This window comes from Synechococcus sp. 60AY4M2 (assembly GCF_002760375.1).
GTDB lineage: Bacteria > Cyanobacteriota > Cyanobacteriia > Thermostichales > Thermostichaceae > Thermostichus.
The window spans coordinates 1309746-1364716 of the sequence record NZ_AUMZ01000001.1 but is presented as its reverse complement, the minus strand read 5'-3'; the positions used below and the strand labels follow the sequence as shown (position 1 = coordinate 1364716).

54 protein-coding genes (1 of these 54 only partly in view) are annotated in these 54971 nt (G+C 60.6%); 31 read left to right on the top strand and 23 right to left on the bottom strand.

The window, feature by feature from the left end:
- The 4 genes from crtE to SYN60AY4M2_RS05970 all read left to right on the top strand — a co-directional run.
- Nucleotides 1-336, top strand: the final stretch of a protein-coding gene (gene crtE / locus SYN60AY4M2_RS05985; RefSeq protein ID WP_011429285.1) for a geranylgeranyl diphosphate synthase CrtE. It extends 558 nt beyond the left edge of the window; only the last 336 of its 894 coding nucleotides appear in the window; its start codon lies off the left edge, out of view; it ends in the stop codon at nt 334-336.
- Between the two features lie 80 nt (nt 337-416).
- A complete protein-coding gene (locus tag SYN60AY4M2_RS05980; RefSeq protein ID WP_041438070.1) occupies nt 417-878 on the top strand; it encodes a divergent PAP2 family protein in 462 nt (153 codons plus the stop codon).
- Between the two features lie 42 nt (nt 879-920).
- Nucleotides 921-1538: a hypothetical protein gene (locus SYN60AY4M2_RS05975; RefSeq protein WP_011429287.1), complete on the top strand. Its 618-nt coding sequence runs from the start codon at nt 921-923 to the stop codon at nt 1536-1538.
- A gap of 31 nt (nt 1539-1569) precedes the next feature.
- Nucleotides 1570-2406: a transglutaminase-like domain-containing protein gene (locus tag SYN60AY4M2_RS05970; RefSeq protein WP_099812501.1), complete on the top strand. Its 837-nt coding sequence runs from the start codon at nt 1570-1572 to the stop codon at nt 2404-2406.
- Between the two features lie 51 nt (nt 2407-2457).
- On the opposite strand, the gene SYN60AY4M2_RS05965 is transcribed toward SYN60AY4M2_RS05970, so the two are convergent.
- Nucleotides 2458-2700, bottom strand: coding sequence for a hypothetical protein (locus SYN60AY4M2_RS05965; RefSeq protein ID WP_041438072.1), 243 nt, complete (start codon nt 2698-2700; stop codon nt 2458-2460).
- Between the two features lie 437 nt (nt 2701-3137).
- Between SYN60AY4M2_RS05965 and SYN60AY4M2_RS05960 the strand changes: the two genes are divergently transcribed.
- Entirely contained in the window at nt 3138-3965 is an 828-nt protein-coding gene (locus tag SYN60AY4M2_RS05960) for a DUF1350 family protein (protein ID WP_011429290.1), read from the top strand.
- Here the strand turns inward: SYN60AY4M2_RS05960 and SYN60AY4M2_RS05955 are convergent.
- Nucleotides 3962-4201 (bottom strand): hypothetical protein, encoded by a 240-nt coding sequence (locus tag SYN60AY4M2_RS05955; RefSeq protein ID WP_011429291.1) that lies wholly within the window; start codon nt 4199-4201, stop codon nt 3962-3964. The two genes, SYN60AY4M2_RS05960 and SYN60AY4M2_RS05955, sit on opposite strands and share 4 nt — an antisense overlap.
- A 403-nt stretch (nt 4202-4604) precedes the next feature.
- Between SYN60AY4M2_RS05955 and SYN60AY4M2_RS05950 the strand changes: the two genes are divergently transcribed.
- Nucleotides 4605-4838, top strand: coding sequence for a hypothetical protein (locus SYN60AY4M2_RS05950; protein WP_099812500.1), 234 nt, complete (start codon nt 4605-4607; stop codon nt 4836-4838).
- Nucleotides 4839-5028: 190 nt separating this feature from the next.
- On the opposite strand, the gene SYN60AY4M2_RS05945 is transcribed toward SYN60AY4M2_RS05950, so the two are convergent.
- Both SYN60AY4M2_RS05945 and ribD read right to left on the bottom strand, forming a co-directional pair.
- Entirely contained in the window at nt 5029-6045 is a 1017-nt protein-coding gene (locus SYN60AY4M2_RS05945) for a hypothetical protein (RefSeq protein WP_240527749.1), read from the bottom strand.
- Between the two features lie 443 nt (nt 6046-6488).
- Nucleotides 6489-7598, bottom strand: a complete 1110-nt coding sequence (ribD, locus tag SYN60AY4M2_RS05940; protein ID WP_099812499.1) for a bifunctional diaminohydroxyphosphoribosylaminopyrimidine deaminase/5-amino-6-(5-phosphoribosylamino)uracil reductase RibD — start codon at nt 7596-7598, stop codon at nt 6489-6491.
- Nucleotides 7599-7783: 185 nt separating this feature from the next.
- Here ribD and SYN60AY4M2_RS05935 point away from each other — a divergent pair, with 185 nt between their 5' ends.
- Together SYN60AY4M2_RS05935 and SYN60AY4M2_RS05930 are read left to right on the top strand one after the other, a co-directional pair.
- Nucleotides 7784-9382 carry a glucose-6-phosphate isomerase gene (locus SYN60AY4M2_RS05935; RefSeq protein ID WP_099812498.1) on the top strand — a complete coding sequence of 533 codons (1599 nt, stop codon included), beginning with the start codon at nt 7784-7786 and terminating at the stop codon, nt 9380-9382.
- A 119-nt stretch (nt 9383-9501) separates the two neighbouring features.
- Nucleotides 9502-10653 (top strand): glucose-6-phosphate dehydrogenase assembly protein OpcA, encoded by a 1152-nt coding sequence (locus SYN60AY4M2_RS05930; RefSeq protein ID WP_099812497.1) that lies wholly within the window; start codon nt 9502-9504, stop codon nt 10651-10653.
- A gap of 177 nt (nt 10654-10830) precedes the next feature.
- On the opposite strand, the gene SYN60AY4M2_RS14220 is transcribed toward SYN60AY4M2_RS05930, so the two are convergent.
- Both SYN60AY4M2_RS14220 and SYN60AY4M2_RS05920 read right to left on the bottom strand, forming a co-directional pair.
- A complete protein-coding gene (locus SYN60AY4M2_RS14220; RefSeq protein WP_240527747.1) occupies nt 10831-11100 on the bottom strand; it encodes a chlorophyll a/b-binding protein in 270 nt (89 codons plus the stop codon).
- 149 nt (nt 11101-11249) lie between these two features.
- Nucleotides 11250-11468 (bottom strand): hypothetical protein, encoded by a 219-nt coding sequence (locus SYN60AY4M2_RS05920; protein WP_099812495.1) that lies wholly within the window; start codon nt 11466-11468, stop codon nt 11250-11252.
- Nucleotides 11469-11636: 168 nt separating this feature from the next.
- Here SYN60AY4M2_RS05920 and SYN60AY4M2_RS05915 point away from each other — a divergent pair, with 168 nt between their 5' ends.
- Together SYN60AY4M2_RS05915 and SYN60AY4M2_RS05910 are read left to right on the top strand one after the other, a co-directional pair.
- The gene (locus SYN60AY4M2_RS05915; protein WP_011429299.1) at nt 11637-12926 is read left to right on the top strand and encodes a cysteine desulfurase; all 1290 of its coding nucleotides are present in this window, start codon (nt 11637-11639) and stop codon (nt 12924-12926) included.
- 9 nt (nt 12927-12935) lie between these two features.
- Nucleotides 12936-14051: an aldo/keto reductase gene (locus tag SYN60AY4M2_RS05910; RefSeq protein WP_099812494.1), complete on the top strand. Its 1116-nt coding sequence runs from the start codon at nt 12936-12938 to the stop codon at nt 14049-14051.
- A 92-nt stretch (nt 14052-14143) separates the two neighbouring features.
- Here SYN60AY4M2_RS05910 and SYN60AY4M2_RS05905 read toward each other — a convergent pair whose 3' ends face one another.
- Nucleotides 14144-14527: a hypothetical protein gene (locus SYN60AY4M2_RS05905; protein ID WP_011429301.1), complete on the bottom strand. Its 384-nt coding sequence runs from the start codon at nt 14525-14527 to the stop codon at nt 14144-14146.
- A gap of 123 nt (nt 14528-14650) precedes the next feature.
- Here SYN60AY4M2_RS05905 and SYN60AY4M2_RS05900 point away from each other — a divergent pair, with 123 nt between their 5' ends.
- From SYN60AY4M2_RS05900 to tpiA, 3 genes are all read left to right on the top strand, one after another.
- A complete protein-coding gene (locus tag SYN60AY4M2_RS05900) occupies nt 14651-15328 on the top strand; it encodes a hypothetical protein (RefSeq protein WP_011429302.1) in 678 nt (225 codons plus the stop codon).
- 7 nt (nt 15329-15335) lie between these two features.
- Entirely contained in the window at nt 15336-16055 is a 720-nt protein-coding gene (locus SYN60AY4M2_RS05895) for a hypothetical protein (protein ID WP_099812493.1), read from the top strand.
- A gap of 92 nt (nt 16056-16147) precedes the next feature.
- The gene (gene tpiA, locus SYN60AY4M2_RS05890; RefSeq protein ID WP_011429306.1) at nt 16148-16915 is read left to right on the top strand and encodes a triose-phosphate isomerase; all 768 of its coding nucleotides are present in this window, start codon (nt 16148-16150) and stop codon (nt 16913-16915) included.
- Nucleotides 16916-16920: 5 nt separating this feature from the next.
- Here tpiA and treY read toward each other — a convergent pair whose 3' ends face one another.
- Nucleotides 16921-19722: a malto-oligosyltrehalose synthase gene (gene treY / locus SYN60AY4M2_RS05885; RefSeq protein ID WP_099812492.1), complete on the bottom strand. Its 2802-nt coding sequence runs from the start codon at nt 19720-19722 to the stop codon at nt 16921-16923.
- Nucleotides 19723-19914: 192 nt separating this feature from the next.
- Here treY and SYN60AY4M2_RS05880 point away from each other — a divergent pair, with 192 nt between their 5' ends.
- The 3 genes from SYN60AY4M2_RS05880 (at nt 19915) to SYN60AY4M2_RS05870 (ending at nt 22269) form a co-directional block, all read left to right on the top strand.
- Complete coding sequence (locus SYN60AY4M2_RS05880) at nt 19915-20286, top strand: hypothetical protein (RefSeq protein WP_143597300.1); 372 nt, start codon at nt 19915-19917, stop codon at nt 20284-20286.
- Between the two features lie 198 nt (nt 20287-20484).
- Nucleotides 20485-21348, top strand: a complete 864-nt coding sequence (locus SYN60AY4M2_RS05875; protein ID WP_011429309.1) for a M48 family metallopeptidase — start codon at nt 20485-20487, stop codon at nt 21346-21348.
- A gap of 9 nt (nt 21349-21357) precedes the next feature.
- A complete protein-coding gene (locus tag SYN60AY4M2_RS05870) occupies nt 21358-22269 on the top strand; it encodes a PfkB family carbohydrate kinase (RefSeq protein WP_041438075.1) in 912 nt (303 codons plus the stop codon).
- A gap of 3 nt (nt 22270-22272) precedes the next feature.
- Here SYN60AY4M2_RS05870 and SYN60AY4M2_RS05865 read toward each other — a convergent pair whose 3' ends face one another.
- The 4 genes from SYN60AY4M2_RS05865 to pyrR all read right to left on the bottom strand — a co-directional run bounded on the left by SYN60AY4M2_RS05865 (nt 22273) and on the right by pyrR (nt 26290).
- On the bottom strand, nt 22273-23997 hold the full coding sequence (locus tag SYN60AY4M2_RS05865; RefSeq protein ID WP_011429311.1) for an ABC transporter ATP-binding protein: 1725 nt from the start codon (nt 23995-23997) through the stop codon (nt 22273-22275).
- Nucleotides 23998-24101: 104 nt separating this feature from the next.
- The gene (locus SYN60AY4M2_RS05860) at nt 24102-24656 is read right to left on the bottom strand and encodes a metal-binding protein (RefSeq protein ID WP_011429312.1); all 555 of its coding nucleotides are present in this window, start codon (nt 24654-24656) and stop codon (nt 24102-24104) included.
- Nucleotides 24657-24718: 62 nt separating this feature from the next.
- Nucleotides 24719-25678 carry a putative 2-dehydropantoate 2-reductase gene (locus SYN60AY4M2_RS05855; RefSeq protein ID WP_011429313.1) on the bottom strand — a complete coding sequence of 320 codons (960 nt, stop codon included), beginning with the start codon at nt 25676-25678 and terminating at the stop codon, nt 24719-24721.
- 57 nt (nt 25679-25735) lie between these two features.
- Entirely contained in the window at nt 25736-26290 is a 555-nt protein-coding gene (gene pyrR / locus SYN60AY4M2_RS05850) for a bifunctional pyr operon transcriptional regulator/uracil phosphoribosyltransferase PyrR (RefSeq protein WP_011429314.1), read from the bottom strand.
- Between the two features lie 140 nt (nt 26291-26430).
- On the opposite strand from pyrR, the gene SYN60AY4M2_RS05845 reads away from it, so the two are divergent.
- The gene (locus SYN60AY4M2_RS05845) at nt 26431-26961 is read left to right on the top strand and encodes a pentapeptide repeat-containing protein (protein ID WP_099812490.1); all 531 of its coding nucleotides are present in this window, start codon (nt 26431-26433) and stop codon (nt 26959-26961) included.
- An 85-nt stretch (nt 26962-27046) separates the two neighbouring features.
- On the opposite strand, the gene SYN60AY4M2_RS05840 is transcribed toward SYN60AY4M2_RS05845, so the two are convergent.
- Entirely contained in the window at nt 27047-27799 is a 753-nt protein-coding gene (locus tag SYN60AY4M2_RS05840; protein WP_276307359.1) for a biliverdin-producing heme oxygenase, read from the bottom strand.
- Between the two features lie 488 nt (nt 27800-28287).
- On the opposite strand from SYN60AY4M2_RS05840, the gene rpoB reads away from it, so the two are divergent.
- The 4 genes from rpoB to SYN60AY4M2_RS05815 all read left to right on the top strand — a co-directional run bounded on the left by rpoB (nt 28288) and on the right by SYN60AY4M2_RS05815 (nt 38169).
- Entirely contained in the window at nt 28288-31689 is a 3402-nt protein-coding gene (gene rpoB / locus SYN60AY4M2_RS05830; RefSeq protein ID WP_099812488.1) for a DNA-directed RNA polymerase subunit beta, read from the top strand.
- A 99-nt stretch (nt 31690-31788) separates the two neighbouring features.
- A complete protein-coding gene (locus SYN60AY4M2_RS05825; RefSeq protein ID WP_011429318.1) occupies nt 31789-33672 on the top strand; it encodes a DNA-directed RNA polymerase subunit gamma in 1884 nt (627 codons plus the stop codon).
- Between the two features lie 89 nt (nt 33673-33761).
- Nucleotides 33762-37670: a DNA-directed RNA polymerase subunit beta' gene (locus tag SYN60AY4M2_RS05820; RefSeq protein WP_011429319.1), complete on the top strand. Its 3909-nt coding sequence runs from the start codon at nt 33762-33764 to the stop codon at nt 37668-37670.
- Entirely contained in the window at nt 37651-38169 is a 519-nt protein-coding gene (locus tag SYN60AY4M2_RS05815; protein WP_011429320.1) for a uracil-DNA glycosylase, read from the top strand. Before SYN60AY4M2_RS05820 ends, SYN60AY4M2_RS05815 begins: the two co-directional genes overlap by 20 nt.
- Nucleotides 38170-38201: 32 nt before the next feature.
- Here the strand turns inward: SYN60AY4M2_RS05815 and tenA are convergent, their stop codons facing one another.
- The 3 genes from tenA to SYN60AY4M2_RS05800 form a co-directional block, all read right to left on the bottom strand.
- Nucleotides 38202-38861, bottom strand: a complete 660-nt coding sequence (gene tenA, locus SYN60AY4M2_RS05810) for a thiaminase II (protein WP_011429321.1) — start codon at nt 38859-38861, stop codon at nt 38202-38204.
- A gap of 207 nt (nt 38862-39068) precedes the next feature.
- A complete protein-coding gene (locus SYN60AY4M2_RS05805) occupies nt 39069-40094 on the bottom strand; it encodes a long-chain acyl-[acyl-carrier-protein] reductase (RefSeq protein WP_011429322.1) in 1026 nt (341 codons plus the stop codon).
- A 133-nt stretch (nt 40095-40227) separates the two neighbouring features.
- Complete coding sequence (locus tag SYN60AY4M2_RS05800; protein ID WP_011429323.1) at nt 40228-40959, bottom strand: aldehyde oxygenase (deformylating); 732 nt, start codon at nt 40957-40959, stop codon at nt 40228-40230.
- Between the two features lie 195 nt (nt 40960-41154).
- Between SYN60AY4M2_RS05800 and SYN60AY4M2_RS05795 the strand changes: the two genes are divergently transcribed.
- Nucleotides 41155-41466: a hypothetical protein gene (locus tag SYN60AY4M2_RS05795; RefSeq protein WP_011429325.1), complete on the top strand. Its 312-nt coding sequence runs from the start codon at nt 41155-41157 to the stop codon at nt 41464-41466.
- Nucleotides 41467-41473: 7 nt separating this feature from the next.
- On the opposite strand, the gene SYN60AY4M2_RS05790 is transcribed toward SYN60AY4M2_RS05795, so the two are convergent.
- Entirely contained in the window at nt 41474-41968 is a 495-nt protein-coding gene (locus tag SYN60AY4M2_RS05790; protein ID WP_099812487.1) for a pentapeptide repeat-containing protein, read from the bottom strand.
- Nucleotides 41969-42162: 194 nt separating this feature from the next.
- Between SYN60AY4M2_RS05790 and SYN60AY4M2_RS05785 the strand changes: the two genes are divergently transcribed.
- Both SYN60AY4M2_RS05785 and atpD read left to right on the top strand, forming a co-directional pair.
- A complete protein-coding gene (locus tag SYN60AY4M2_RS05785; RefSeq protein ID WP_240527746.1) occupies nt 42163-42471 on the top strand; it encodes a gas vesicle protein GvpV in 309 nt (102 codons plus the stop codon).
- A gap of 374 nt (nt 42472-42845) precedes the next feature.
- The gene (atpD, locus tag SYN60AY4M2_RS05780) at nt 42846-44279 is read left to right on the top strand and encodes a F0F1 ATP synthase subunit beta (RefSeq protein ID WP_011429328.1); all 1434 of its coding nucleotides are present in this window, start codon (nt 42846-42848) and stop codon (nt 44277-44279) included.
- 10 nt (nt 44280-44289) lie between these two features.
- Here atpD and rppA read toward each other — a convergent pair whose 3' ends face one another.
- Nucleotides 44290-45030, bottom strand: a complete 741-nt coding sequence (rppA, locus tag SYN60AY4M2_RS05775; protein WP_011429329.1) for a two-component system response regulator RppA — start codon at nt 45028-45030, stop codon at nt 44290-44292.
- A 3-nt stretch (nt 45031-45033) separates the two neighbouring features.
- The gene (gene rsmI / locus SYN60AY4M2_RS05770) at nt 45034-45945 is read right to left on the bottom strand and encodes a 16S rRNA (cytidine(1402)-2'-O)-methyltransferase (RefSeq protein WP_099812486.1); all 912 of its coding nucleotides are present in this window, start codon (nt 45943-45945) and stop codon (nt 45034-45036) included.
- 88 nt (nt 45946-46033) lie between these two features.
- On the opposite strand from rsmI, the gene SYN60AY4M2_RS05765 reads away from it, so the two are divergent.
- Together SYN60AY4M2_RS05765 and cbiB are read left to right on the top strand one after the other, a co-directional pair.
- Entirely contained in the window at nt 46034-46486 is a 453-nt protein-coding gene (locus tag SYN60AY4M2_RS05765) for an Rrf2 family transcriptional regulator (protein WP_011429331.1), read from the top strand.
- A 22-nt stretch (nt 46487-46508) separates the two neighbouring features.
- Complete coding sequence (cbiB, locus tag SYN60AY4M2_RS05760) at nt 46509-47498, top strand: adenosylcobinamide-phosphate synthase CbiB (protein ID WP_099812485.1); 990 nt, start codon at nt 46509-46511, stop codon at nt 47496-47498.
- Nucleotides 47499-47780: 282 nt separating this feature from the next.
- Here the strand turns inward: cbiB and SYN60AY4M2_RS05755 are convergent, their stop codons facing one another.
- The 3 genes from SYN60AY4M2_RS05755 to SYN60AY4M2_RS05745 form a co-directional block, all read right to left on the bottom strand.
- The gene (locus tag SYN60AY4M2_RS05755; RefSeq protein WP_011429333.1) at nt 47781-48065 is read right to left on the bottom strand and encodes a hypothetical protein; all 285 of its coding nucleotides are present in this window, start codon (nt 48063-48065) and stop codon (nt 47781-47783) included.
- Nucleotides 48062-48577, bottom strand: a complete 516-nt coding sequence (locus SYN60AY4M2_RS05750; protein ID WP_228375408.1) for a thylakoid membrane photosystem I accumulation factor — start codon at nt 48575-48577, stop codon at nt 48062-48064. The genes SYN60AY4M2_RS05755 and SYN60AY4M2_RS05750 overlap by 4 nt, the downstream gene beginning before the upstream one ends.
- Before the next feature lie 126 nt (nt 48578-48703).
- Nucleotides 48704-49927, bottom strand: a complete 1224-nt coding sequence (locus SYN60AY4M2_RS05745; RefSeq protein ID WP_011429335.1) for a ribulose bisphosphate carboxylase small subunit — start codon at nt 49925-49927, stop codon at nt 48704-48706.
- A 336-nt stretch (nt 49928-50263) separates the two neighbouring features.
- Between SYN60AY4M2_RS05745 and SYN60AY4M2_RS05740 the strand changes: the two genes are divergently transcribed.
- Complete coding sequence (locus SYN60AY4M2_RS05740) at nt 50264-51718, top strand: cation:proton antiporter (protein WP_228375494.1); 1455 nt, start codon at nt 50264-50266, stop codon at nt 51716-51718.
- 1 nt (nt 51719) lies between these two features.
- Here SYN60AY4M2_RS05740 and SYN60AY4M2_RS05735 read toward each other — a convergent pair whose 3' ends face one another.
- Nucleotides 51720-52310, bottom strand: coding sequence for an FHA domain-containing protein (locus tag SYN60AY4M2_RS05735; RefSeq protein WP_011429337.1), 591 nt, complete (start codon nt 52308-52310; stop codon nt 51720-51722).
- Between the two features lie 105 nt (nt 52311-52415).
- On the opposite strand from SYN60AY4M2_RS05735, the gene SYN60AY4M2_RS05730 reads away from it, so the two are divergent.
- The 4 genes from SYN60AY4M2_RS05730 to SYN60AY4M2_RS05715 all read left to right on the top strand — a co-directional run bounded on the left by SYN60AY4M2_RS05730 (nt 52416) and on the right by SYN60AY4M2_RS05715 (nt 54728).
- Nucleotides 52416-52634, top strand: coding sequence for an NAD(P)H dehydrogenase subunit NdhS (locus SYN60AY4M2_RS05730; protein ID WP_099812483.1), 219 nt, complete (start codon nt 52416-52418; stop codon nt 52632-52634).
- Nucleotides 52635-52664: 30 nt separating this feature from the next.
- Complete coding sequence (locus SYN60AY4M2_RS05725; protein ID WP_011429339.1) at nt 52665-53399, top strand: low-complexity tail membrane protein; 735 nt, start codon at nt 52665-52667, stop codon at nt 53397-53399.
- Nucleotides 53400-53520: 121 nt separating this feature from the next.
- A complete protein-coding gene (locus tag SYN60AY4M2_RS05720; RefSeq protein ID WP_011429340.1) occupies nt 53521-54321 on the top strand; it encodes a hypothetical protein in 801 nt (266 codons plus the stop codon).
- A gap of 152 nt (nt 54322-54473) precedes the next feature.
- Nucleotides 54474-54728, top strand: coding sequence for a DUF2949 domain-containing protein (locus SYN60AY4M2_RS05715; protein WP_041438079.1), 255 nt, complete (start codon nt 54474-54476; stop codon nt 54726-54728).
- The last annotated feature ends 243 nt before the right edge of the window (nt 54729-54971 follow it).

The window sequence follows — 54971 nt, the reverse complement described above, 5'->3', positions numbered from 1 at the left end:
CTGCTGGAGGCCTCGGTGGTTTCGGGAGGGATCCTGGCAGGGGCCGATGAGGAGCTGCTGGCGCGGCTGAGCCACTACGCTCGGGACATCGGCCTGGCTTTTCAGATCGTGGACGACATTTTGGATGTTACTGCCACCAGCGAGCAACTGGGCAAAACGGCAGGCAAGGATCAAGCTGCCGCCAAAGCCACCTACCCCAGCTTGTTGGGCCTAGAGGCTTCCCGGCAGAAAGCTGAGGAACTGATCCAATCGGCCAAGGAGGCGTTGCGCCCCTACGGATCCCAGGCCGAGCCCCTGTTGGCTCTGGCCGATTTCATCACCCGCCGCCAGCATTGAGACAAGAGGACAAGAAGGTAGATGGGATCCCTGTCCACCCTGTCGGAGACCCTGGTCGCGTTCTGGTGCCGGAGAGCCCTATGCTGCAGCAGTTGATGGCCAACCACGTTCTCTGGGTTGCTCTGCTGGCCAGTGTCTTGGCCCAGGCCATCAAGCTGATCCTGGCCTATGTGCGTTCGGGCAAGCTCAACCTGCGGGTTTTGGTGGAGACAGGGGGGATGCCCAGCTCTCACGCAGCGCTGGTAACGGCTTTGTCGGTGGGGGTGGGGCTGGAGGAAGGCTGGGACAGCCTGCTGTTTGCGGCAACGATGGTCTTTGCGCTGGTGGTGATGTACGATGCCGCCGGGATCCGTCAGGCTGCCGGCAAGCAGGCGCGGGTGCTGAACCGCCTCATGGAAGAATGGTTTGAGGAGAAGGGTGCAGATCGCTTCCAGGAGCCCTACTTGAGGGAGTTGCTGGGCCATACGCCCGTCCAGGTGATCGCCGGAGCAGCCTTGGGGGCAGCCTGTATCACGTTATCTTTTGTCCTGGGAATCAACTGAACGCAATTGGGGCATGCTAGAGCAGGAGCATCACGGGTGGTCATGGCCTCCAGTTCTCAACCTCGTCCGATCCAGCGCTGCCCGGCCTGTGGCAAGCCGATCCCGGCCTATCGCTACAAGTCCCCCTACTGCGACCACTGCGGTTGGCGGGCAACCCCGGCAGGGCAAACCCCTCAAACAGGCGGATCTGGGGGCCAGAGATCCGGAGCTCAGGGGAGTAGGATTCAACAACACATTCAGCGCCTCGGCCTGCCCCCTCTGTTGCAGCCGCTGTTGAAGTTCGACTTTTACCTCTATCTGGGCTGGGGGATCAGCCCTCTGTTTCCGCTAGTCGTGGATCGACCGCTGCTGGCCGAATCCAATTACCTGTTGCTGCTCCCGCTCCTGTTGAGCTGGGGGCTGCTCTACTTGGCAGTGCGGGATCGGCCGTTGCCCCAGGATTTGCGGCTGCCGCGGCTGCTGCTGGATGTGGCGTTTATCCTGCTGCCCTTCTTCCAAAAAATCAACGTTTCCAAGGCCCCCAACCGGCCCTACTGGAATGCTCTGCTCATCTGGGTCATCGGGCTCCTCCTGTTTGCCGCCGTGGGGCTGTGGAGCTTTAGCCTGCTTCTGACGGCATTGACGCTGCTGTTGACCAGCTTCTGCACGCTGCTGTTCTAGCCGAGATGGTTGACAAACACTCCAGCCTCCCATGAGCATTCCTGCTGCCCGCCAACGCTTCCTCCAAGAAATTCAAGCGGATCCCATCGATCTGGGCCGAGCGGCCCTCTGGATCGCCCAAGAAGCCTATCCCGACTTGGATGTAGAAGAGTATTTGGCCGCTTTGGATGAGATGGCCGCAGAAGTGCAAGAGCGTCTTCCTCCCGAGCGCTACCCCCTGCGCGTCATCCGGATTTTAAATCGCTATCTCTTTGAAGATCTGGGCTTTTGTGGCAACAGCGAAGACTATTATGACCCGCGCAACAGCTTTTTAAACGAGGTGATCGATCGGCGCACCGGGATCCCGATCACTCTTTCTCTGATCTATCTAGAGCTGGCGCGGCGGATCGATTTTCCCATGGCAGGGGTAGGCATGCCCGGCCACTTTCTGGTGCGGCCCCTGTTTGCAGACGCGGAGATTTTTGTGGATCCCTTTCATCAGGGAGAAATTTTGTTTCCCGAGGACTGCCAAGAGCGTTTGGCACAGATCTACGGGCCCAGGATCCCTTTACAAGATCATCACCTCCGCCCCACCCCTCCTCGCCTAATCTTGGTGCGGCTGCTCAACAATCTTAAGCAGATTTACTTGAGCCGCGCCCAGCTAGAGCTTGCCTTGGCAGCGGTGGAGCGCATCTTGTTATTGATCCCAGAGTCCTTGCCCCACCTGAGGGATCGGGGCTTGCTCTGTTACCAGTTGGGGCGTTGGCAGCAGGCCTGTCAGGATCTGAGGCACTACCTCAACCAGGCGACCCTCCACCCAGAGCTCAGCGGCCCCGACGAGCATTTAATCCAAGAGATCCTACAAAGGCTAGAAGCTTACTCTGACTAAAGTCAGGTGCAGCAATTGCTCGAAAAAATCCTCCAATCGAGAGCTGGCCACCTAAGCAATACGGATCTCACCTGAGATCTCGCCTTGCCATCTTTGGGTGTCGCTGGGGCTTTTGCAAGAGTCTGGAGCAGCTTTCACCTCCTGGCGAAGAATTGCCTCTACCAGCTCGTCTAAAGCTTCCAGGTCAGATAGGTTGTAGTCTTTTTCCCGAAGGATTTTGTTAATAGAAAACTCCTGCTGCAGCGTCAGGGTCGAGGATCGTAAGACCTCGTCGATAATCTCGCGAATGCTCATTACAACCTCACAATCTGATGGCAATCTCAGCGGAGAATTTGTTATCTGAGCTCATAAACCTAGAATGCAAGAAATACTTGACGTAGCCATCCTGAGGATCACGTATTTTGGCCAAGATCTAGGGCCGCCCATGCTAAGGGAAACTGCCAAGGGTACTTTCACGGGGCCTCGCCGAGGCTTGGGAGCTCCCCAGGGAGGCTTGTCCGGTTCGCCTTTCCCAATCTTTTGCGAAGGGGGTGCGAGTGATGGGTTCACCCGATAGCTGCTGCAGTTTTGGCGACTTTGGGGCCAGTCGCGCCACGAGTGAGTTGCTTGGTCTAGGATCCCGGGGGGCGATCCACTAGTCTGTTGGTACTCCATTAGGATGAAGTGGGATCCTGTCGGCTAGCGGGTTTTGTGGGAAATCCCAGTCAAATCGCAGGTGAGGTTGTAGCACCATGACATTGACTTGGCAAACGGATGGACAGACTTGGTTTCTTCTGCCTCCCCAACCCCGTGCCGTGATCCACTTTCTGGGCGGAGCTTTTGTGGGATCCGCCCCACAATTTTTCTACAGCCGCCTGCTGGAAGAATTGGCCCGTATGGGCATGGCCGTTGTGGCTACCCCCTACACCACCGATATCGATCACGCGCAACTGGCTTTTAAAGCAGCGCAATCTTTGCATAGAAGCCTGCAGAGCAAAGGTTTGATGGGGTTGCCCCTCTTTGGCTTGGGCCACAGCCTTGGCGGTAAGCTGCAGATCCTCTCCTGCCTAGCCCTTCCTTCTTTGGGATCCCAGCGGCGCGGCAATATTTTCTTGGCCTACAGCAATGCGGGACTGGAACGGGCGCTGCCGGTGCTGCAGGCCTTGGCCCAGGCGTGGCCGCAACAGCAACTGAGCACTCTGTGGCGGATGTGGATGGGATCCTCGTCACCGCCAGTGAATCTGTGGTTGGAGTTTGAGCCTTCTCCGGCAGAAACCAATCGCCTTATCGAGGAGCAGTATCCGGTTAGAAACAACCTGCTTGTAGAGTTTCAGCAGGATGATATTGACGATATTCCGCTGCTCTATCAACAGCTTCGCCGCAAGTACGGAGGCTACACTGAATGGCAACGCCTGGAGGGGGATCACTTAACCCCGCTGGGTTTCAGCTATCCTTTCCGGGTCGGGGGGGAGTTCAGTCCCATCGATGCTTTCGCGCAGTTTTTTTATCAAAACTTACTGGCTCCTAACCAACGAATGATCCGGAGTATTCAAGCCTGGCTGGCAGCACAACTGGCTTAGTCGAGCCAGCTTAGGTCGGAGAGGAGCTCCTGTGAGTGGGGAGACTGAGCCTGCAGAGGAAACAGCATCTGTAGAATATCGCTCATCAGGAAGTAACAGGTTAAAACACCACCGGCAGCTACGGCCACCAGCGTTCCCGCCAACATGCGCGAGAACTCCTGCCGCTGAAACGCCTGTTCCATTAAGCGCAGCGCCCAGAACCCCAGTAGGATCACAATGGCAAGGATAATCAACATATCGTAATCTAAGCTGTAATCTATTGTAACGAACCTGTCGCTCAACTGCTATTGACAAAACCTGGTTAAAGCGTAAAGAGTTCTCTGTCTTCTGCAGCCAGCAACTTGTCGGCGGGGTAGCGGCGGGCGCGGCCCCCTGGGGCCTTGCCGGCCTTGTCTAAGCTACAGGCCCCAAAGGGATCCCGCTGGCAAAGATTGCTGGGCGTTCAAGCGGCCTACACCTGTCGCCCTTCGGGGGAAGCGCCGGCAACTGTTGCAAGATCTGGCAAAGGAGAAAGCTTCCGGGCAGCTCCTAGCTCCTCAGGCCAATTGTCTGCAGGATACCAAAATACATCGACCCGCCAGCGGCTGCTCGCAGGGGGATCCCTTACACTTGAGCTAACTGCTGCTTGAGAGGTGGGGTATGGTACGGCGGAGGCTGGCCGGCGCGGCTGGATCCCTGGCACTTCGGCGTTCTCTGCAGGCTCCTTTGCAGCAGCGCAGCCGGGCGATCAACCGTCGCCGCAAACTGATCTACCGCAGAACTCGCCTACTCTACCAGCGCAACTTGCCCCTTTACCTGCGCAATTTGCTGTTGCAGTACCGCACCAGCTTTATCTACAACCTCAAAGCTAGAGCTGTGATCAGAACTCGCTAGAGAATGTCGAGCTATCTTTTCGCTCTCAGCACAACGGTCTTCACAGCGCGAAAAACAGGCAGATGGCGATGGACATTGCCCTGCCGGAAAGTCTGGATTTATAGTTAAAAATTGTTGTCTGTAAGTCTTCTAAGAGAGAGGCCGGTCTCCCTCCGAGAGAAAAGAGTTGGAAGCGGGAGCCAAGCTAAGGCTACCGAATTGTAAAGCGGCCAACTCCTATCTTCTCGCCGTTGACATGAACCTCGACGCGGTAGCGCCCGGTGTAGGGTTGGCTGAAGCTGAGAAAGCCTCGCACCGTGTCGGCTAGGGGATCCCAGGGAAAATCAAACTTGCGGATCAGTTGCTCGCTCCCGGCTTCTCCGCCCTCGTAGTACCAGAGCATCTCCACCTGGGCGTTGGCAGGGAGGCTGCCCACCGGCAAGATGGCCCAGATCAAGGTGTCGGTGGTCTTAAACTCGGTTGTGGCCTCGCCAGGGCTGCCGTCTCCCCGACCTCGGTGCAGGCTGATCACCCTTGTCCCCGCCTCGTTTGGGGCTTTCTGGCTATAGGCGCGGGCATTGGCTTGCGCTTCCTGAGCGAGGCGATCCAGCTCGGCCAGCAAATCTTCCTGCCGCTTCAGGGCCTCGGTTGCTTCCTGTAGCCAGTGGGCGATCGGCTGCTCTGGAGCTGGGGAAGAAGGCTTTCGGGCGGCCCCGGTAAGGTTTTGGATGGGAAAGCCCCGAGCCGTCCCCACCTCGCTGCCCAGCAAGTTCAGCCAGCGGCTCCGCATTTCGGGTGTCATCTCTGGCTTGGCGGCGTAGGCAATGCGCACAGGGCCGTCTGGGCCTTGGGTGATGCGGCCAATTTCATGCTCTTGGATCCCGGCAACCTGCCCACGACAGCCGGCGCTACGGAACTCGTAGAGGACATCCTCTTCGCTTTCCCGGTGAAACTCCCACATTGTTTGGGGGCAGTACTCTAGGAGATTATTCCGCATATTGTTTGCCAGGAAGCGGGGCAATTTTGGTACCTGAACGTTCATGACCGAGAGCATTTCTCTCCAAGAGGCCAAGCTCGCCTCGGGCCGTATGAGAACAGTCAATGTAGCTGTCTCAGTAACTTGGCGATCGGCAAAAGCCCACTCCCCCACATCTCCTTCAATGAGGACATTTCCTGAAGGGCTGAGGTGAGCCAAGGCAAAGAGCAGGCCGGCAAAAAGGTTCAACATGATGATCCTCCCTACCAAGATTTGTACTGGGAAATGAGAGGGGAAAGTTCTCAATCAGCTCGCCGGGCAGGCAACGAAAGGAGACTGGACAAGAAGGACAGCCCTTTGTTGTCGCTTTCTCAAGGCTCACCCCAGAGGAGCTCAATGATCCGGGTGGCTTTTGGCAAAATGGCAGTTACAGCCTGCTTGGGCAAAACCCGTATCGTCACACGAGCTGAAACCTTACTCAGGTAAGGTTTTTTCTGTGGGCTATATTCCTTTGAACCGCAAGCTCTAGAGGGCACCAGTAGCCTATCACAGGCTAGCTCAGTTTCGATCCCTGTTTTTCAGAAACGCCACATTCTTTCTGAGCAGTATACTCGTTTACCTTAAGCAGATATGATTTTGTTCGTTCAAAAACCTAAAACTCTCTCGGATGACAATTGAGAGTCATCGAGAACAAATCATTCACCGGAGTCGTCGGCGCCAGAAGGGAGGATCTTCCCGGTTATCAACCAGTTATCCCCCACAGTCTGCAGTTGCGGCTCCAACAGTTGCCAGCTTTGGTTCACATCCGGGATCCCTTCTCCTGCTACGGGGGTTGGCGCGTCGGCCCCGCCCAAGATCTTGGGAGCGATGAAGGCGGCCACCTTCTGGATGGCCCCATCTTTAAGGGCTGCCCAGGCCAAGGTGCCGCCGCATTCCCAGAGGGCACTCAGACAGCCTCGCTCAAAGAGAACCTGCGCCGCTTGAGCCGGGGTTACTTGATCCAGGTGCAGCAGCTCCACCCCTTGCTTGGCCAGGGATCCCCAGAGGGGATGGGCTTCAGTGGCCTCGGTAATCACCAAAGTTGGCGCCTCCTCCGCTCGCCACAGGTGGGCCAGCGGGGGCAGATTCAGAGAGCGGCTGAGAACCACTCGCAGGGGCTGGGATCCGTGAAAATCCGGCAGGCGGCAGGTAAGGTGGGGGTTATCGTGCCAGACGGTGCCGGAGCCCACGATGACTGCATCGTGCCAGGCCCGCTGGCGGTGAACCCACTCTCGCGCCAGCGGATTGCTGATCCAGCGGCTGTGGCCGGTGGCGGCGGCGCTCTTGCCGTCTAGGGTCATGGCGTATTTGAGCAGGCCAAAACACCGTTTCTGCACAATGGCGAAGGCAAAGCCTTCGTTGAGCTCCTGACATTCCTGCTCCAGCACCCCCACCGTCACCTCAACCCCTGCCTCCTGCAGGCGGCGGATCCCTTTGCCGGCCACCAGGGGATTGGGATCCTGCATTCCCACCACCACCCGCCGGATCCCGGCAGCCAGGATGGCCTCGGTACAGGGAGGGGTGCGCCCGTAGTGGTTGCAGGGCTCGAGGTTGACGTAGAGGGTAGCGCCCTTGGCCAGGGATCCCGCCTGTTGCAAAGCCAACACCTCGGCATGGGGCTGGCCGGCTCCCGGATGAACGCCTTCCCCCACCACCTGATCCCCCCGGACAATAACGCAAGCTACCCGCGGGTTAGGGGAGGGGCGCTGCGGTGTGGAGCGGGCCAAGGACAGGCACCGTTCCATCCATTGCCGATCCGAGTTCATAAGGGGCCGGGATCAAGCTACAGTTGCTCTGGATTCTAGCCTTGCCATCTGGGGAACAAAAGCCGACCCGTTCCCTTCAAGTGCGCGACGGATCTGGGCGCTGTTGGCGACTTCACCCGCTGGCCCGTCCAGGAGCTGGAGGGCGTTTTTGGTAAGCTGGTTACGGCCTTGGCAGAAGGGATCCCATGGACAGCCTTCAACTTTGGCAGCGCTACTGCGATTGGCTCTACTACCATCCCGAGCTGGAAATTTTTGTTGATATCAGCCGCATCCGTTTTACTTCCGCTCAGGTGGAAGCGCTGCGGCCTGCCTTTGCCCGCGCCTTTGCCGAGATGCAGGCCCTAGAAGCCGGGGCCATTGCCAATCCCGACGAAGGCCGCCAGGTGGGCCACTACTGGCTGCGGGCGCCGGAGCTGGCTCCTAGCGCCGAAATTCGGCAGGCAATTCAAGACTGCCTCGAACAGGTGGAGAGCTTTGCCAAGAAGATCCACTGCGGCACGATCCCAGCCAGTGGGGGAGGGCGTTTCACCGAGCTGCTCTGGATTGGCATTGGCGGCTCGGCTCTGGGGCCACAATTTGTGGCGGAGGCCCTGGCTCCGCTGCAGCCGCCCTTGAACATTCACTTCATCGACAACACGGATCCGGACGGGTTTGACCGGGTGCTGGGACGGCTGGCCGGCAAACTGGGACAAACCCTGGTGGTTGTCACCTCCAAATCCGGCAACACGCCCGAGCCGCGCAACGCCTTGGTGGAAGTGGAGCTGGCTTACCGGAAGGCAGGGATCCCCTTTTCTGCCCATGCAGTGGCCATCACCGGCCCCGGCAGCCAATTGGAGCAGCAGGCGCGGCAGGAGGGGTGGCTAGCCGTTTTTCCCATCTTCGACTGGGTGGGGGGGCGCACCTCGGAAACTTCCGCGGTGGGCCTGCTGCCGGCAGCGTTGCAGGGGATCGACATCCGGGCTTTGCTGGCCGGAGCTGCCACCATGGACAAAGCCACCCGCGTACCCCATCTGGAGCGCAATCCTGCCGCCCTCTTGGCCATGGCCTGGTACATCGTCGGCGAGGGGCGAGGGCGCAAGGATATGGTGGTTTTACCCTACAAAGACCGCCTGGCGCTGTTTAGCCGCTACCTGCAGCAGTTGGTGATGGAATCTCTAGGCAAGTCCCACGACCTGCAGGGCAACCGCGTGGAGCAGGGCCTAACCGTCTACGGCAACAAGGGCACCACCGATCAGCACGCCTACGTGCAGCAGTTGCGGGACGGCCTCAACAACTTCTTCGTCACCTTCATCGAGGTGCTCCAGGATCGCGAGCCGGGGATCCCTTCCCCCTTCGTAGAGCCCGAGGTAACCAGCGGCGACTATCTGGATGGCCTGCTGCAGGGCACCCGCCAAGCCCTCTACGAAAACGGGCGCGACTCCGTCACCATAACGCTGCCGCGGGTGGACGCCCGCTCCGTGGGGGCCCTGATTGCCCTCTACGAACGGGCAGTGGGCCTCTACGCCTCTTTAATCCAGGTCAACGCCTACCACCAGCCGGGGGTGGAAGCAGGCAAGAAAGCGGCCAGCGCCGTCCTGCAGCTCCAGCGCCAGGTGCTGGAGGTGATGCGAGAGCAAAAGGGATCCCTGACCTTGCCCCAGTTGGCGGAAAAACTGGGCTGCCCAGAGCGCATCGAGACCCTGTACTGGATTGTGCGGCATCTGCAAGCCAATGGCCGCAGTCTAGTGCTTGTGGGGGATCCTGGCCGACCCTTGGAGCTAAGCATCCAGCCGCGCCCGGCCTGAGAGTATAGAAGAGGCAACCTGAAGAGAGGTTTGACCAATCTGTACCTTACCTTAAACCCCTCCTGTGCAGCCGGCCTGTCTGCCTAGAATCGAGCAAGAGGCTACTCCAGGAGGAGACTATGGACCAACCTGCCGCCGTCCTGCCTTTACAAACCCCAAAAGATGTCTCCATCGAGGACATTGAGCAGGAGCTGAACAAGATCTGGTCCTCCAAGGGAGAGAGCGTTGCCGCCCGGGCTGCCACCTTTACCCTGGTGGTGTATGAGTCGCTAGACGATGCCCTGCTGCTGCCTTCCCCCACCGTCGAAGCCATTGCCACCCAGAACCCCTGCCGCGTCATCGACCTAAGGGCCAAACGGGAGGGAGCCACAGACGACGCCATCGAGGCCCAGGTGGCGGCCTATTGCCCGGTGACCCGCGAGCAGCGCAGCTCGCTGGTGTGTTGTGAGTACATCACCCTGAAAGCGCCGGAATCGGCTTTTGTGCGCGCTTGCAGCACTGTCGCCTCGCTGTTGATCCCCAACCTGCCCACGTTCCTGTGGTGGCAAGGGAACTTAGACTTGAATAGCTTGTTGTTTCAAAAGCTGGTAGCCCTGAGCAACCGCGTCATCGTCGACTCGCGGGGCTTTGTCAACCCAGAAGAAGACCTGCAGGAAATTCATCTCCTCATCAGCGAGGGGCACCACTGCGGGGATCTCAACTGGCGACGGCTGCTGCCCTGGCAGGAACTCACCGCCCAAGCCTTCGACCCCCCAGATCGGCGAGAGTCTCTGTCCTGGATAGATCAAGTAACCATTGACTACAGAGCTGGCAACCCCTGCCAGGCCCTCCTTTTCTTGGGCTGGCTGGCCAGCCGGCTGGGGTGGACGCCCACCGAGCGGGCCCAGACTTGGGAACACGACTACGAGATCGACCGCATCCGCTTCCAAACCCAAGCGGGAGGCGAGGTGAGGGCAGAATTGGCTGCCGTGCCCCTGGTCTCGGAGATGAGCCAGGCGGGAGATCTCATCGGCTTGCGCCTCACCTCCAGCAACCAGGAAGCCGACGCCTGCACCGTGCTCTGTTCAGAAACCACAGGGTGCATGCGCATGGAAGCCATGGGAGGTGCCCAGAGGTGCGTGGTTCGCCAGGTGGCTCCCCTGGAGCAGGAGTCCTTGGAAACGCTGCTAGCTGCCGAGTTGCAGCGGCCTGGCCCCAACTATCTTTACGAAGAGACCTTAGGGGTGGTGGCCCAGATCCTCAAATTAAAGAAAAGCGGAGCGCTGGGGTAGAATCTCGATTTCGTTGTTGGCAATCTTGGGGAGACGGATACTGTCTCGCGTTCAAATGCAGGGAAGCGAAGACCCCAACCCAGCGCTTGACAGACGAGAACCTAGGCTTCTCGGGATATCCCGACAAATCGGCCCAAGAAAGCTAGCCAGATCCGCCTATCCACTGTCGAAGCCAGCTCAGCGCAGCCCCAGGACGGAGGCCAGCACGCTGTGACCTACCAGGGCTTCCACCGCAATGCTAATGGCAAACCCCAGCATGGCCAATCGCCCGTTCCAGCGCTCGGCCTTTTCCGTCCACCCAATTTCCCACTCGGGCGGAGCCTCGCCCTCTTGCCCATACTGAGGCACGTATCGCGGACGAGCAGCACCCTCCCAGCCCGCAGGACGCTTGGAGTTGAAGAAAGCCATCGAACCGAGGGCAACAGCAGCCACCAGCCCGCTCACCATAACTGCAATGTAAGGAAAGAAAGGGTTGTCGAGGATCATCGGCCTGTTGGGTTCAGTGAAACAGTCAATAGCCTGGGTAGCGAGCCGATCGGGCAGCCCCCAGACAGAACGCCCGACCTGATGCTTGCGTAAAACTCAGATGTTCTCAACTATCGCAGTCCCAGCCACTGAGCGAGAGTGGTGACAAAAACACTGTGACCCACCAGCGCCTCTGTGGCAACGCTGATCACCAAACCCACCATAGCCAGGCGGCCATTCCAACGCTCCGCCTGCTCCGTCCAGCCCGGGATCCAGTCGTTGGTGGTGTCGTAGTATTGGGCCACAGAAGCGGAGTCCAGGCGAGAAGGGATCCTAGGAGAGGATTGCATAGGTAATGCCTCATAACTGTACGTAAACAAACTTAACATAAAATTACAGTTCTTGACAACTTTTCCGACTGGCGAGGGGAGGTAGGGATCCCTGGCGAGAGGGAAGGAGTTTGCCGAGGGGTGCCCAGAGCGATGCCATACTGAGGGAGGTAGGCTTCTGCGCAGACTATGGCGGTATCCTCTCTTTCTTCCCCCAAGCTGGACCAGGCTTTTGACGCTGCTGCCGACTTAGCTGCCCAGGTGCGGTCGGATTTTCCAATTTTGCAGCGCCAAGTCAACGGCCAGCCGCTCATCTATTTTGACAATGCGGCCACTTCCCAGAAGCCGCTGGCGGTTTTGCAGGCAATGGATTTCTACTATCGGCACAGCAACGCCAACGTGCACCGGGGAGTGCATACCTTGGGCAACGAAGCCACGGAGGCCTACGAGGGGGCGCGGGAGAAGATTGCCCGCTTTATCAACGCGCCTTCCCCGCAAGAGATCATCTACACCCGCAACGCCAGCGAGGCCATTAACCTGGTGGCCTACAGTTGGGGCATGAGCACCCTAGAGCGGGGGGATGAGATTATTCTGTCGGTGATGGAGCACCACAGCAACTTGATCCCCTGGCAATTCGTGGCTCAAAAGACGGGGGCCTGCCTCAAGTTTATCCAGATCACGCCCGAGGGCGAGCTGGATTTGGAGCACTACCGCTCTTTGCTGGGCGACCGCACCCGCCTAGTGGCTGTAACTCACGTCTCCAACATGCTGGGATCCATCAACCCTGTCCGGGAGGTGGTTGAGTTAGCCCATCGCTGTGGGGCCAAGGTGTTGCTGGATGCCTGTCAGAGCGTGCCCCACATGCCGGTGGATGTGCAGGCCCTAGACTGCGATTGGCTGGCCTTTTCTGGGCACAAGATGGGCGGCCCCACGGGGATCGGGGTGCTCTACGGCAAGCGGGAGCTGCTGCGGGCCATGCCGCCCTTTTTGGGCGGGGGCGAGATGATTGCCGAGGTGTACTGGGATCACGCCACCTACGCCGATATCCCCCACAAGTTTGAGGCGGGCACGCCGGCCATTGCCCAAGCGGTGGGTCTGGGGGCAGCCGTCGATTACCTAAGCCAGATCGGTCTGGAGCGCGTGCATGCCCATGAGCAAAAGTTAACCGCTCGCCTCCTAGAAGGGCTTCAGCGCATTCCAGGCATTACAATCTATGGCCCCAAGGACCCGACGCGGCGGGCGGGGCTGGTCAGCTTTTCGGCGGAGGGCATCCACCCCCACGACCTGTCCACCCTGCTGGATGAGCAGGGGATCGCCATCCGGGCCGGCCACCACTGCACCCAGCCGCTGCATCGCCACTTGCAGGTGCAATCGACGGCGCGGGCCAGCGTTTACCTCTACAACACCTTGGCCGAGGTGGATCGCTTCCTGGAGGTGCTGGCGGAGGCGGTGGCGTTTTTCAGGGAGGCCTTGGGGTAGCCGAGGAAGATGCTCTACCGCCGCTTTGGGCGCACACAGCAGCTTATGTCGGCTTTCTCCCTGGGCAGCATGCGCCTAGTCCATGTGCCGCCGGAGCAGGCCCAGGCCACGGTGGCAGCGGCGCTAGAAGCAGGGATCAACCACATCGAAACGGCGCAGGCCTATGGCCAGGCCGAGGTGCTCTTGGGGGAGATCCTGCAGAAGCTGGCGGTGCCGCGGCAGCGCTTGATCCTGACCACCAAGCTCACGCCTGGCGAGAGGCTGCGGGAACGGCTGGAGGGATCCCTGCAGCGGCTACAGGTGGAGTATTTGGATCAGTTTGCCTTCCACGGCATCAACCTGCCCGAACACCTGGAGTGGGTGCTGCAGGAGGGCTTGCCGCTGCTGCGGCAGGCGCAGCAGGAGGGCTTGGTGCGCTACATCGGCTTTTCCACTCATGGATCCCTGGAGCTAATCCTGCAGGCCATCCAGAGGGGCCAGTTTGACTTTGTGAATTTGCACTACCACTTTTTCCAGCAGCGCAATGCCGCGGCCCTGGAGGCAGCAGCCCAGCAGGATATGGGGGTGTTCATCATCTCCCCTGCCGACAAAGGGGGGATGCTCTATCGCCCGCCCCAGCGTCTCCGGGAGAGCTGTGCGCCCTTTAGCCCCCTGGAGTTTGCCTATCGATTTTTGCTGGCGGATCCCCGCATCCACACCCTCAGCCTGGGCATTACCCATCCCGACGAGCTGCAGACGGCCCTGGCGGCCCTGCAGGATCCCGAGCGCTGGTGGACGGAGGGCCTGCAGGTACAGGAGCGGCTGCATCAAGCGGAGCAGGAACGCCTGGGCTCCAGCCGCTGTGCCCAGTGCTACGCCTGCCTGCCCTGTCCCGAAGGGATCCACATCCCAGAGGTGCTGCGGCTGCGCAACTTGGCTCTCGCCCACGAGATGACCGAGTTTGCCCAATATCGCTACAACATGTTCGGCCAGGCAGGGCACTGGTTCCCAGGGGTGCCTGCCGACCGCTGCAGCGAGTGCGGCGACTGCCTGCCCCGTTGTCCGCAGCACCTGCCGATCCCGGAGTTGTTGGCCGAAACCCACCGCCTTTTGCACCGCTCTCCCATCCGGCGGCTGTGGGAGTAAGGGCCCCTTCTCCCAGGGGGTGAGGGGGGTGAAAATCTTGGCCAGGAGAGCCAGCTAGGGGGAAGCCTCTTGCTGCTCCGGAGTTCAAGGCTCTAGCGCCGCTTGCTGCGCAGGGTTTTGGCACGGTTGTGTACCTGTCTAACAAACAGAGGCAGGAGCTGTTCCTGAATGTAGGCAAAGGCTGCCGGGAGGCCTTCTCTTTCGTAGATAAGGCCGATTTCTGCCTCCACCTGGGTGGGATCCCGCAGAGCCGACAAAAATTGGTTGGAGGTGAGCCAGGTGAAGAGTTCCGCGCGGCTAAGATCGCAGCCGGGAGGGGAAGGCACCTGCCAGTCGGGTGGCGGGCCGAGCAGCCACTGGCGGGCAAAGAGGCTCAGCACCGCATCTCCTAGCCACGCCTTGTCCCGTCGGGATCCCTCGTCCAACTGGGCCACCTGCTGTCTGACGGTCGAAGCAAACTGGGATCCGGGCACCATGGGCAGCACTTAGAAGGAGCAGCAAGGGTAGCAGAGCTTCCCTGCCTCATTCTACTAAGATGGGGTCTGGCCCACCCTCAGCGGGTAAAGGGGCGGAGTTGGCTGTTTTGAGGATCTCAGTGCATGTTGTTGGAGCTTACCCCAGAAGAGTGCGAGGCGGTGATCCCGCTGGTGCCGACGCGGCTCCAGTACGCAGCTTACTGGAGCGATGCCCTCAAGAGCGTAGGCCGGATCATTACAGCTATTTTGGTGGGCGTAGCGCTGCTGGTGCTGTCTCGCGCTTTTGGCGAGGGATCCTTCTTGGGGGCAGTCTCCTTTCTGGCGGGGTTTCTCTCGTTGCTCTACCCTTTCCTCTGGGGGCCCCTCTACACCATCTCCCGCCGGCAGCTAGCCTTTCGCGAGATCCCTTACGGAGGGCTCTTTTTTGGCCAGGTGTTGAGCACCCGCCGCTACGAGGTGGTGGTGGAAGAGCGGGAAAAGGTGGATGAAGAGGGGCAACTCTATATTGAAGAAGTGCGCGAGCGCCAGTTTGAGATGGAAATTGGCGATGAAACAGGAGTTCTCTACCGAGTGCGGGCCAGGGACGATCCCCGCTACCGGCGAATTGTTAAAAAGCAATCGGTGCTGGCGCTGGTGAAGGCCTATTCCCGCGATCTGCGGCGCCGACCGACCTTGAGCGAAGTCTACGTGGTCAAGCTAGGGGAGTGGGTGGGAGATGTTTCCTATCTGGATCGGGAGGCGTTTTTGGAGTTGGCCGACGAGCTGCTGGCGCTCGAGCTAGGACCGGAGGCGAAGGCATAGAAACCTTATGTCAGAGGCTGGAATCACCCGCGCAGCTTGGATCGTGGCGGCCTTGGTGGTGTCGGCAGCCCTGGGGCCGCGGTTGGCTCTGCCTTTGGCTGGGATGGTGGGCTTGGTGATTGTCGAGCAGGTGGCCTTTGGGGGGCGGCTCTCGGGGTTGCTGGGCGCGCTGCTGGATTGGGCTTCTCCAGCCTATCGGCGGCGGGTCATCTGCCACGAGGCAGGACACATTGTGGTGGCCCACCTGCTAGGGATCCCCTTGCGCGGCTACGTGCTGGGCCCCTGGCAGGCTTTCCGACACGGGATCCCCGGCTACGGGGGAGTGCAGCTGGATCAAGCCCCCATGCGCACCTGGGAAGCCCAGGGGGGCATCCCCTGGGCAGATCTAGAGCGCTACAGCCTGTTTTGGATGGCAGGGGCTGCCGCGGAGTCTCTCCAATATGGCCAAGTGGTGGGAGATGAGGAGGATAGACAACAGTTGGCCAAGCTGCTGGCAGGGATCTCAGCAGCCCAGCCCTTGACCTCTGCGGCTCAAATGAGGGCCTACATCAACCGCTTTCTGCGCCAGAGCCGGGCCTTGTTGCAAGCCCACCCCGAAGCCTATGCCGTTGCCGTCCGGCACCTAGAGCAGGGATCCCCCCTCCAAGACTGCCTAGCTGCCCTTGCGGCCAGCTTGGAGGAGCGGTGTCAACAACCTCCCTCGCCCTCTTCTGAAACCTCTTGCTGATACACTGTGACATACGAAAAAAGCTCGGGATCCCCCAGGCTCGGGATCCCAGCGGTTGACTACATCGTTGTGTCGCTTAGGGAGGATCCATCTTGCGCCCCATCCTCATTGCCGGCAACTGGAAAATGCACAAGACTCAGGCTGAGGCTCGCCAGTTTCTGCGCGAGTTTCGTCCAGCCCTGCAAGCCTCGTCTGCAGGGGTGAGGCCGCAGCGGCAGATCATTCTCTGCGTGCCCTTCACAGACCTGGCCGTGGTGGTAGAAGAAACGCGGGGATCCGGCATGGCTGTGGGAGCCCAGAACCTGCACTGGGAGGATCAAGGGGCGTTTACGGGAGAGATCTCCGGCCCCATGCTGGCAGAGCTGGGGGTGCGCTACGTTATCGTCGGCCACAGCGAACGGCGGCAGTACTTTGGCGAAACCGATGAAACCGTCAACCGGCGCTTGGCCGCGGCCCAGCGGCACGGGCTCACCCCCATCCTCTGTGTGGGGGAAAGCTTGCAACAGCGGGAGCAAGGCCTGACCGAGTCTTGGATTGTGGGACAGTTGGATCGCGCCTTGCCGGGGATCGATCTGCGCAACCTCGTGATTGCCTACGAGCCAATCTGGGCCATTGGCACGGGGAAAACCTGTGCAGCCGCCGAGGCCAACCGCGTCATCGGCCTTATCCGCCAGCATCTGGGCGCCGACCACCTGCCCATCCTCTACGGTGGCTCGGTCAAAGCCAGCAACATCGACGAGCTGATGGCCCAGCCGCAGATTGACGGTGTACTGGTGGGAGGGGCCAGCCTCGATCCCCAAGAGTTTGCCCGCATTGTCAACTTCCAGGCCCTGACTCCTGCCGCAGCAGCGGCTCCCTAGGTTCCTCAGCGAGATTGCCCCCACAGTAGAGCCACGGGAAAAGACTTGAGGACGGCGCCCACCGACAAGGTGTCGCCGGCAGGGATCCCTTCTTGGGTGAGGCCATTGACCCACTCCAGCCGCTTCCAGCGCGGCAGCTGAATTTCTGTGTCTTTCCAAACAGCGTCCCCCAAGGGATCCTGCGTCTGGTAAATTAGGGAGGTTAGGAAGCGGGGCGCCACCACCAGGACGACTTGTTTGTCGTGCTGACGGGCAAAAGCAATGACATGGTTGGCATAGGAGCCGCTCACCTGCAGGGGAATATAACTGCCTTCCAGAAATAGCTGCGGCTGTTCCTGACGGGCCTTTAGCACCTGATGGATGAGAAACAGCTTAATGCGGCCGTCGTGGCGGTGAAGCAGAAGATCTTGGATAAGTTGCAGGGGATCCTGCTTGATTCGCCGTTGAATTTCTTCGAGGTAAGCCAGGCGGCGGGAAAAGTCCACAGGCCGACGATTGTCGGGATCGACCATGCTGAGATCCCACAGCTCCGTGCCCTGGTAGATATCCGGGATCCCAGGGCTGGTGAGCTTCAGCAGGGTTTGAGAGAGAGAGTTAAAGATGCCAAAGTGGGCAATTTTGCGCTGAAAGGGCAGGAAAGACTCCAAGAAGGGGCTTGAGGGCCGCAGGATCTGATCGATGAAAGCAAGGGTAGCTTCTTCGTATTCGGTATCGGGGCGAAGCCAAGCAGTATGAACCTTAGCTTCCCGAACTGCTTTAATGGCGTAGTCTTTAACTCGCTGGATAAAGGTAGGAACTTCCTCTGGTTGAAAAGGATAGGAGCCGATCAAAGTCTGATAAAGAAAATACTCGTCGTTGCGATCGGGCAGCTCCGAACGCTTCGCTTGCTTGCTGCGAACTTTGTAGCCAAGATTCAACTCATGCCAGAGTTTAATGTGCTTCTCCCATTCAGCGGGGAGTTCCGAGAGCACATTCAGGCGGGCCCGCACATCCTCGCCGCGTTTGGTGTCATGGGTGGAGGAAGCATTCATTGAGAAGGGCCACTGGGCTGCTCGTTCTTGGTTAAAGCGATGGAACTCTTGGACAGAAATGCCAAAACGATATAGATCCCCACCTACTTCGTTCAGGGATAGCAGCCTGTTGTAAACGTAGAAGGCCGTATCCTCTACCCCTTTGGCCATGAGAGGGCCAGCCAACTGTTGCAGCCGCATGGCAAAGTAGATTTGCTCGTTTTTCTCTTCCTCTGAGACGTTTTCGGGGAACTCAAGGCAGAGAAAGCGCTGCAGGAAATTCAGCTCGTTAACCAAAATGGGCAGGTTCTCCTTAGCTTTCTCTACAGCTTGGCGGACGGCCTGTTGACCTTCTGAGCTGAGGATCCCTTCGTGGATGTAGACTCGGTAAACTGGGAAACACACCAAAACCTCTGCCAAGGCTCGGCGCAAGCTGTAGAGGGTGAAGTCATTGGCATAGCGGTGATGGCTGGTAATCTGCTTGAGCAAAAAAGCAAGGTTGTCCATGTCCCCTGCCAGGTTGCGCTCGATAATCAGCCGTTTTTTATCTTCGATAACCTGTTCTGGTGACTGTTGCAGGTTGGTGAAATCTTGATAAAGAGCACTGAAGGCTTCTGCATTCTCCGATTGGCAAAAGATGCCATTAAGCTTAGCTAAAAAGTCGTAACCCGTTGTGCCTTGAACTGGCCATTGCTGAGGTAGCTTCTCATTAGCTTCTAGTATTTTTTCTACCACAATGTAGAGATCTGGACAGCGTTCTCGCAGACGGTGGAGATACTCCTCTGGGTTAAATAGGCCATCGATGTGGTCGATGCGTAAACCTGTGAAGCGCCCCTGTTCTGCGAGCTTGAGAATGAGCTGATGCGTTTTGCGAAATACTTCGCGATCTTCCATCCGCAGCGAGATCAGATCGTTGATGGTAAAAAAACGACGATAATTAATCTCCTCAGCACCCACCTTCCAAAAGGAGAGGCGAAAGTTTTGCCGTGCCAAAAGGCTGTCCAACAAGTCAAAGCTGGAGGGATCCCCGGGCTTGCCGTTGAAGATGGCGATGTTCTCGTCAAAGAAGCTTTGAATATGCGGGCTAGAGGTGTAGAGCTCCCAGAGGGAGTGCTTGGCAAAGCTAATTTGATCCGTGCGCTCTAGGAGATCCTCTTTGCTAGGAATAAACTTGAGGCTGAAGAGGATCCCGAGTAGTTTGACATAGTCGGGGTGGCTGCGCCCTAGTTTCCGCCGCAACTTGCCCAGGTTATAGGTAAAAACATCGGCATAGGTGTCAATATTGAGAGGAAATCTTAAGTTGTAGTAGTTAATGCTCAGGCCGTCGGCATCATAGCGTAGCTGAATCTGGCCTGACTCCAGGCACTTGTTGTAGAAGTCGCCCAGGAAGGGAGCAAGGATTCTGCCCTTGATCCCCAGATAGGAGTGATCCCAATTCACGTCAAAGTAGTCGATAAAGTCTGAGTTAGGCCCGCTTTCCAAAACATCCATCAGCATTTGGTTTTGGCCGTCGTAGGCCATGTGGTTGGGCACGATGTCTTGGATCCAGCCGATTCCCTGCTGGTTGAGGGTTTCCCACAAGAGTTCAAACTTTTCACTCCCCCCTAACTCCACGTTGATCTGCCTGGGATCCACGACGTCGTAGCCATGGGTGCTGCCCTTGCGGGCCTGAAAGATGGGGGAAGCATATAGATCGCTGATGCCCAGCAACTTCAGGTAGGGGACAATTTGCCGCGCTGCCTCGAAGTCAAATCCAGCGTGAAACTGAATGCGATAGGTGGAAGTCGGGATCCGCATGACGACCTCAAAACGACGACAAGGTGGCTCAGCCCATGACCAGAAGGGATGTTTCCAGGGTAGCGGCTAAGATCGGGAGGTCCCGCATAAAGATCGGCAAAACCCTAGATAGGTGTTCAGGGGCACAAGAGCGCCAAAGGGCAAGCAACGATGCTAAACCAGGCGGCGGCGAGATGGGCAACGATTTTTCTCTTGAGCGGCACTTCTGGGAGCGACCTGAGCTTTGCCCAAGGGGAGTTGCGGGTGGGGGACGAACCGGTTTTCACCCTGCCCACTCCCGCTGCCTCTGCCCATCTGCGTCTGGTGCAGCAACGTCTGGAGGAGATTTTGCTGCAGGCCAGCAGCTCCCAGCCCCAGGTCGGTTTGGAGATCCCTGCTCCTCCCACTCCGGATCCCTTGGTGGCTCCTCTGCCAGCCCATACTCTTCTCAATGGGCAACTGCCGTCGACAGTGACGCCGGTGGATGCAGAGGCCTACGCCACTTCTCAACCGGCGGATTTGGCGCGACGGCTACAGAAGACCCTAGACTCGGCGGAGAGCCAGCAGCGGCTCTATCGCCGATAATGGGCGGCTGGTTACCGGTGGACCGTGCATCGGGAATCATGTCGTTTATTGGCAGATCCCTTTTGGGGAGGATCCCCTGGGGTTTTCCTATCAGCCGGTGCTGCCGGATCCCCCGCCGGAGCGGCTATTTTTGTTAAACCGCCTGCCTCAGTTTGTGCCCTACGAGTTGCGACCCTAAGCGTTTTTCTACGGCCTCCTATGTCCTCTACACCATCCACGCCAACCCTTCCCCGCCAGCCCCGCATCCTGTTGGGCCTGCGGGCTGACCATTTTCGCCATCCTGTGGATCTGCAGGCAACCCGCTCTCTGCAGCAGGTGCCGGGGCTGGGCCTGCTGATTCAGAATTTGCTCGGCTCGACGGCAGGGGAGATCTTTTATCTGGATAACATCGCCTCGAGCATTCAAATCAACGAGCACCAGTTGCCGGAAATTCACCAGCTTCTGGTGCAGGCCTGTCGCATTCTAGATCTGGAAGTGCCCCAGCTCTACGTGCGCCAAAATCCCGTGCCCAACGCTTACACTTTTGCCATGCAGGGGAAAAAGCCCTTTATCGTCCTGCACAGCTCCCTGCTGGACTTGCTGGAGCCGCCGGAAATTCAAGCCGTGATCGCCCACGAGCTGGGCCACCTCAAGTGCAACCACGGCGTCTACTTGACGATGGCCAACCTTCTCATGCTCTCGACCAGTTTGCTCCCCTTCGGTGGGCTCTTCTATCAAGCGCTGCAAGATCAACTGCTGCACTGGCTGCGCTGTGCCGAGTTTACCTGCGACCGGGCGGCGCTGCTGGTTACCCAGGACGCAAGAACGGTGATCTCGGTGCTAATGAAGCTGTGCGGCGGCTCGCCGCAGTTGGCCGCCAAGCTCAATGTGGATGCTTTTCTGGAGCAGGCCCGCACCTACGAGGAGCTGGACGACGATCTCTGGCAGCTTGAGCTGAAGCAGATGCAGACCATTGGGCGCACCCACCCGCTGCCGGTGCTGCGAGCTCGGGAAATTGAGCGCTGGTTCCGCAGCAACACTTACCGGCAAATTTTGGAGCAGCACGGCTCGACTGCTGCCTGAGAGGCCAGGATGGCTTCCCTCGGAGTGACCTCTGGCCTCCCCCTGATTGTGGGGGAGACCCTTTTCGATTGTTTCCCAGACAAGGTGGTGCTGGGCGGTGCGGCTTTGAATGTGGCTTGGAACCTCAAAGGGCTAGGATCCGATCCCGTCTTGCTCAGCCGCGTCGGCCAAGATGAGGCGGCAGAACAGTTGTTGGCGGCGCTGCGGCGGCAGGGGCTGCGTCTGGAAGGGCTGCAGCGGGATCCGCTTCACCCCACCGGCCAAGTCCGGGTCACGCTGGATGGGGAGGGGATTCCGACCTTCGCCATCTTGCCCGACCAAGCCTACGACTACATCCAGTTGGACAGGGCAGCTCTGCAAGCCCTCCGCCCCAGCCTGATCTACCGGGGCAGCTTGGCGGCGCGTCGAGAAGCAGCCCATCGCCATTTTCAGGAGACCCTTCCCACTTTGGGCTGTCCGGTGTTTTTGGACCTCAATCTGCGGGATCCCTGGTGGCGCCCAGGCCCCGTCCGGGAAATGCTGCGCACCTGCGCTTGGCTGAAGCTGAACCAAGAGGAGCTGGAGCAGGTGGTGCAGTTAGAAAGCATCCCCGCCGGCAAGGTGGAGGAACAGGGGCAGGCCTTGCGGGCGCGGTTGAACCTGAGGGGCTTGTTCCTAACGCTGGGGGCGGCAGGTGCATTCCTGTTCACCGGTAGGGGGGTGTATCGGGGGGAGCCGGTGCCGGTGCCGCGGCTGGTGGATACGGTGGGGGCAGGGGATGGGTTTAGCGCGGTGGCCATCCTGGGCCTGCTGCAAGGATGGCCGGAGGCGGTGTTGCTGCAACGGGCGGTGGAGTTTGCGGCGGCCATCTGTGGAGTTGCGGGGGGCGCCCCCCCAGATCCGGCGTTCTATCGCCCCTTCCGGCAAGCGTGGGGGCTGTAGAAGCTACTGGAACTGGCGCCAGTGGAACTGGGCGTAGCGCCCCCCCTTGCTCAGCAACTCGCGATGATTGCCCTCCTCCAACAGTTGCCCCTGCTCGAGGACGAAAATGCGATGGGCGCTGCGCACCGTAGAAAGGCGGTGGGCGATCACAAAAACCGTGCAGCGCTGCATCAACCGCTGCAGAGCTTCCTGCACCAAGGCCTCAGACTCGTTATCCAAAGCAGAGGTGGCCTCGTCCAGGATCAAGATCTTGGGGTTGAGCAACACGGCGCGGGCAATGGCCAACCGCTGCCGCTGGCCGCCGGAGAGGGTAACTCCGCGTTCTCCAACACGGGTGGCGTAGCCATCGGGCAGGCTCTCGATGAAACTGTCGATGTTGGCCACGCGGGCCGCCTGCCGCACTGCTTCCAGGTCAAAGTCCTCTTGGCCGTAGGCGATGTTGCTGGCGATGGTGCCGGAAAACAGGGTAATCTCCTGGGGCACGATGCCGATCTGGCGGCGCAAGCTCTTGAGGGTGACGGTGCGGATGTCGATGCCGTCGATGCGGATGCAGCCTTCCTGGGGATCGTAGAAGCGCGGGATCAGGTTGACCAGGGTGGATTTGCCGGCGCCGGAGGATCCCACCAGGGCGACAATCTCGCCGGGGGCCACCTGGAAGCTGATCTGTTTGAGCACCGGCTGATCTGGTTTGTAGGCAAAGGAAACCTGCTCGAACTCCACCCAGCCTTCAATGGGCGGCATGGGGCGGGCGCCGGGCAGCTCCCGCACGCGGGAGCGGGTATCCAAGAGCTCGAAGATCCGCTCCACCGAGGCTTCCCCCTGTTTCAGCTCGCTGTAGTTGTTGGTGATGTGGACAATGGGGTCGATCAGCATGGCGACCCCGGCAATAAAGCCAAGAAACTGGCTGCCGGTCAGGTTGCCCTTGCTAATCTGCCAGCCCCCCACCCAAAACACCCCCAACACGCTCATGGCGTACAGAAAGCCCACCACCGGGTCTTGGATAGCTTTAACCTGTTCGGTTTGGAAGCGGGCCAGGCGGTTGTTCTCGGCCATGGCGCTGAAGCGGCGGATCTCGTAGTCCTCGGCAGCAAAGGCGCGGGTGAGGCTGATGCCGGCAAAGGCTTCCGTCAGAAGGGAGGACAGGTCGGCCATGCTCTCCTGGTTAAGGCGGGAGCGCAGCAGCAGCCGCTCCCCAAACCAACTGATCAAGGCGCCCATCAGGGGGGCAATCACCAGGGTGGTCAAGGTGAGGATGCCGTTGAGGTAGAACAGGTAGGCCACTACCGCCAAGATGGTGAGCACGCTGGGGATGAAGCGGTGGAAAAAGCGCTGCACCACTTCGCCCACCCGATCCAGATCGCCGGTGAGGCGGTAGACCAGGTCGCCGGTGCGGCTGCCGGAAAAGTAGTCCACATCCAACCCCTGCAAATGGGCGTAGAGCCGTTGCCGCAATTCCAATACCATTTGCAAAGAGGCCTTGGCCATAAGGGTGTCCTGGCCGTACTGGAAGGCGCCGCGCACCAGAAAAAACACCACCCCGATCAAGGCCAAGATCCGCAGTTGCCCCAGATCCCCCGCGCCGATGGAGCGGGCCACCCACTCGATCAAGTAGGCGAGGGCAGGCATAGTGAGGACAAAGCCAAGGGTACAGGCCAGCCCCAGCAGCAACATCCACAGGTGGGGCCGAATGAAGGGAAAAAGGCGGCGATAGCTACGACCCGGATGCACAGATCTCAGAAGAAAGGGCTTCTGCCCCACTCAGCTTACCGGATCGGGCCACAAGCTGCTGCCGGGATCCCTGGCCAGCGGGGTTGTCTCTTAGACGGCTCTGGCTAGCCTAACTTTTGCCCATACCTGGCAAGGGGGGATCCCCTTCTTCGACGGCGTCTGCGCCAACGTCGCCAGCGGGAGACCAGGCAATCGCTGAGGCTGTGGTTCAGCGAACCCAGCTCCAGCCCCATGCCCACCCAAAGCAGCGTCTCTGCGTGCGCATGCAACCCTTGCCAGAGGTGGTTGCGCCAGGCCCAGGGCCGCCACTGCCACCAGCCCAGGCGGGATCCCAGCCAAGCCCCCGGCAGGCCCACCCCCGCCACCCACAGGCCCAGGTAGAGCACGCGCAGGGCAGTGCCGACGATCGGCCCGTGGGACCAGAAGGAGCGGTGTTGCAGGCAGCGGCGGTAGGGGAGCCAAATCCAGCGCAGGAACAGCCAGCGGCGATACTGGCGAGAGTCAGTGTCCAGATCCCCGGAAAACATCAGGCCGCTGAAGAGATAGGCGGATCCCACGGCCAGAGCTACGGCAGCGCTGTTGCCCAACAGGCCGGCTGCCAAAGTGACGCCGGGAGCTGTCCAGAGGGTGATGCGATCGTGGGTGGATCCTAGAGGCATGAAGCCAGCGCAGCGCTCCGCTGCGGCTGAGTCTAGCCGCAGGAGAAGGAAAAAGCTTGCCCTCAGGCCGGGATCCCTCGATTGAGGCGATCCAACACCTGCAACTGCCGGTAGAGCATCTCCACCCGCGGCATCTGAATCCCGCCTTGCTGGGCATAGCGGAGCGGGTTGGCAAAAATAGCCTCCAGTTCCAGGGGACGCTTGCGCTCGTAGTCGATCTTCATGCTGGTTCGGTAGGGGGCCATCTTCTCGGTGCTGGCCAGCATCTCGGAGATCAGGGTCTGCGGGAGGTGGCGGCCACAGGCGGCAGCCCCCTGGATCACCTCGTGCATCAGCGTTTCCGCCAAAGCGCGGGCCTCAGGGTCGCGGATCATTTGCTGGGTATCGGCGTTGAAGATCACCGAGAGGCCGTTGAAGGGAATGTTCCAGACCAACTTCTGCCAGCGGGCCAACATCAGATCCGGAGAAAGAGAGGTCGGGATCCCGGCCCGCTGAAAATCTGCTTGAACTTGTTGAAGGCGAGGCGTGATCCCCTGGGGCGCATAGCCGGGGCCGTATTCCGCCAGCAGCACCGAGCCATAATCCAGATGACAGATGTGGCCGGGGCCGACTTTGTTGGAGCTGATAAAGCACAGCCCGCCGATCACCCGCTCAGGGCCAACCCAGTTGGCAATCTCCGGCTCCGCCCCCAGGCCGTTTTGCAGCAGGATCACCACGCCGTTGTCCGCCAGCACAGGCGGCAGCAACCGTGGCAGGAGGTGATTTTGGGTAGCTTTCAGGGCCACGATCACCCCTTCGCAGACGGGCATCTCCTCCACGGCGGCGTAGGCATTTACCTGGGGTAAGTGAAAGTCGCCCCAGCAGGACTCTACCCACAGCCCTTTCTGGCGCACGTGGTCGTAGTCGCTGTGCAAGAGAAAATGCACCGTGAAGCCAGCCTGTTGCAGTTTTGCCCCGTAAAACCCTCCCAGGGCGCCTGTGCCCAAGACAGCGTAGCGACGGGTTTCCGGCAAGACAGCCATAGCGGCAAAAGTCGGCAGATTATCCCCACCATACCGCACCCCAGGGGCGTCTCAGGCTCACTCTCTGCTGTTTTCCTCAAGTTTGGCGTCGATCAACAACACCCGCTCCTCGCCGTCGGTTTCCCGCAGGTGCACTTTGACGATCTGCTCAGGGGCCGTGGTTAGCTTGTGACCGCAGTAGTCTGGTTGAATGGGAAACTGGCGGTGGCCGCGGTCGATCAACACGGCCAGGCGCACTTGCTCCGGTCGCCCAAAGTGGTTGAGAGCCTCCAGAGCCGCACGGACGGTGCGACCCCGGAAGAGCACATCGTCCACCAACACCACTTCTTGGCCGGTCAGATCCCGCGGCAGCTCGCTGCGATTGGGAGTGCGCAGGCCGCCGGAGCCCAGGTCGTCTCGGAAGAAGGTGATGTCCAGCTCTCCTACCTGCGGTGGGCTCCCGAAGCCGGTGGCGATGCGATCCCGCAGGCGGTAGGCCAAGGGGACGCCGCGAGTGCGAATGCCGATCAACACCAGCCTGTCCAGGTGGGGGTGATCCCTGGCAATTGCTGTAGCCAGAGCGTCGATCAGCTCCGCTATCTGCTGCGCATTGAAGACCTCGACTGTGGACATGGATCCCTGTCCCCCCCTCGCCAGTTGGGACTCAGCTTATAAAAGCCCAAATTAGCCCAATCTGCCGGCGGGATCCCCATCCGGTAGGATAAAAGTAAGAGCAATCCCAAAGCCGTGGAGGTTTCCTGGAGGGATCTGCGATGTCTGTTGCTTGGCCGGCTTCTGGTTTGGTGAGACTGTCCTGGCTGACCCCTTTCCTGCGGGGTGCGGTGTTTTGCGGGCTGATCCTGTGCCTGGGTGTCGCCCTCTTGGGATCCCCGTCCTGGGCAGAAGACTACAGCAAGCGGGATCTGCAGGGGGCGAACTTTGCCGGACAAGACCTGAGCGGCTGGAAATTTCTCAAGGCCAACCTGCGACAAAGCGATCTCAGCCATGTCAAAGCGGCAGGGGCGAATCTGTTTGGAGCCAACCTCAGCAGAGCCAACCTGCGGGGGGCCGATCTGCGCGGCGCCACCTTGGACATGGCCAATTTGCAAGGTGCCGACCTGCGGGAAGCCCAACTGCAGGACAGCATGATGTGGCTGGCGCGGGTGGAAGGGATCGAGATCGAGGGGGCGGATTTCACCAACGCCCTGATCCGCAAAGATGCCCTTGCCATCCTCTGCGAACGGGCCAGCGGCGTTAACCCCGTCACCGGGCGGGCCACCCGCGACACCCTCGGATGCGACTAATCCCTCACCCTCGGACCCTCTCCCCTGAGGGAGAGGGGGGATGGGGAGGCCAGGAACGCCCTGTTTCGCCGCAAAGAGGTGTGGCTCAGGAGGTGGGGGCAGCCGCCTCAGAGCGGGCGGACGGGCGCCGAAACTGGCTGAGAAGCGAGTTCCAGGCCAAGCGGGCCATGGATAGCAGCCAATTGCCCTCCAATTCCTTGAACAAGTCCATGTTGAGCTTGAAGGCGTAGTTGGCTTCCGCCACAATGCGCTCGATGGTGGCCTGATCCAGCTCCAGCGCGTCCAACTGGGCGCGGTAGCGCTGCTTAAACTTGCCCTCGTGGGGGATCTGCTCGAAATCGTAAAAGGCCGTTCCTTCCCCCGGCGGCAGGCCCATGGCCCGGCGGGCGATGTTTTTCAGGATCTGGCCGCCCGAGAGGTCGCCGATGTAGCGGGTGTAGGCGTGGGCAATCAGCAGAACCGGGTCTTTTTCCACCACTTCTCGAATGCGGTTGACATAGACCTGGCAAGCGGGAGAGGGCTTGACCACGGCACGCCAATTGGGGCCGACAAAATAATTCAAGTCCTTCTCCAGGCTGGCCCTGCGCCACAATTCGGGATAGTAAAGCCGGCCCACCAGCGGGTGCTCTCGCAATTGGGCAAAGCCCTCTTCCAGAGCGCTGTAGACAAAGTAAAAGTTGCCCACATAGCGGCTGTAGGCTTTTTTATCCACCACTCCCTTGAGGAAGCACTTGATGAAGGCCATATTCTCGGCCATGGTGTGGGACTGCTTGGTGCCCTCCCGCAACTGAACCGAGAGGCTGGCATGCTGGTGTTTTTGTTGCAGACTTTGACTCACAAAATCCTCCTCGCCAAAAACGGCTGCTTGTGTGAGCTGTTTTCAAAAACATCAATAAAGGTCGCCCTGGCCCCAGAGGCTGTGTAACCCCACTTCAACCCCTTCTCATCTGAATGGATGTGGATCCTGCCGGGGAACGACGCAGACCAGACCTCCACCAGGCTGAGCGCGCCCTCCAACGACTTGACCTAGCCTCCAGGCCCACCCCACTTTTCCAAGCCCTTTGACGACCGGCAAGCGGAGTCGGAGCAGCGGCTGACTTCCCAACGGTCAATGATTAGAATAATCTGCTTAAGTGTGAATGGATGTGAACAATCCTTAAGGCAGGTTGGGGATCGCCCCTGGCTTGGCAGCTTGGCTGGGATCCCAGGGGCCGTTGCCAAAACTTCCCGGATAACCCGGCGGCCCTTGTAACGTTCGTTGACGATCGTTGGCAGGGTTTCTATAATTAGAGGCCTGACTGCAGCGCAACCCCTGCCGAGCAACGCATGACACAATTAGCAGTGCCATCCCCTGCCGCTCCTACCTTGCCTGACCTGGTAGAGATTCAGCGGGAGAGTTTTTTGTGGTTTTTGCGAGAAGGGTTTGAAGAGGAGCTCCTCAGCTTTTCCCCTATCGTCGATTACACAGGCAAGCTGGAGCTGCACTTTCTGCCGGAGTACCGCCCTGGGGATCCCTCCAAAGGGTACAAGATCAACAAGCCGCGCTACGACCCTGAGGAAGCTAAGCGACGGGATGCTACCTACCAAGCGCAAATCCGGGTGCCCACTCGCCTGATTAACAAAGAGACGGGCGAGATCAAGGACATGGACGTCTTCATCGGCGAGCTGCCTTTGATGACGGATCGGGGTACCTTCATCATCAACGGCGCCGAGCGGGTGATCGTCAACCAAATCGTGCGCAGCCCCGGCGTCTACTACAAGTCGGAGCTGGACAAAAACGGTCGGCGCACCTACAGCGCCAGCCTCATCCCCAACCGGGGCGCCTGGCTGAAGTTTGAGACCGACAAAAACGGCCTGGTGTGGGTGCGCATCGACAAAACCCGCAAGCTCTCGGCGGCGGTGCTGCTGAAGGCCTTGGGCCTGAGCGACTCGGAGATCTACGACAGCCTGCGCCACCCCGAATTTTTCCAAAAAACCATGGAAAAAGAGGGGCACTACAGCGAAGAAGAGGCCCTGATGGAGCTGTACCGCAAGCTGCGGCCTGGCGAGCCTCCCACCGTCTCCGGCGGCCAGCAGTTGTTGGAATCCCGCTTCTTCGATCCCAAGCGCTACGACCTGGGCCGAGTAGGGCGCTACAAGCTCAACAAAAAGCTCAATCTCAACGTGGCGGAAAATGTGCGGGTGCTCACCGTCACGGACATCTTGGCCGTCATCGACTACCTGATTAACTTGGAGTACGACATCGGCCATGTGGACGACATCGATCACCTGGGCAACCGCCGCGTGCGCTCGGTGGGCGAGCTCTTGCAAAACCAAGTACGGGTGGGCCTCAACCGCCTGGAGCGGATCATCCGCGAGCGCATGACGGTCTCCGAGTCAGAGAACCTCACCCCGGCCTCGCTGGTTAACCCCAAGCCCTTGGTGGCGGCCATCAAGGAGTTCTTCGGCTCCAGCCAGCTCTCCCAGTTCATGGATCAGACCAACCCGCTGGCGGAGCTGACCCACAAGCGGCGGCTGTCGGCCTTGGGCCCCGGTGGCCTGAGCCGGGAGCGGGCCGGCTTTGCCGTGCGGGATATCCACCCCAGCCACTACGGGCGCATCTGCCCCATCGAAACTCCGGAAGGCCCCAACGCCGGGCTGATCGGATCCCTGGCCACCCACGCCCGCGTCAACCAGTACGGCTTCATCGAAAGCCCTTACTACCGGGTCGAAAACGGCGTGGTGCGCAAGGATCTGGGGATGGTCTACCTCACCGCCGACGAGGAGGACGAGTATCGCGTGGCGCCGGGGGATGTGCCGGTGGATGCCGAAGGCCGCATCACCGCCGACTTGGTGCCGGTGCGCTACCGCCAGGAATTTACCACCGCCCACCCCAGCGAGGTGCACTACGTGCAGGTGTCGCCGGTGCAAGTGATCTCGGTGGCCACCTCCTTGATCCCCTTTTTGGAGCACGACGACGCCAACCGCGCCCTGATGGGGGCGAACATGCAGCGGCAGGCGGTGCCCCTGCTCAAGCCGGATCGGCCTTATGTGGGCACGGGTTTGGAAGCCCAGGCGGCGCGGGACTCTGGCATGGTGGTGGTGTCGCGCACCAGTGGCGTGGTGACCTATGTTTCCGCCGACGAAATCGTGGTGCGGCCAGACGACGGCGGGGATCCGATTGTTTACCGCTTGCAGAAGTACCAGCGCTCCAACCAAGATACCTGTCTCAACCAGCGCCCTCTTGTCTACGCGGGGGATCGGGTGGTGCCCGGGCAGGTGCTGGCGGACGGCCCGGCGACCGAGGGAGGCGAGCTGGCCTTGGGCCAAAACGTCTTGGTGGCCTACATGCCCTGGGAGGGCTACAACTACGAAGATGCCATCTTGATCAGCGAGCGGCTGGTCTACGATGATGTCTTCACCTCGGTACACATCGAGAAGTACGAGATCGAAGCCCGGCAGACCAAGCTAGGGCCGGAAGAGATCACCCGCGAGATTCCCAACGTGGGGGAAGATGCCCTGCGCAACCTGGACGAAAACGGCATTGTGCGCATTGGGGCTTGGGTGGAAGCCGGCGATATTTTGGTGGGCAAGGTCACTCCCAAAGGGGAGTCGGATCAACCGCCAGAGGAGCGGCTGTTGCGGGCCATTTTCGGCGAGAAAGCTCGCGACGTGCGCGACAACTCGCTGCGGGTGCCCAACGGCGAGCGCGGACGGGTGGTGGATGTACGCATCTTTACCCGCGAGCAGGGGGACGAGCTGCCTCCGGGCGCCAACATGGTGGTGCGGGTTTACATCGCCCTCAAGCGCAAAATTCAAGTGGGGGACAAGATCGCGGGCCGTCACGGCAACAAGGGCATCATCTCCCGCATCTTGCCGATCGAGGACATGCCCTACCTGGCGGATGGCACGCCGGTGGATGTGGTGCTCAACCCCTTGGGGGTTCCCTCCCGCATGAATGTGGGCCAGGTGTATGAGTGCCTCCTGGGCTGGGCGGCAGAACACTTGGGGGTGCGCTTTAAGCTGATGCCCTTCGACGAGATGCACGGCCTGGAAGCCTCGCGATTGACGGTGGAGGCCAAGTTGCGGGAGGCCCGTGAAAAAACCGGCAAAGACTGGATCTTCAACCCAGAAGGCAAGTACTGCGGCAAGATCCAGGTGTTCGATGGTCGCACTGGCGAGCCTTTCGACCAGCCGGTTACGGTGGGCCGTGCCTACATGCTGAAGCTGGTGCATTTGGTGGACGACAAGATCCACGCCCGCTCTACCGGTCCCTACTCGCTGGTAACCCAGCAGCCCCTGGGGGGTAAGGCGCAGCAGGGTGGCCAGCGCTTTGGCGAGATGGAGGTGTGGGCTTTGGAGGCGTTTGGAGCGGCCTACATCTTGCAGGAGCTGCTCACCGTCAAGTCGGACGATATGGTGGGGCGCAACGAGGCCCTCAACGCCATCGTCAAGGGCAAGCCCATCCCTCGACCCGGCACGCCGGAATCTTTCAAGGTGTTGGTGCGGGAGCTGCAGTCCCTCTGCCTGGACGTGTCTGTCCATAAGGTGGAGGTGGACAGCGACGGCCAGACCCGCGATGTGGAGGTGGATCTGATGGCCGATGTCTCCAGCCGCCACACCCCCTCGCGGCCCACTTATGAATCCGTTACATCCGAGGATCTTTCTCCAGCGGCAGGAGGAACCTTTACCTTAGCCAGGCGCAGCCGCGAGGAAGACGAAGACAGGGAGGAAGAGGACGATTTTTGATTGATGCCAGGGATCCCATTCGGCTCAGGAGAGGAGGGGTGGGGTTCCTCTCCCCTTCCTTTGTAGTTGCTAGGGCAGCAAGTCAGGAGAACAACGGCAATGGCCAAAACGGAGCAACGCTTTGACTATGTCAAGATTGGGCTGGCTTCTCCGGAGCGGATTATAGAGTGGGGCCAGCGCACCCTGCCCAACGGCCAAGTGGTGGGAGAAGTCACCAAGCCGGAGACCATCAACTACCGAACCCTCAAGCCGGAGATGGATGGTCTCTTCTGTGAGCGCATCTTCGGGCCGGTTAAGGACTGGGAGTGTCACTGCGGCAAGTACAAGCGAGTGCGGCATCGCGGCATTGTCTGCGAGCGCTGTGGGGTGGAGGTGACCGAGTCGCGGGTGCGCCGCCATCGTATGGGCTACATCAAACTGGCCGCCCCGGTCACCCACGTTTGGTACCTGAAAGGGATCCCCAGCCACATCGCCACGCTGTTGGACATGCCGCTGCGGGACGTGGAGCAGGTGGTGTACTTCAACGCCTACGTGGTGGTGGATCCGGGCAACGCTCCCAACCTCTCCTACAAGCAGTTGCTGACCGAGGATCAATACCTGGAGATCGAGGATCAGATGTACGAGGAGGGATCCGAGCTGCAACTGCCGGAGAACTGGGCCATGATCGGGGCGGAGGCCATCGAACGCCTGCTCAAGGATATCGACCTGGAAAAAGAGGCGGAGCAGTTGCGGGAGGAGATCGCCAGCGCCCGCGGCCAGAAGCGGGCGCGCCTAATCAAGCGGCTGCGCGTGATCGACAACTTCATCGCCACGGGAGCCCGGCCAGAGTGGATGGTGCTGCGGGTGCTGCCGGTGATCCCGCCCGATCTGCGCCCGATGGTGCAGTTGGATGGGGGGCGCTTTGCCACCAGCGACCTCAACGATCTCTACCGTCGGGTGATCAACCGCAACAACCGCCTGGCGCGGCTGCAGGAGATCATGGCGCCGGAGATCATCGTGCGCAACGAGAAGCGTATGCTGCAGGAGGCGGTGGACGCCCTGATCGACAACGGTCGGCGGGGGCGCATGGTGGTGGGGGCCAACAACCGTCCCCTCAAGTCCCTCTCCGATATCATTGAGGGCAAGCAGGGGCGTTTCCGGCAAAACCTGCTCGGCAAGCGGGTGGACTACTCTGGGCGTTCGGTGATCGTGGTGGGGCCCAACCTGCGCATGCACCAGTGTGGCTTGCCCAAAGAGATGGCCATCGAGCTGTTCCAGCCCTTTGTGATCCACAAGTTGATCAAGCGGGGCATCGTCAACAACATCAAAGCCGCCAAAAAGCTGATCCAGAGCAATGACCCGCAGGTTTGGGACGTGCTGGAGGACGTAATCGACGGCCACCCAGTTTTGCTCAACCGTGCCCCAACGTTGCACCGCCTCGGGATCCAGGCTTTTGAGCCGATCCTGGTGGAGGGGAGGGCGATTCAGCTCCACCCCTTGGTCTGCCCGGCTTTCAACGCCGACTTCGACGGCGACCAGATGGCGGTGCATGTGCCTCTCTCCTTGGAAGCCCAGGCGGAGGCACGCTTGCTGATGTTGGCCACCAACAACATCCTCTCCCCGGCCACAGGCGCTCCGATTATTACTCCCAGCCAAGACATGGTGTTGGGGTGCTACTATCTGACGGCGGACAATCCCCACGCCCCCGACCTTGGCGATCGTTATTTTGCCAGCCTGGAGGACGCCCTCATCGCCTACGACCGCGGCGTCATCGGCCTGCACAGCAAAATCTGGGTGCGCTACAGCGGCCCGATGGAGTTGGGCAAAGAGGAAAAAGAGTCGGAGCCTCAGATTATCGAGGAGCCGGGCGGCACCCGCCTCAAGATCACCAACTACCGCCGCATCCGCGAGGATCGGGACGGCAACGTGATCAGCCAATACATTCGCACCACGGCGGGCCGGATCATCTTCAACAAAACGGTGCAAGATATTTTGTCTGCTTGAGGCTGCCCCTGTGGACGTTGCCCTTGTCGATGGGTAGCTGGGATCCCTGCCCCCTTGTCCAGAACTGTCAGAGTTATCACCGAGGCATTATGAGCGAAAAAGGACGCTTTTCCGCCGGTCTAGTCCGGCAGGCCGCCGATGGCGCCAAGGCCAAGACCCCGCCGCCCCCTGTACCCTTTCGCAACTATCAAATCGGCAAAAAAGAGCTGCGCAATCTGATTGCCTGGTCGTTTGCTCGCTACGGCACCGCCCGCACCGCTCAGATGGCGGATGCTCTGAAGGCCCTGGGCTTCAAATACGCCACCCAGGCTGCCGTTTCCATCAGCATCGAGGATCTGCGCATTCCACCCAGCAAGCGGCAGTTGTTGGCCCAGGCAGAAGCGGAGATCGAGGCGGCCACGGAGCGCTACACCCGCGGCGAGATCACCGAGGTGGAGCGCTATCAAAAGGTGATCGATACCTGGAACCAGACCAACGACCAGATTAAGGAGGAGATGCTCAGCAACTTCCGCCAGAACGATCCCCTCAACTCCGTGTACATGATGGCCAACTCGGGGGCGAGGGGGAACGTCTCGCAGGTGCGGCAGTTGGTGGGCATGCGCGGCCTGATGGCCAACCCGCAGGGGGAGATCATCGACTTGCCGATTAAAACCAATTTCCGCGAGGGCCTGACGGTTACCGAATACATCATCTCTTCCTACGGGGCGCGCAAGGGCTTGGTGGACACGGCTTTGCGCACTGCCGACTCTGGCTACCTGACCCGCCGTTTGGTGGACGTGTCTCAGGATGTGATCGTGCGGGAATCCGACTGCGGCACCGACCAAGGGATCCTGCTGGAACCCCTGATGGATGCGGACAAGGTGGTGGTGTCGCTGGAGGAGCGCCTGGTGGGCCGGGTGCTGGCGCGGGATGTGGTGCACCCGCAAACCCAGGAGATCCTTGCCCGCCGCAACCAAGAGGTGGATCACGACTTGGCCAAGGCCATTGTGGAGGCCGGCATCCGGCAGGTGATGGTGCGTTCTCCCCTCACCTGCGAGGCCAACCGATCGGTGTGCCGGATGTGCTATGGCTGGAGCCTGGCCCACTCCCGGCTGGTGGATCTGGGGGAGGCGGTCGGGATCATCGCCGCTCAATCGATTGGGGAGCCGGGCACCCAGTTAACCATGCGCACCTTCCACACGGGAGGTGTGTTTACCGGGGAGGTGGCCCGCCAGATTCGCGCCCCCTTTGCTGGCGTGGTGCGGTTCCCGAAAAATCTGCGCACCCGCCCCTTCCGCACCCGCCACGGCGACGATGCCCTGCAGCTAGAAGCGAACAACCAAATTGTCCTGGAAGGGCCAGACGGACAACGGGAAGTCTTCGACATGACGCAGGGATCCACTCTGCTGGTGCGGGACGGGGCCCAGGTGCAGCGGGATCAGTTGATTGCGGAAGTGACTGTAGCCAAGGCCGTGCGCAAGAGCACCGAGAAAGCCCAGAAGGAGGTGGTGGCCGACTTGGCGGGGGAAATCCGCTTTGCCGATCTGCCCATCGAGGAGAAAACCGACCGCCAGGGCAACACCACCTGCACCGCGCAGCGGCAAGGGTTGATCTGGGTGATGTCCGGCCAGGTATACAACCTGCCGCCGGGGGCCGAGCCGGTGGTGAAAAACGGGGATCGGGTGCAGGCGGGGGATGTGATCGCTGAGACCTCGCTGGTAACCGAGCACGGCGGCATCGTGCGGCTGCCGGAGCGCAGCGACACCAAAAGTGGGCGCGAAGTGGAGATCATCAACGCCGCGGTGGTGTTGCACGAGGCGCGGGTGCGGGTGGAATCCCACCAGGGCCGGGAGCAATTTTTGCTGGATACGGCCAGCGGCCAGACCTTTGTCCTCAAGGCCACGCCGGGCACCAAAGTGGGCAACGACGAGGTAGTGGCGGAGCTGATCGAGAACAATTTCCGCACCCAGACGGGCGGCCTGGTGAAGTTTGCCGGTGTCGAGGTGGCCCGGCGGGGCAAGGCGAAGCAGGGCTATGAGGTCATCCGGGGCGGCACCTTGCTGTGGATCCCGGAGGAGACCCACGAGGTGAACAAGGACATCTCCCTGTTGAACGTGGAGGATGGCCAGTACGTAGAAGCCGGCACCGAGGTGGTGAAGGACATCTTCTGCCAAAATGCTGGCGTCGTCGAGGTTATCCAGAAAAACGACATCCTGCGGGAGATCGTCATCAAGCCCGGATCCCTGCATCTGGTGGACGACCCCGCCGACCTGGAAATACCCACCGGCACGCTAATCCAGCCGGGCCAGAAGCTGCTCAGCAGCATCGTCCCTGACCGATTGGTCTATCTGGAGCAGGTGGAGACGCCTGAAGGGCCAGGCCTGCTGCTGCGCCCGGTGTACGAGTACGAGATCCCCGACCGGCCGGTGGTGCCCAGCCAAGAGTCTACCAGCGAGTCTGGCCGCTCCATTCGCCTGCGGGCGGTGCAGCGCGTTCCCTTCAAGGATGGGGAGCGGGTGAAGTCGGTGGGGCCGGTAGAACTGCTGCGCACACAACTGGTGCTGGAGATCGATACCGACGCCCCGCAACTGAAGGCCGATATTGAACTGATCCAAGATGAGAAGGATCCCAGTATCCGTCGCCTGCAACTGGTGATCTTGGAAACCCTGCTGCTGCGCCGAGACGTGGAGGCGGATCTAACCCAGGGGAGTACCCACACGCGGCTGTTGGTGAGCGAAGGAGACAGTATCGGCAGGGGGGGTGTTATCGCCCGCACCGAGATTCAGGCCAAAAAAGCCGGGATCGTGCAGGGGATCCGCCAGGGCGCGGAGGTGGTGCGACGGGTTCTGGTGGTTACCGACGACGACCTGCTGACGGTGCCTCTGACGGGCCAAGCCAGCGTCGAGGTGGGAGCGCTGGTGCGGGCCGGCGACGAGCTGGCGCCGGGGATCCCTGCCCCCGAGTCGGGGCAAGTGATGCAGATCGCCGATGGCCAAGTGGTGTTGCGGTTGGCGCGGCCTTATTTGGTGTCGGCGGGTGCCATTCTGCAGGTGCGGGATGGGGATCTGGTGCAGCGGGGGGATTCTTTGGCCCTCCTGGTGTTTGAGCGGGCCAAGACGGGGGACATCATCCAGGGTCTGCCGCGGATCGAGGAGCTGTTGGAGGCCCGCAAGCCCAAGGAAATGTGTGTTCTGGCCAAGCGGCCCGGCACGGTGCAACTGAGCTGGCGAGGAGAAGAGCCGGATCTGCGGGTCATCGAAGCCGATGGTACGGTTACCGAGTATTCGGTGATGCCGGGGCAAAACCTGATCGTGGTCGATGGCCAGCCGGTACAGGTGGGGGATCCGCTGACCGACGGCCCGGCCAACCCCCACGACCTCTTGGAGATTTACTTTGAGTACCATCGCCAAACCTTGGGCGACGACCAAGCGGCACGGCTAGCCTTGCGGGAGGTGCAGCGCTTCCTGGTCAACGAGGTGCAGAACGTCTATCGCTCGCAAGGGGTGGAGATTGCCGACAAGCACATCGAGATTGTGGTGCGCCAGATGACCTCCAAGGTGCGGGTGGACGACAGCGGCGACACCGTCCTGTTGCCCGGCGAGCTGGTGGAGCTGCGGGAAATCCAGCAGACCAACGCTACCATGGCCATCACCGGCGGGGCGCCGGCTAAGTACACGCCCGTTCTGCTGGGGATCACCAAGGCCAGCTTGAACACCGACAGCTTCATCTCGGCGGCCAGCTTCCAGGAGACCACGCGGGTGCTGACGGAGGCGGCCATCGAAGGCAAGTCCGACTGGCTGCGGGGCCTGAAGGAGAACGTGATCATCGGGCGCTTGATCCCGGCGGGCACGGGCTTCAGCACCTACGAGGAGATGGCGCCAGAACCGGAGCCGGAGGAAGAGGAGGAGCCTGTTGTGCTGCCAGAGCTGCCGCCTCGCCTGATCTTGGATGACGACCAGCTCATCGACGACTCCACCCCCGTTGACGAGCCGACGGAGGATGAGGGAGAAGAAGAGTGAGGCGTTGGCGGATCACCAGCCCTGGGCGGCGCTACAGGCTGAGATCGTCGCTTGCCGCCGCTGTCCCCGCCTGGTGGCTTGGCGAGAGGCGGTTGCCCAGCAAAAGGTGGCCCGTTTTTGTGACCAGCTCTACTGGGGCCGACCGGTGCCGGGGTTTGGGGATGTGCAGGCGCGGCTGTGGGTGATCGGCTTGGCGCCGGCAGCCCATGGGGGCAACCGCACCGGGCGGGTGTTTACGGGGGATCCCAGCGGGGATTGGCTATTTCGCGCTCTGCGCCGGGCCAGGTTTGCCAATCAACCCATCTCTCTGCACCGGGAAGATGGCCTGCAATTGCGGGATTGCTACATCTCAGCCGTGATGCGCTGCGCGCCGCCGCAGAACCGCCCCACCGCCGCAGAAGCCAAGACCTGCCTGGGCTATCTGAGACAAGAGCTGGAGCTGTTGACCCAGGTGCGGGTCATCTTGGCGTTGGACCATAACCACATGCCATGGCCATGACGACCTTGCTGAGCCGCCAGGCCCGGCGGGGATCAGGCGGGCTGCCAGGTTTCCAGGCGGTAGGCGCTGTCCCAGAACAGCCATTCCAGGCGAGAGGCGGTGACAAAAGCAGCCGTCATCTTCTCCCGCGTCGCCGCTGTGGTCTGCGTAGCCAAGGAGTCGGTGATGTCCAGGGCCTGTTGCACCACCTGGGCAAATTCTTCCCCGGCATAGGTGTCGATCCATTGTTGATAAGGATTGTTGGGCTTGGCGGTGCGGTAAATGGCGGATCCCACCTCACGGTAAATCCAGAAGCAGGGCAGCACAGCGGCCATGGCCACCTCGTAGGGATCCAAGGCAGCCGCAGCCAATAGAAAACGGGTGTAGGCGAAGCAGGCAGGAGCGTAGGTTGTCTCCGGCTGGATGTCGTAGAGGCGAAAGTAACTCTCGTGCAGGCTGCGCTCGGCCACAATGGCCCCCAGGGCAAAGTTCAAGAAACTCACCACCCGCTCAGCCCCCTCGGAACGGGCCCCGATCAAGGCAAGGGCGCGGGCAAAATCGGTGAGATAAAGAGCATCCTGCTGCAGATAGAACTGAAAGCGCTGCCGCGAGAGGCTGCCTGCGGCCAGCTCTTGGTTAAAGGGGTGATCCAAGATCTGTTGGTAGATGGGCTCGATCGTCTGCCAGAGGTGGGCGGTAAAAGATTGAGACATGGTGGCTCTCTCGCGGCGTTTCTGGGGTTCTTTTCAACTGATTGAGATCTCTGGGTGTGGGGGAAACTCTTTGGGTGCCCTGTGGCCGGAAAGTTGGACGTGAGTATCTCGATTCCAGATCCCTACCCCCGCTAGGGCGGGGATCTCCTTGTCTCAGATTGCCCCTCCTCTCAGTTACCGCTTTTCAGGGGGTCAGCCCAGCTAAACCTAGGCTTCGGGCATAAGGGGACGGAAGCCGTGCTTGCGGGACAGTTGCCCGATTAAATCCAGCTTTTCTAGGGTGATCAAGTTGCGGCCCCAACTAAAATTGGTGTACAGGCCCTCGAACTCCAGGAGCATCGCCTCGGCAAAGCAGGCGAAGAGCTGGCGGGCCGGGTTGGCCACATTCAAAAATTGCATAATATTCCACTCGATATCGAGAGAGTGTTCCACCATGCCGCCGTCGATCACGTACAGCCCCTTGCGCTGCAACTTGGAGGCGATGTTTTTCGGGTAGCCACCGTCGATGATCACGCAGGGATCCGGAAGCACCTGAGGATCGAGGGTCACTCCTTGGCTCATGCTGGCCACCCAGACGATGAAATCGGCGCGGGGCAAGGCCTCTTCCAAGGAACAGACCTCCCCTTTTTTAAGTTTGGCCTGCAGCTCTTCCAGGCGTCGCCGCTCGCGGGCTATCAACAGCAATTTGGCCGGGGAAGTGTGGGCTACCAACCACTGGCAGATGGCACTACCGATATCGCCGGTGGCCCCCACCACGGCAACTGTGGCAGCTGCCAAATCCATGGCGTAGCGCTGGGCCGCCGCCTGCAATTGCTGACAGATGATATAGGCCGTGTGGGTGTTGCCGGTGGTAAAACGCCGAATTTCCAGGTCGATGTTGCGCACCCGCCTGAGGGTGTCGAGGCGAAAATTCTCGAAAATAATGCTGCTAAATCCTCCCAGGGTGGTGATGTTCAAGCCGCGCCGCTGCGCCAAGGCCATCGCATTCAAAATCTTGCGACAGGCCGCCTTCACCCGTCCCCCCGCCAGCATTTCCGGCAGGAAACAGGATTCGACGTACTGGCCATAGATTTTTTGGCCCGTGATGCTGGTCACCACGATCTCGTCCACCACCTGAGGCGGAGCCATGCACCAAAATTCCAGGTCGCTCTCCGCATATTCGGAATACCCCAGCTTATCTGCCACCCGTTTTGCGTGGGCCAGGCTGGTCAGGTGCCCGATCAGGCCGAACATAGATGCTCACTCACTTCGATACTTAACTTTATGAGCTCCATCCGGATCCCATCAAAACATGTCCGCACCCAGAGAGGGTAGGGAGCGTTCCAGCCAGGCCGGAAAACCAATCGGCAGGCAGAGTTGAGTTGCGTCAGGCGGCCCGCAGACCCTGGGCCGAGAGGCGCATTACCTCGCGGGTGTTGAAGCCGATGCTGGCCAGGGCCTCGCCGTAGGCGATCATGAAGTCTTCTACAATGGCCTCGCGATCCATGTAAATGGCTTCCACATCCGCCTCTACCTGCTGCAGCATCTGCCGAACTAGAGGCAGATTTTGGGCGTTGGCTGCTTCGATCTGGGCTTTAACCTCGGCAAAGTGCTCGCCCAGCCAGCGCTCCCCAAAATTGAGGTGCAGATACTCGTCCTTAACTACCCCCTCGGTGATCTTGCGGGCAAAGTCATCGGCAACCGGGATGTAGATGTTGTAGGCGGCAATGGCAAAGCACTCGATGATCAAAGACTGAATGACAAAACAGGAGACCAGATCCCCTGCCGCTGCGGCGCTTTGGAAATTGTCCCGCAAGGGCGCGAAAAAGGCGCGGGCAAACTCCACATCGGGTTCCACCTGCAGGTTTTTGCCGCAGGCCTGGAAGCCTTTCATGTGGCGCAATTCCATCTTGGCCAGCTTGCGCAGCTCCTCTGCAGCTTCCGGCAGCATTTCGGCCAGCTTGAGGTAGTTGTCGTGGGCTTCTTGTTCGCCTTCGATAACAATACCGTTGATGCGGGAGTAGGCCTGCCGATACCTTGGGCTGCTGTAGTCTAGGGCAGTGCCGCCCCCATCAGTGGGGGACGGGGGGGTGTTGGGCAGGACGTTCGCTGGGGCCATACTCGTGCATCTCCTTTTGTAGTTGTAGATTGTTGTGAACCGCTTCGCCGGCCCTTCAACAATCCTGGCGCTTGCCACTAAATTGTTCCTCTACTCAGAATAGCCTCAGGTGGTGCGGAATTCATCGGATCCCTTTTGCCCAGGGAGGCAAGCCTGTTAGGGTGAGTGCTCAGGTGCCGTTGAGGAGCCGGGGGTATGTCTGCTCTTGGGGAGGGCCTGAATCAGCTGCGCCAGTTGCTGGTGGATCTGGAGGAACAATCCCTCGATCAGCCGATTGGCAGCGCCGAGGAGGTGTTGCAGGCAATCGAGATGGCGACGGCTTTTGAGCTGTTCGAGGCGGAAAGCAGCCGTTTGCTGCTGCAGATTGTGGCCAATCTCTGGGATCGGGTACGCCAGCACGATCTGTCGGCGCAGGAGATCGAGGCGGTGGCAGAGAAGCTGCGGGCGGTGGGCTATACCGATGCCGAGATCCAGGAGATCTTGGATCTGGAGCCTCAGGACAACTAGCCGCAGGCTAGGCGGAAACCATGCCCAACTCGGCGGGAGCGACATCTGCTTCTAGGTGAGTGGCCGTGTCGTAACAGGCTCCCCGCAGGTTGGCAAGCTTGAGTTTACAGCCGCTGAGGTTGGCCCCTTTCAGGTTGGCGCCGCTGAGGTTGGCCCCCGCCAGGTCTGCCTGGCTGAGATCGGCACCACTCAGGTCGGCTGCGGTCAGGTTGGCGCCGCGCAGGTTGGCCCCTTGCAATCGAGATCCCTGCAATTTGGCCTTTTCTAGATTGGCCAGGCGCAGGTTGGATCCCTGCAGATCGGCTTGGCTGAGGTCGGCGCCGCTCAAGTAGGCCCGCTCCAGGTTGGCAGCGGCCAGTTTGGCCTGCTGGAGGGTTGCTCCGCCCAGGTCGATCCCGGCCAAGTCGGCACCGGCCAGGTCAGCTTCGGCCAATTGGCTGTTGCTGAAGTCCCGCTCGCCGCTGCCATAGCGCTGCAACAGTTCCGCTGCGGTTTCGACCATTGCTTTTCCCCATCCTAGACAAGTCGGATCCTACCGAGGAACAGGGTTGCCGCCAAGGGCGCACATCCTCCAGGCGGCGCCTATCAGCCATGCCTCCAGATCCGAACATCTGCCAAGGCCATCAGCCCTCTTGCCTGCGAGAGCGCGCTAGGATGGGCGCAACGCCCTTTTCTCTGGATCCCATTTGTTCTGTTATGAGCTTGCCCCGCGTGCCCCGCTCCCGGCCCCGCCCAAAGTTACGCTCGATCCCTCGCCGCAAAACCGAATCGGCTCTCTATGCCGAGATGCAGCAGCTCACTGTGGAAAAGCAGCGGCTCAACCAGGAATTGGAGTTCATTCAGGAACGGCAAGGGCAAATTCAAGCAAGGCTCCGGGAAATCGAACAAGCGCTACAGCGTTTTCAGCAGGAGGCAGAGAGCTTTCGGGATCCCGCCGCTGCTCGAGAACCGGGCACTGGCCGCTTCTCCTCCTCCCGTTTCCCGCCGATGACCTTTGAGTACTGAGCCAGTTCCCTGCCGAGTGGGGAAGCCAAAGCCATTGCCAAAGGAGCAAAAAACTGGGTTTAGAGCCCCGTTCTGTCCTTTGGGACGGCCTTGTGGTACCTTTTGTATGGCGGCATGGGTAGTCAACCGCTTCAAAAACCCAGTAGTCTAACCCCTAAGACATTAGCTAGGGTTTTGTATTGGCCTTGAAGCGGTACCCTTGGGCAGAAGAGAACCGAGCCGCGAGACCGAAGTCCAGGGGTAGACCTGTTGGCTTTTGCTACCGGGATCCAGCCGCCCAGTCCGAGATCTTCTCATGGCCCATTCTGAAACTCCCATCCGGCATCGCTGAGTCCATAACTGCAACTGAGTACACAAGGAGCTGAGCCTCGACCATGGTTACTGCCACCGCTACTGCGACCAACGTTGGCTACATCACTCAGGTCATTGGACCTGTGATCGACGCCGAGTTTCCCAGCGGCAAGCTGCCTGAAATCTACAACGCTCTCAAGGTGGAGGCGACGACCGAAAGCGGATTGAAGGTCAAAGTCACCTTTGAGGTGCAGCAGCTTTTGGGGGATAACCGCGTGCGGGCCGTGGCCATGTCTTCTACCGATGGCTTGGTGCGGGGCATGCCAGTGGTGGATACAGGTGCCCCGATTACCGTGCCGGTGGGCGAGGCTACCCTGGGTCGCATTTTCAACGTGCTGGGGGAGCCAGTGGATCAAGGAGAGCCGGTGCAAGCCAAGGAGTTTGCCCCCATCCACCGCAGCGCGCCGCCCTTTGTGGAGCTGACCGTCAAACCGGAGCCCTTTGAAACCGGCATTAAGGTGATCGACCTGCTGGCCCCCTTCAAGAGAGGTGGCAAGGTGGGCCTGTTTGGCGGCGCCGGCGTCGGCAAGACGGTGCTCATCCAGGAGCTGATCCACAACATTGCCGAGGAGCACTCCGGCCTATCGGTGTTTGCCGGCGTGGGAGAGCGCACCCGCGAGGGGAACGACCTCTACAACGAGATGAAAGAATCGGGGGTGCTGGACAAAGTAGCGCTGGTGTACGGCCAGATGAACGAGCCGCCGGGCGCTCGTATGCGGGTGGGCCTGACCGCCTTGACGATGGCGGAGTACTTCCGCGACGTCAACAAGCAGGATGTGCTGCTGTTTATCGATAACATCTTTCGCTTTGTGCAAGCTGGCTCGGAAGTGTCGGCGCTGTTGGGCCGCATGCCCTCGGCGGTAGGCTACCAGCCCACCTTGGCCACGGAAATGGGCAACCTGCAGGAGCGGATCACCTCCACCAAGCAGGGATCCATCACGTCGGTGCAAGCGGTGTACGTGCCCGCCGACGACCTGACGGACCCGGCGCCGGCGACGACGTTTGCCCACCTGGATTCGACGGTGGTGCTGTCGCGCAGCCTGGCGGCCAAGGGCATCTACCCGGCGGTGGATCCCCTGGATTCTTCGTCCACCATCTTGCAGGCAGACATTGTGGGCGAGGAGCACTACAACACCGCTCAGGCGGTGAAGCAAACGCTGCAGCGCTACAAAGAGTTGCAGGATATTATCGCCATTCTGGGGTTGGACGAGCTGTCGGAAGAGGACAAGCTGGTGGTGGCCCGCGCCCGCCGCATCGAGCGCTTCCTGTCGCAGCCGTTCTTTGTGGCCGAGGTCTTCACTGGCTCGCCTGGCAAGTACGTGAAGTTGGAGGACACCATCAAAGGCTTCCAGCGCATTCTCTCCGGAGAACTGGATCATCTGCCGGAGCAGGCTTTCTATCTGGTGGGCACCATCGAGGAGGCCATCGAGAAGGCGGAGAAGCTCAAGTCCAAGTAATCCCTCACCCTCAGCCCCTCTCCCAGGGGGAGAGGGGGGTTGGCGGCTGCTGAGGATCCTCGGCCACAGGCCCGAAGCGGTAGCCTTTGCCATAGACGGCGTGGATCAACTCGGGGGAGCCGGGCAGACGGAGGCGGCGCCGCAGCAGGCGCACCTGAGCAGCCAGGACGTTGCTGCTGGGGGGATCCTCGCCGGCCCACACCCGCTCGTAGATCTGCTCGTGGGTGAGCAACTGGCCGGGGTGGGCCATGAAGTACTCCAGCAGGCGGAACTCTTTTTGGGAGAGGTGGATCATCCGTCCTTGGCGGTAGGCCACTTGGTTCTCCCGATCCAGCTCTAGGTCTCCAATTTGCAGGCGAGGGATCCCTTCGCCGGGGCCGGCAGCCCGCCGCAAGAGGGCTCGCACCCGCGCCAGCAGCTCCCGCAGCTCGAAGGGCTTGACCAGGTAGTCGTCGGCGCCGGCGTCCAGCCCTTCCACCCGGTCGTCGAGAGTATCTTTGGCGGTCAGGAAGAGGATGGGGGTGGCGCGATCTACCTGTCGCACCTGTTGGCAGAGGGAGAGGCCGGACAGGCCCGGCAACATCCAGTCCAGTACCAGCAAGTCGTAGGGTGGGGCTGGGGGCTTCTGCAGCAGCTCCCAGGCGCTGTTTCCCTCGTAGGCCACGTCCACGCTGTGGCCCTCTCGCCGCAGGTGCTGGGCCAGGGAATCGGCCAGCTCCACTTCGTCGTCCACCAACAAGATGCGCGCCATGCTCTAGGATTCTGTCTCGTCGTCGCTTGCCGGAGGGGCCAGGGAGGGAGGGGGCTCCAGTTGTAAGCAGAGATCGTAAAGGCGGCGCCGCGTCCACAGGGGGGATCCCTGGAAGCGCCGGGCCAGTTGGCGGCTGGCAGCGGAGCGGGGAAGGCCCTCGGCCAGCAGGCGGGCCAGCTCCTGGCGAACTTCCGCTTCCGAGGGGGAGGTTTCTTCGCCCTTTTCGGAGGCAGGCCGCCCCTCTAGAACAAGGGTGAACTCCCCCCGCGGCGGCTGGGCGGCGCAGTGCTCCAGAGCGGCGGCCAGGGATCCCCGCCAGAAGGACTCGTGCAGCTTGGTCAGCTCGCGGGCCAGCACGATCTGCCGCCGGGGGCCGCAGTGAGCCAGGAGATCTTGCAGGGTTTGCTGCAGGCGATGGGGGGCTTCGTAGAGAACGACGGTGCGCTCTTCTTGGGCCAGTTGTTGCAGACGGGCTTGTCGTTGGCTGGCTTTGAGCGGCAAAAACCCCTCGAAGACAAACCGCCCTGTGGCCAGCCCAGAAGCAGCCAAAGCGGCCACTGCCGCTACCGGGCCAGGCACCGGGATCACCGGGATCCCAGCTTGGATACAGGCGCGCACCAGTTCCTCTCCTGGATCGGAGATGGCGGGTGTGCCGGCATCGCTGATTAGGGCCACCGACTGCCCTGCCGCCAGATACTTGAGGATTTGCGGGATGCGCTGGGCGGCGTTGTGCTCGTGGTAGCTGATGAGGCGGGCGGAGATCTGAAAGTGTTTAAGAAGCTGGCCGGAGTGGCGGGTGTCTTCTGCCGCCACCCAGTCCACTTCCCGTAGGACTCGCAGCGCCCGCAGGGTAATGTCTTCGCGGTTGCCGATAGGGGTGGCCACCAAGTAGAGGCTGGCGGTGGGGCGCTCCATCTCGACAAGGCCAGAGCTAAGCGGGTACTGCTTTCCAGGTTAAGGGATCCCTGTGGCAGGATCGGGGAAGATTGGCGGGAGAAAGCAGGTGCGCCTGACCACGCGAGCTACCTATAGCATCCGGGCTTTGCTGGATCTGGCGATGCTTGGCCAGGTGGCCTCGGTGCGGGCCATTGCCGAGCGACAGCAGATCCCGGCCCCCTATCTGGAAAAGCTGTTGATCGAGCTGCGCCAGGCTGGCTTGGTCTGTTCGCAGCGCGGGGCGCAGGGGGGCTACCGGCTGGCACGGGCACCGCGGCGGATCCCAATTAGCGCCATTTTGGCGGCGGTGGGAGAATCTCTGGATCCTCTCCCGGCTGAGAGGGCAGGGGCTCAGCAGGAAGGCTCTGCGGATGGGCTGGACTGGGTAACGGAGGCCCTCTGGCGGCGGATCGCCCAGCGGGTGGAGCAGGTGTTGGAGGAAACAACTCTGGAAGATCTCTACTTCGACGCCCGCAGTTGGCAGGCAGCCCAAAGTCAGGGGGGAGGGTTTGTGGTCTGATCGCGCCTGCGGGAGGGAGACCTTGCTGTTTTTTCCGAGTCAGCCAGCCGCTCCCCTGGTGCTGGCGGCGGCTTTGGGTCTGGATTACTGGTTGGCAGATCCCTGGGGGTGGCCCCATCCGGTGCGGGTGATGGGGGCGGTCATCGCCTGGGGCCAGAGTTGCATTCTCAGGCGCTGCCCAACGCCGGCGGCCCAGCGCTGGGGCGGGGCAGCTCTCACCCTGGCGCTGCTGGCGGGATCCTACGCGGCAGGCTGGGGGCTGATCGCCGTTGCCCAGGCTCTCCATCCCTGGGCAGGGATCCTGATGCAGATCATCCTGATGGCCAGTTGCCTAGGGGGGCGCAGCCTGCGCTTTGCCGCCTTGGAGGTGTTGGATCCCTTGGAAAAGGGGGATCTGCCGCAGGCCCGCCAGCGCCTAAGCCGCTACGTGGGCCGGGATACGGAGCACCTGACGGAGGCGGAGATCTTGCGAGCGGTGGTCGAGACGGTAGCCGAGAATACCCCCGACGGGGCGACGGCCCCTTTGTTCTATGCCTTTTTGGGAGGGGCGCCCTTGGCTTTGGCCTACAAGGCCAGCAGCACGCTTGATTCGATGGTGGGCTACCGCCATGCCCCCTTCACCTACCTGGGCACGGTGCCGGCCCGCTGTGAGGATGGGCTGACCTGGCTGCCCTGTCGCCTGACGGTGCTGACCCTGGCCCTGCTCAGCGGGGATCCCTGGGGATTTTGGCAGCGCTGTCGCCGCGACGGGCGGGCGGATCCCAGCCCCAATTCGGGGTGGAGCGAGGCGGCCTTTGCCTGGCGGCTGCAGATCCAGTTGGGAGGCACCAATTTCTATCGCGGCATCCCCAAAGAGAAGCCCAAGGTGGGGATCCCGGCTCGTCCCTTGAGCCCCCAGGTGGTGCGGGAGAGTCTGGGGCTGCTGAGGCAGGTTCTGGGGGTGTGGGGAAGTTGGATGGTGGGAGTAACTCTAGTTCTCAACTCTCCTCTCCCTCTAGGAGAGGGGTTGTAAACTACTCCAGACTAAAGTCAGGAGCTTTTAGTAGCCCTGCAGTCGGCAAACCGACCGCGGACCTCTGGGCTGGTTTACAGCAGCCCCAATCGACCGTTCCCAGTGCCTTAAAAGCCGTTTCTGGTGCCCGCAACACTAGGATAATTCAGAAGCAGCTAAAGCTGCCTAAGCCGAACAGAGGCAGAAAAGGCGAGGTCTTGCAGTCAAAACTGAACGGTCTGGAGCGTCGCATGCGCATGGGAAGGAGCTCCGGGATCCAAGGGCTTTTAATCTTAACGGGTGCTAGCTCAGCGCCCAGCGCTGCAGGGCAATGCCGAGGAGCAGGCCCAGGCCGCCAAAACGCAGCACCTGCCAAAAGGTGGCAGGAACGGGGTTAAACACTTCCAACAGGTAGGCTTGCAGACGTTGTTCCAATTGGCTGACTTCCGCCTGGATTTCAGCCCAGTGTTCGGGGGAGAGCTGGGATAGGCGCTCCAGCTCGCGCAGGTCGGCCAGCCGCGCTTGCAAGATCTCGAGCTTGGCTTGCAGAGCCTCAAGGGAATCGGGGGAATCGGGAGGAGCGGTCACGGCTGCGCCTCGGCTGGGGGGGCGGGGGAACGGGATCCGGCAAACCCGGTTTGGATCTCGTTGAAGGGTTTGGCTTGGATCACCCCTGGGGGGACGGGATCCAACTGGAAGAGGGCGCGAATGGCGTTTTCCACTTCGGTGATGGGGCGGTTGCCAATGGATTGGTAGACGAGGTTGCCCTGGGAGTCAAAAAGCAGGGTCTGGGGGACTTGGCCGCTGTAGTATTGGCCACGCTCATCCCCAGGCAGGAGGGAATCGACAGAATAAGGAATGAAATAGACTCCCCAGCCATAGCGAACTTGCAGGTTGGCCAGGGTGGCTGCGTATTTTTTGCAGTCGCTGCTGTCGTCGATGTAGTACACCAGCAGGGCCGGGATCCCTTGTTCTTTGGCCTGTTTCAGGGAGACACGAGGGGGGATCATGCCGCCGTTGGAGCCATAGAGGGCAAAGATGTTGCCGTCGTAGCGGTCGTCGTTGAGGAGAGCATGGGCAGGCGGAGACAACCAGCCCATTAACACGACGCACAAAGCTACCAGGAGAAGACGCAGCCACAGCATGATTCAAAACAGCATGATCCAGGGAGGATTGTCGGGCAGAGGGGAGGCTCTCTCATTGTGCCATTTTGCCCCGGTTCAGTCTCAGGGGCGGTGGATGATGGCCTCGACCCGCCGTTGTTTTTTCACCGGATCTACGCCCACCAGCCGGATGTAGTCCTTGGGAAAACGGCTGAGGCACTGCTCGACAGCCTGACAGGCAGCGGCCCATTCTCTCAGGTGGGCAACTCCACACTCCTGCCAGGAATGAACGCGGTAGCGGCGCGGATCCGCATGCTCCACCAGGATCTCATAGCCTTGGGCCAGGATCTGGCGAAGCTGGGCCTGCACGTCTGGGTTGAGGGAAACTGGGGCAGGATCGGCCGAGTTGGCAGCCACAGGAGGAGGGGATGGCGGGGAAGCGGGGGGCGGCTCTTGAGGAGCGGAGCGCCGGAGGCCAAGGTATTCCTCGGAGAGGCGACGGGCTTCTACTTGGTGTTGCTCGGCTTTGAGCTGGTGGCCGGCCTGGATCAACTGCTCCAGAGAAAATCGCGGTGGCGGAAACTGGGGGGCGCCCTCTTTGCTTTTGAGCAGGCGAAAGGCAATCCCTTCCAGGCCGACTTCTTGGATAAATTGCCATACCTGCTCGTCGTAGAGCTGGGCGCGCAGGGCGCCGAAAAAGTCGATGGCCTGCTCGGGAAAGGCGTCCACCAGGCGCTCAATCTCCTCAAGAGACAGCCCGTCGGCTTGAAAAATGCCGTGAACGATGTGGATGCGGTCGGTGCGGCTGGGCTCCCAGTAGAACTTGCGCATGCGCCCATCGCGGATGAGGGGGGCATAGAGGGTGGAAAAGTCGTTGCCGGTGGCGATGATGGGCACCCGCGGCAGGGGCTTGGGATCGTAGCTGCCGGGAAGCTGCACGTTGGTGGGGTTGTCGGCGATGTTCATCAGGGTGGCGCTCACCAGTTGGGTGTTGACGGTGTACTGGGTCATGCTGTTCAGGCGACCGGCGCCGGCATCCAGGTCGTTGATCATCAGCACGGCCATCTGGCCAAATTTGCGGATGTGCTCGGCAGCTTCACGGTAGCGCAGGCGAATCATACGGGCGGGATCCCCGGCGTCGGGACTTTCCAGCTCGCCCCCCGAGATGTGGACGGCATAGACCTTCATGCGCTCAAAGATGAGGTTGCATTGGAAGGTCTTGCCCTCCCCCTTGCGCCCGTGGATGCCCAAGATGAGCGGAACGGGCACGTCGGGCAGAGGAAGATGATTTTTGGTCAGGTGCAGGGCGACAACTTTAAGAAAGGTGGGGGGGATGTAGTAGCTCATCGGTGGGCCTTAGCTTGGTTGCGAGAGTTTCTATTTCCTCCATTGTCGTTCTGGGAAGTTGGCCCCTGCCCCTCCTCGGCCCAATTCTCGGCGGGCAGCAGGGACAATACTCCAGATAAGTGCTAATTATCTGGACTATCGGCAAGGGGAAAGAGTGCCCACATGGGCGTTGCCATGGGATTACGCGGGAGGTTAGTTTTTGTAACAGTCTTCCGGCAGGGCGACCCCAGAGATGGCAACACAAGCTTTTCTGGCGCTCTGGTCAGGCCGGCTTAGACGAAAAGCTGTCCATCTAAGGGTGAGATCTTGCTGTTGAATTGCCTAAGCTCTGTGTTGCTGGCTGTCGAAGCCGCCGCTCCCGTCGAGGCGCCAGGGGGAGACAACCTCTCTCCCTTGATCTTGGTGGCGGTGCTGCTGGCCTTGGTGGTCATCTACTTGGCCAGCCGCGTTGGCGGAGAAATGGCCGTTCGCCTGAGTTTTCCCCCCGTGCTGGGAGAGTTGCTGGGAGGGGTGTTGGTGGGCGGTTCTGGCCTGGGGTTACTGGTTTTTCCCGAAGGGCCGCTTTCTGCCGAGGCGTTGCCTACCTTGGCCCAGTCCTCAGCTCTGATGCAGATTCTGCAGGCCACCGCGGGTCTTGACAAGGGATCCCTGGTGCAGGTGTTCTCCTCCCAAAGCCAGATCATCGACATCCTCTCGGAGATGGGGGTGGTTATCCTTCTCTTTGAAATTGGTCTTGAGTCGGATCTGGGGGAACTGTTGCGGGTTGGCCCGCAGGCGGCGGCCGTGGCCGTTATTGGGGTTGCTGTGCCCTTTGCGGCGGGAACACTGGGCCTGCTCTACCTCTTTCACGTGCCTGTCATCCCTGCCATCTTCGCCGGGGCGGCTCTGACGGCAACCAGCATTGGCATCACCGCCCGCGTCTTGGCCGAGCTGCAAAAACTCACCTCCCTCGAAGGGCAGGTGATCATCGGCGCCGCCGTCCTGGACGACGTGTTGGGCATCATCATCTTGGCGGTGGTGGCCAGCTTGGCCAAAACCGGAGAGGTTGACGTCGCCGATGTTGGCCTCATCGTCGTCAGCGCTGTCGTCTTTCTCGTCGGCTCTATCGTCTTGGGGCGACTCCTCAGCCCCTACTTTGTGGCTCTCCTCAACAACCTGAAAGCCCGCGGCAACCCCCTTTTGCCCGCTCTGGTCTTGGCTTTCTTGTTGGCCTACGTAGGGCAGGTGATCCACCTGGAGGCGATTTTGGGCGCTTTTGCCGCCGGCCTAATTCTAGGGGAAACCGACAAGCGCCAGGAGCTAGAAGAACAGATCAAGCCCGTTTCCGACCTGCTGGTGCCCATCTTCTTCGTCTGCGTCGGGGCCAAAACCAACCTCGCCGTGCTCAACCCCACCCTCCCCGCCAACCGCGAGGGGCTGATCATTGCCGTCTTCTTGGTTAGCGTTGCGATTGTGGGCAAGCTGGCCGCCGGCCTGGGGGCGTTCGGCAAGCCGGGCATCAACCGCTATGCCATCGGCGTGGGCATGATCCCGCGCGGCGAGGTGGGCCTGGTGTTTGCCGGCGTGGGAGCGGCCAGCGGGGTTCTCTCCGAGGCTCTCGACGTCAGCATCATCGTCATGGTGATCGCCACCACCTTTATCGCCCCCCTCTGGCTGCGGGGAGTATTGATCGGGGAAGTAGACTCTCCTCCTTCTCTCCTGGATCTGCAGGCAGAAGCATCAGAGCAAGACCGCGTCGAAACCCCATCAGCTCGCTCAGACTCAGAGCAGGTGGGCATTCCTGAGAGTTGAATCACCTCGACTTTCTCCCCAAACGTCCCCAGAGCGTCTGGAACAGCAGCCACAGCGGGTTGCGACGGCGGGATCCCACGTCTTCAACCTTCTCCGCCCTCTCCTGTTGGGGCAAAATCACCCGCATCGAGGGCGGGTCAAACCGCTGCATCGTTGTGGAGCGCCGATCCACCACCTCCGCCTTTAGGCTGCGAAAGCTGACAGACTGGAGATACCGCTGAAACTCTTCGTTCGACAACTGGCGAATGCAATACTGCATCCGCACCTGATCCCCCAACTGGATCTGATCCCCATCCTTGAGATCCCAGCTCAGACATTTCTGCCCGTTTACTGAGATGCCATTGGTGCTGCGCTTGCCTTCGATATTGCCGTCCAACAGCCGGTAGGTGTAGCCACCGCCCTTTTGCGGCAGCCGCAAGAGCAGCGCGTGCTGCCGAGAAACCGCCGCCGAATGGACGACAATGGCGTTGCTGGGATCCCTGCCGATGGAATAGGTGGCGGCACTGAGGGCCACAGCCCGCCGTCCCTGCTCGTCATCGATCACCAGCACATGCCAAGTCTGGGAGGGGGAAGACGCTGGGTCAGCAGGCATCGTTTGGGGTTGGCTTTGCCAGAGAAAGGTTCGGCAGAAGAAGGGCCTTCCTTCATAATGATAGGATAGGGCTTAGCCACCCGCGAGGAATCGTAAACAGCCGCCATGACTGCAACTCCCTCCCTTCTTCAGGAACTTCCCCCCATCTACCCTGGCGTGGCCGTGCGGGTCATCAATCCCAACGATACCTACTACCTCTTTGAAGGACAAGTACAGCGGGTTACCGACGACCATGCCGCTGTCCTCTTCGAGGGGGGCAACTGGGATAAATTGGTTACCTTCCGCCTTTCGGAATTGGAACTGGTGGACAAGTCCCGCCGCTAGCTCCGCTCCGCTTTCCTCTAGAACTTCCCCATGCGCAGCCATTGGCAGGAACCTTTCCTTTGGATCCATGCCGCCGGGATCCTCCTCTTCCCCTTGTGGATTGGGCTAACCGTCATTGGGTTGGCCACCGGGGATCCTCTCCTGTCGGTGGGAGTAGAGCAGGCCGCAGTGGCCGTGGCGGGCATTGGGCCAGTCTTTGCCATGCAGTGGCGCAAGCCCTTCGATGTCTTCAGCCTGTGGGTGGCCGCCGTTCCTCCCGAGGAACTCACCCCCGACCAACGCCGCATTTTGGCTGCCTTCCTCAGCCCCGAACACAAGATCTTGACGCTATTGGCGGCACTCCTGCTGCTGGAAGTCTTTGAGCGCCTCTACGACTTCGCCCCCCTCTTTGCCCCCCTCACCCCTGGCAACGGCACCCGTCTGGCCGGCCTGGCCATAGCCGCCTTCGGGTTTTGGGGGGCCAACCTGTTCTTGCAGATCCCCCTTGCTGCAATACGGGTACTTCTCCTCAGCGAGCCGGAGCTGGCCCAACTGGATCCCATCCCTGCTGAGGAGATCGAGAGCCGCTTCTCCGTTGTTGGCGATCGCCACACCCCGCTGTTGCAACGGCTGCTGCGCCGGATTGCCGCAGTCCCATCGCAGGCACAAAAAGATGGAAATCAGAGACTCGACTGTAAAGTAGAAGTAGCCGAAGCTGCCGGCTCAGATGCCGAATCCGAAGGACGGGAGGCTGCCACACCGGAAACGACCCCTGACTTCACTTAGACAGGTTGCTGGGACGGATTTCTACCCCAAAGAAACTGCAGCTGGATGCTAGAGTGGACGGGATCCAGACTGTTGTCTGACCATCGGCGTTCTCCTGATCTTCGAGGCTACCGCACCGGCAATGGCGAGCAACTTTTCCTTCCGCTTTAAACAGTTCACCCAACGCCTCAGAGAAACCACCCAGCTTCCCCAGTTTTTCACCGAGCAAGCCACCAGCGAAACCCAAAACCTCGCGCGGGAGTTGGCATTGGTTGGGGAATACGCCACCCAGCTCAGCCAGGTGGTGATGGAGGTGGACTTCCTCAACCAGCTCTACACCCGTCTTTTGAACGAGCGGGAAGTGCTGCAGCAGGAAAAAGACAACTTAGAAGCGCGGGTCTTCGAGTTGCAGCAGGAGCGCAACGAGACTGAACCCCAAGTGATGTACCTACGTGAACAACTGAGCCAGGCCGCCTTTCAACTGGAGCAAACGCAAAACCGCGAGCGCAGCCTCAGCGAGCGGGAACGGCAACTGTCGGAGATCGTGGCCCAACTGGAGCGCCGGCGGGCTGTGCTCAACCAGGCCATCGAAAACCTCACCAACCAAGAGGCCGATTACACCGTTCGCAACAAAGAGCTAGAGGCCGTCATCAAAGATAACGAGCGCAAAGCCAAGCAATACCTAGAAGCCGCCAACCACTACCGGGCGTACTTGGAAGAGCTGAACGCCCAGATACAGGAAGCTCAGGCCAAGCTGAGGAGCCTCGGTGTTGAGCCCAAACCCGCCGACCTGCCGCGGCTTGAGGATATGGAAAAGCCAACTCCCATCCCCACGCCGCCGCCCTCTACTCCCATCGGCTACCCACCACCCCAACAGCCTCCTCCACCCCAGTCGGGCGGCTACTGGTCGGACAGCCCCTTCGATGACGATCCCTGGAGCTAGGGGCTATCCCAACAGCGCTTGTAAGTCAGCTCTGCGGCAAAGCTCAGTGCCCTCTGCCCTGAGCCGCCTTGGGAGAGCTGAGGGAGACGCGTACCCTAAAGAAGAGATCCACAGTAGGGGATCCAGCGTCCAGTTACACCCAAGCCAGACCTATGGAACTGACTGTGCCGGATTTGCAAGCCCTCAGCCAATGGGATCGGCAGTTCTGCCGCTTTGCCGAGCAGCAACAGCTCCTCAAGCCCAAACAACTGGCCTTGGCCCTGAAGATCCAGCGGCAGCAGCACGGCCCCCTGGCCTTGATCCTCTGGCAGTTGGGGTTTGTGGGCCTGCAGCACTTGGCGCAGTTTTGGGAGAGAGTATCTGGCGACGCTGACCCGGAGCTGCTCCAAGACAAGGCCTTCGGCTGACAAAAAGGGTGACTGCTGCCGTCTGTTTTCCTGGCCGAGGAGCGAGACTGCAGTATGGCCTTTTCGGACTCCACCGTCACTCATCCTGAAAGTCCTGTAGCGGTGAGCTGCGGCTGATACATTTACGCTGAACACTGCTGAGCATTACTGCTCAGCGGTGAAGCGATAGCATTCTGTCCGTTTCCGTTGTCACTACGCGACGCTGACGCGACCGCGCTACTCGGACGGAGTCCAAACAGAAAG

Excerpts from the sequence above, each read along its gene's own strand:
- SYN60AY4M2_RS05980 (WP_041438070.1), top strand. The coding sequence starts at position 417 with ATGCTGCAGCAGTTGATGGCCAACCACGTTCTCTGGGTTGCTCTGCTG.
- SYN60AY4M2_RS05975 (WP_011429287.1), top strand. The coding sequence starts at position 921 with ATGGCCTCCAGTTCTCAACCTCGTCCGATCCAGCGCTGCCCGGCCTGT.
- SYN60AY4M2_RS05970 (WP_099812501.1), top strand. The coding sequence starts at position 1,570 with ATGAGCATTCCTGCTGCCCGCCAACGCTTCCTCCAAGAAATTCAAGCG.
- SYN60AY4M2_RS05965 (WP_041438072.1), bottom strand. The coding sequence starts at position 2,700 with ATGAGCATTCGCGAGATTATCGACGAGGTCTTACGATCCTCGACCCTG.
- SYN60AY4M2_RS05960 (WP_011429290.1), top strand. The coding sequence starts at position 3,138 with ATGACATTGACTTGGCAAACGGATGGACAGACTTGGTTTCTTCTGCCT.
- SYN60AY4M2_RS05955 (WP_011429291.1), bottom strand. The coding sequence starts at position 4,201 with ATGTTGATTATCCTTGCCATTGTGATCCTACTGGGGTTCTGGGCGCTG.
- SYN60AY4M2_RS05950 (WP_099812500.1), top strand. The coding sequence starts at position 4,605 with ATGGTACGGCGGAGGCTGGCCGGCGCGGCTGGATCCCTGGCACTTCGG.
- SYN60AY4M2_RS05945 (WP_240527749.1), bottom strand. The coding sequence starts at position 6,045 with ATGTTGAACCTTTTTGCCGGCCTGCTCTTTGCCTTGGCTCACCTCAGC.
- ribD (WP_099812499.1), bottom strand. The coding sequence starts at position 7,598 with ATGAACTCGGATCGGCAATGGATGGAACGGTGCCTGTCCTTGGCCCGC.
- SYN60AY4M2_RS05935 (WP_099812498.1), top strand. The coding sequence starts at position 7,784 with ATGGACAGCCTTCAACTTTGGCAGCGCTACTGCGATTGGCTCTACTAC.
- SYN60AY4M2_RS05930 (WP_099812497.1), top strand. The coding sequence starts at position 9,502 with ATGGACCAACCTGCCGCCGTCCTGCCTTTACAAACCCCAAAAGATGTC.
- SYN60AY4M2_RS14220 (WP_240527747.1), bottom strand. The coding sequence starts at position 11,100 with ATGGTGAGCGGGCTGGTGGCTGCTGTTGCCCTCGGTTCGATGGCTTTC.
- SYN60AY4M2_RS05920 (WP_099812495.1), bottom strand. The coding sequence starts at position 11,468 with ATGCAATCCTCTCCTAGGATCCCTTCTCGCCTGGACTCCGCTTCTGTG.
- SYN60AY4M2_RS05915 (WP_011429299.1), top strand. The coding sequence starts at position 11,637 with ATGGCGGTATCCTCTCTTTCTTCCCCCAAGCTGGACCAGGCTTTTGAC.
- SYN60AY4M2_RS05910 (WP_099812494.1), top strand. The coding sequence starts at position 12,936 with ATGCTCTACCGCCGCTTTGGGCGCACACAGCAGCTTATGTCGGCTTTC.
- SYN60AY4M2_RS05905 (WP_011429301.1), bottom strand. The coding sequence starts at position 14,527 with ATGGTGCCCGGATCCCAGTTTGCTTCGACCGTCAGACAGCAGGTGGCC.
- SYN60AY4M2_RS05900 (WP_011429302.1), top strand. The coding sequence starts at position 14,651 with ATGTTGTTGGAGCTTACCCCAGAAGAGTGCGAGGCGGTGATCCCGCTG.
- SYN60AY4M2_RS05895 (WP_099812493.1), top strand. The coding sequence starts at position 15,336 with ATGTCAGAGGCTGGAATCACCCGCGCAGCTTGGATCGTGGCGGCCTTG.
- treY (WP_099812492.1), bottom strand. The coding sequence starts at position 19,722 with ATGCGGATCCCGACTTCCACCTATCGCATTCAGTTTCACGCTGGATTT.
- SYN60AY4M2_RS05875 (WP_011429309.1), top strand. The coding sequence starts at position 20,485 with ATGTCCTCTACACCATCCACGCCAACCCTTCCCCGCCAGCCCCGCATC.
- SYN60AY4M2_RS05870 (WP_041438075.1), top strand. The coding sequence starts at position 21,358 with ATGGCTTCCCTCGGAGTGACCTCTGGCCTCCCCCTGATTGTGGGGGAG.
- SYN60AY4M2_RS05860 (WP_011429312.1), bottom strand. The coding sequence starts at position 24,656 with ATGCCTCTAGGATCCACCCACGATCGCATCACCCTCTGGACAGCTCCC.
- SYN60AY4M2_RS05855 (WP_011429313.1), bottom strand. The coding sequence starts at position 25,678 with ATGGCTGTCTTGCCGGAAACCCGTCGCTACGCTGTCTTGGGCACAGGC.
- pyrR (WP_011429314.1), bottom strand. The coding sequence starts at position 26,290 with ATGTCCACAGTCGAGGTCTTCAATGCGCAGCAGATAGCGGAGCTGATC.
- SYN60AY4M2_RS05845 (WP_099812490.1), top strand. The coding sequence starts at position 26,431 with ATGTCTGTTGCTTGGCCGGCTTCTGGTTTGGTGAGACTGTCCTGGCTG.
- rpoB (WP_099812488.1), top strand. The coding sequence starts at position 28,288 with ATGACACAATTAGCAGTGCCATCCCCTGCCGCTCCTACCTTGCCTGAC.
- SYN60AY4M2_RS05825 (WP_011429318.1), top strand. The coding sequence starts at position 31,789 with ATGGCCAAAACGGAGCAACGCTTTGACTATGTCAAGATTGGGCTGGCT.
- SYN60AY4M2_RS05820 (WP_011429319.1), top strand. The coding sequence starts at position 33,762 with ATGAGCGAAAAAGGACGCTTTTCCGCCGGTCTAGTCCGGCAGGCCGCC.
- SYN60AY4M2_RS05815 (WP_011429320.1), top strand. The coding sequence starts at position 37,651 with ATGAGGGAGAAGAAGAGTGAGGCGTTGGCGGATCACCAGCCCTGGGCG.
- tenA (WP_011429321.1), bottom strand. The coding sequence starts at position 38,861 with ATGTCTCAATCTTTTACCGCCCACCTCTGGCAGACGATCGAGCCCATC.
- SYN60AY4M2_RS05805 (WP_011429322.1), bottom strand. The coding sequence starts at position 40,094 with ATGTTCGGCCTGATCGGGCACCTGACCAGCCTGGCCCACGCAAAACGG.
- SYN60AY4M2_RS05800 (WP_011429323.1), bottom strand. The coding sequence starts at position 40,959 with ATGGCCCCAGCGAACGTCCTGCCCAACACCCCCCCGTCCCCCACTGAT.
- SYN60AY4M2_RS05795 (WP_011429325.1), top strand. The coding sequence starts at position 41,155 with ATGTCTGCTCTTGGGGAGGGCCTGAATCAGCTGCGCCAGTTGCTGGTG.
- SYN60AY4M2_RS05790 (WP_099812487.1), bottom strand. The coding sequence starts at position 41,968 with ATGGTCGAAACCGCAGCGGAACTGTTGCAGCGCTATGGCAGCGGCGAG.
- SYN60AY4M2_RS05785 (WP_240527746.1), top strand. The coding sequence starts at position 42,163 with ATGAGCTTGCCCCGCGTGCCCCGCTCCCGGCCCCGCCCAAAGTTACGC.
- atpD (WP_011429328.1), top strand. The coding sequence starts at position 42,846 with ATGGTTACTGCCACCGCTACTGCGACCAACGTTGGCTACATCACTCAG.
- rppA (WP_011429329.1), bottom strand. The coding sequence starts at position 45,030 with ATGGCGCGCATCTTGTTGGTGGACGACGAAGTGGAGCTGGCCGATTCC.
- rsmI (WP_099812486.1), bottom strand. The coding sequence starts at position 45,945 with ATGGAGCGCCCCACCGCCAGCCTCTACTTGGTGGCCACCCCTATCGGC.
- SYN60AY4M2_RS05750 (WP_228375408.1), bottom strand. The coding sequence starts at position 48,577 with ATGGGCTGGTTGTCTCCGCCTGCCCATGCTCTCCTCAACGACGACCGC.
- SYN60AY4M2_RS05745 (WP_011429335.1), bottom strand. The coding sequence starts at position 49,927 with ATGAGCTACTACATCCCCCCCACCTTTCTTAAAGTTGTCGCCCTGCAC.
- SYN60AY4M2_RS05735 (WP_011429337.1), bottom strand. The coding sequence starts at position 52,310 with ATGCCTGCTGACCCAGCGTCTTCCCCCTCCCAGACTTGGCATGTGCTG.
- SYN60AY4M2_RS05730 (WP_099812483.1), top strand. The coding sequence starts at position 52,416 with ATGACTGCAACTCCCTCCCTTCTTCAGGAACTTCCCCCCATCTACCCT.
- SYN60AY4M2_RS05725 (WP_011429339.1), top strand. The coding sequence starts at position 52,665 with ATGCGCAGCCATTGGCAGGAACCTTTCCTTTGGATCCATGCCGCCGGG.
- SYN60AY4M2_RS05720 (WP_011429340.1), top strand. The coding sequence starts at position 53,521 with ATGGCGAGCAACTTTTCCTTCCGCTTTAAACAGTTCACCCAACGCCTC.
- SYN60AY4M2_RS05715 (WP_041438079.1), top strand. The coding sequence starts at position 54,474 with ATGGAACTGACTGTGCCGGATTTGCAAGCCCTCAGCCAATGGGATCGG.